Raw genomic sequence first — 57,671 nt, forward strand, 5'->3', positions numbered from 1 at the left:
GAAGCAGGGAAAGCAGCAGAAGTTACCCTAACTCGCAAGGAATGGTACCAAATCTACCTAGCTGCAGGAAATGATTTGCCTTAGAATCTTGTTATCAAACCAGATTCCACTCTAATCGGTAGTCTGGTTTTTTGTTTTGTGGTCTTCAGTTTTTTCTTGACAAGCCTTTCCTTTTTATGATATCTTTTATGCAACAAGTGTTGCGCAACGTATGTTGCGCGAAAGGAGTCTTATGCCACCCAAGGTTAAATTTAGTAAAGAGGCTATGATTGGGACAGCTTTACAATTGGTGAGAGAAGAGGGCATGGCTAGTTTAACTGCTCGAGCATTAGCGGAGAAACTGGGAGCCACACCGAGAGTCATTTTCGGGCAATTTGCTAATATGGCTGAGTTACAAGCAGAGGTTATTGGTGCTGCGGAGATGGTCGTGGTGGAGTATATTCGCAAGGCTTTAGAAGATGAAAAGCCTTTTCGATCTGTCGGGGTTGCTTATATCCTTTTCGCCTCAAAAGAACCCCAACTCTTTCAATTGCTTTTCCAAAATCCTAGCAAAGATCCGATTCGTCGCTTTCAAGATTTTCTTCCCATGAAGGATCATAGTTACCAATTGGTTCTGGATTCGATCGTTGCAGACTACCCTTTGACTGTAGAGGAGGCTGGTCGCTTGTACCAGCATCTATTTATCTACTCACACGGGATGGCCTCTATGGTTGCTTATGGTATTTATCAGTTCAGCATGGAAGAAGTGATTGGATTACTGACAGAGGTTTGTCAATCTCTCATCAAAGAAATGGTAGGAAAGAAATGATTCAACTAGAAAATGTGCACAAAAGCTATGGCCAAACCAAGGTTTTAAAGGGGATTGATTTGCAGATTCAAGACCAGGATGATGTGGTTATCCTAGGCCCTTCTGGATCTGGGAAATCAACTCTCTTAAATGTGCTGTCAGGCTTAGAAAAGGTAGACGAAGGGAATATCCTCATTCAAGGGCAGGATTTATCACAACTCACGGATGCTCAATTGACGGCCTTTAGACGGGAGAAGATTGCCTTTATTTTCCAGCAGTATTATCTATTGCCGAATCTAACGGTCAGACAGAATGTAAAGATGGGAGCTGATTTGGCAAACAATCATGATTTTTTGCAGATCATCGAGGATTTGGGGCTTGGCGATAAGCTGGACAAGTATCCGAGTGAATTGTCTGGTGGGGAACAGCAGAGAGTCTCCATTGCTCGGGCCTTGGCTAAAAAGCCAGAGATTCTCTTCTTAGATGAGCCAACGGGAGCCCTCGATGAAGAAACAGGGCGCAAGATTCTGGACTATATCTGGAAATTGAAGGAAAAGCTAGGCTTTACCTTGATCATGGTGACGCACAACCAAAATATTGCGGATATGGCTAGAACCATCATTCGTGTCAATAGTGGCAAGATTACCGAAGTTGTGACCAATGATCAGCCTCAGACTGCCTATGAGATTGGATGGTAAGCCATGTTTTCAGTAAAAGATATTCGAAAATTAGTTGTCGTTAGTATCATTGGGGCTTGTGCGGTCTTTGTGGCTAATCTCTTCTTGAATTTTTACCTAGATATCGAGCAGTTGGAGATTTCGAAAATCAATCCGATGATTCAGACCTACTATGATGCCCAGGTTTCGCTTTCCTGGATGGTGGCCATGGTCAGTGGAGTCGTCTTGTCCTTGACGTCGGTTCTTCTCATGTGTTTTTATATCAAACAATTTGTCGACGACCACAAGGAACAATTAGGAATTTTAAAGGCTTTGGGCTATAGCAATGGCCAGTTGGCTAAACGATTTTGGGCCTTTGGACTCAGTTTTGGAGCTGGAGCGCTTCTTGGCTATTTTGCTTCATTTCTCATGATGGGACATTTTTATGACTTCCGTAATGAGAAGGGGATTTTGCCAGAAATCACCATTCATTTTCACTGGCAGCTCTTGCTTGCTTTGGTGATCCTGCCAACGACCTTCTTTATGCTTCTCGCGATTGGGTATGCTAGAAGACAACTACAAACACCGGCTCTTCGCTTATTGAAAAAGTCTCCAAGTCCGATCAAGGTCAAAAGGAGAAAGAGGGCTCCCAAGAAAGACAAATCCTTCCTAAAAGAGCTGTCCTCGTCACTGATATGGGGGAGAAAATCGATCTTGTTTTTTGTAGTCTTTGGCTCCATGTGTTTTGCGGCCATGGTTCAATTGTCCTTTGGCCTCAGGGATTACACAGATGATATCATCCAAACCATGATGATCATGATTGGCTTGATCCTTTCTTTCTCGATTCTCTTTTTGTCATTGGGGATTGTCGTCTCAGAAAGTCGTGAAACCTTGGCTCTTATGAAGGCTTTTGGCTACACCGATCGTGAATGCCAAGGTCATATTCTCGCTCCCTATCGTTTTTGGGCCTATATAGGATTTGTTCTTGGGACGGTTTATCAATATGGCATCATGGAAATCTTGATTGGTGTAATCAAAGATACAGTTCCTGAAAAGATTGAGCATAGCTTTGATTGGATTGTTTGCTTCCGGACCTTGCTTGGCTTTGCTGTGGTTTATGAAAGCCTGTTTTATCTATCCAACAGAAAACTCCAAAAGCAAACCATCAAAGAAGTACTCTTAGCTGAATGATTTATGACAGTAATCCTTAATATCAGTGCTTTTTAATGAGAAAAAATAGAAGATTCATTGACTTTAGACCTCTTCACGAGGTCTTTTTCTCTTATGAAAACGCTACATAAGAGACTAAATGCACTATCACAATCTTGTGATAGTTTACATCTTCTTAACATTGTCCCGAAATTCTTGCATTCTCTATTGTTAAAGCGTAAGATAGACACTGTTTTAATTTTAGTGCATTAAAACATGTCTTGTAATATTTCTAGATGTACAAGGCAAATAGAATTTTATGAAAGAGGAGTCTCGAATGTCAGATAAACAAATGAAAACCCTTGGTTGGGTAGCGACTTTCATGTCAGTTATGATGTATGTATCATACGTACCACAAATCATGGACAATTTGTCTGGTCATAAAGGAAACTTTATCCAACCATTGGTAGCTGCAGTCAACTGTAGCCTTTGGGTTTACTATGGTCTCTTTAAAAAAGAACGTGACCTTCCCCTTGCTGCGGCCAATGCACCAGGTATTATCTTTGGTTTAATTACAGCATTGACAGCTTTGTTCTAAAATAAAGCAAAATTTCTTTCTATACTATTTTTCTTAACGCAGAAAACGAGAGCAGAACTAACGACAGTTAAAGATTGTCGTTCTAGTTTCACTCTCGTTTTTTTGTTTTTAGTTATTAAGAAGAGCCTTGATAGCATCTTCCATTTTTAGTGGATCAGTTTTGGAAGAAAAGCGTTCGACCACTTGTCCTTCACGGTTAATCAGAAACTTAGCAAAATTCCATTCGATTCTAGCCCCAAGCGGTCCAGATTTTTCTTGTTTTAGCCAATCAAAAAGTGGTTCTGCTTCCTTACCGTTGACCTTGATTTTGGCAAAACGAGGGAAGGTTGTATGGTAATTGAGGGTGCAGAAGGTATTGATTTCTTCAGCACTGCCAGGTGCTTGCCCCATAAACTGATTACAAGGAAAATCAAGAATCTCGAAACCTTGGTCTTTGTATTTGTCATAGAGTTCCTGTAAGCCCTGATACTGTGGCGTCAAACCACAACCTGTTGCTGTATTGACGATTAAGACGACCTTGCCCTTATAGTCCTGGAGAGACACAAGCTGGTTGGCTTGATTTGAAACTGTAAAATCGTATAAGGATGTCATAGAAAATCTCCTTTTATTTGTTTGAGACTATTATAGCAAAGTTAGTCAGAGAAGTGATTTTTCAGGAAGACTAGAGATTAAATGGTGTTTGTGATAGTAATTCTTTATCTTGGTGTTAAGAATTACTTATAGCTGACGGTAATAATACTATGTAAGGACATGTGCTTAAAAGAAGGGAACAATAGGTTTTAACGTTATTTGGGTTACTATATCATAAATAATATTTATGGCTAGGGATAACATTTCTTTATTTTTCGGATGTGATAATCTCTGATAAGATAATGTCATTCAGTTTTGAAGCAGCTAGTGATAATAGGAGTTGAAAGTATTTTAGGTATGTTCATTAGCTGTTGATATTAGGATAAGAGAAAAGGAGATTCTTATGTCAGAAAAAAGAGAGTTAGTTTTGAAAGCATTTCGTGGAGAAAGTGTTGATCGTGTCCCAGTGGGATTTTGGCATCATTTTACTACTGAAGACGAGTGGTTATATGGTTTTGAAAATCCAGAAATTATTGATAAAAATAAAGCTGGTCATAAAAAATTTATTGAAGAAGTCAAACCTGATTTTGTTAAATTGATGAGTGATGGTTTCTTCGCATACCCACAACCTGCTTTTAAAGATTTTAAGTCAATCAGTGATTTGCAAACGATTGAACCTTTAGGTGCAAATCATCCTTGGATTTCTGCACAAGTCGAACTTGTAAAAAGTCTGATTGCTGATTTTCCTGAAGATATTGTTGCAATTTACAATATCTTCGCTCCGGTTACTTATTTAAAATGGTTAGTTGGAAAAGTTTCAGGTGGCGATGATCTTATCGCAGATTACATTGTGGAAAACCGAAAAGCTTTGAAGCATGTTTTAGATGTTATTGGCGAAGACATTGCGAGTCTTAGTCAGAGGGTGATTGAAGAAGCAGGTGCTGATGGTATTTACCTAAGTGTTCAAAGTATTCAAGATGAGCGAGTTAGCGCTGAAATTTATAAAGAAATCATTGCTCCAAGTGAATTAAAGGTTTTAGAAGTAGCTAATGAGGCCAAGGGTTACAATATTCTACATATTTGCGGTTACGAAGGGGCCCGTAATAACATCGAACTCTTTAAAGATTATCCTGCTCAGGTAGTTAATTGGGCGGTTGGTCCTGAGGGAATTAGTTTGGCAAAAGGCCGTAACATTTTTGGAGGTCGTACAGTTCTTGGTGGGTTTGAAAATGGAAAAGATGGTCTTCTATATACTGGAACTAAAACAGCTATTCAAGAAAAGGTTAGGGAGATTATTGCTGATACTGGAACCCAAGGGTTAATCATTGGTGCTGATTGCACGATTCCAAGTGATATTAACCATGAGCGTATTGAATGGGTACGTGAAGCAGCAATTTTGTAAGAAAAAGGAGAGATTAGTATGAGTAAAAAGACATGGATTATTGGTGGGGCAGTTGTTGTAGCACTTATTGGGGCTACAGTTATTGGACGTAGCTTAACAGGAGATAAAAAAGCAAAATCAGACTCTGGAAAGGTAACAACATTAAAAGTTGCCCATACTCAAAACTATGTTCCTTATGATTTTGTTGATAAGGATGGTAATTCTGATGGCTATGAGGTAGCTGTATTAAAGGAAATTGATAAAAAGCTTCCACAGTACAAATTTGAATATACCGGAACAAGTGATGATGATCTTTTGATTGGTTTAGAGTCAGGTAAATATGACATCGGTACGAAGGGCGCGTGGTACACAGATGAACGTGCTAAAAAGTTTATTATTCCGAAAGATCCAATTGGAGCAAGTATTATTGGATTTACCATTCGTAAGGATGATAAAGATAAATATAAAAATATCTCTGACTTTGCAAAACAAAATGGTCGATTGGTGCCAATCTCACCACAAAATGCTCAGTGGAATGTTATCAAAGACTACAACGATAAGCATAAAGATCAACCAATTGAGTTAACATCTGCGGAATCTTTCCAAGTTTCAGATGCCTATGCATGGGTTTTGGAAAATCGTTATGATGCTTACTTTGATATTAAATTATCTTTTGAAAAGGCTGTAACTGATAAAGATGGTGCGTATCATCAATATGCAGATAAATTGACTTGGTTCCCTTATAAAGGAATTCCAACCTATCCACTCTTCCATCGAGATAGTAAGAACGAAGAGTTTTCAAAAGAATATACTAAGGCAATTAAGGAACTAAAAGAAGACGGTACACTTGAAAAGTTGTCTAAAAAATACTTTGGTGAGGATGTCTTCTCATACGTAGACAAATAAGTAATTGTAACGTCGTAAAAGTAGGATGTTTTGATAAGCTTCTGAAGTGAGTTTAGTTAGGAGAAATTATGGTCAATTATGACATTTCAAAAGTTTTTGGAGCATTACCTGAAATCATAAAGGGCTTACCGATGACATTATTGGTTATCTTATTAACGACTTTACTTGGGTCGTTATTAGGAGGATTAGTTGCTTGGGCAAGCCTTTCTAAGGATAAAGCTTTAGAGAATTTGGCTAAGGGATATGTTTTTATCTTACGCTGTACCCCACCGATTGTGTTGCTATTTTTAGTATTTTACGGAGTTCCAGAATTTCTTAATTGGTGGTTAGGATTAGATATTAATGATTGGTCCAAATTGATATTCGTTCTTGTGACTATGGTTCTCCTATTCTCAGCAATGATATCAGAAGTACTTAAAGCAGCTTATCAAGCAATCCCTAAAGGACAATTAGAAGCTGGGCTTAGTATTGGGCTTACTTCTGAACAAACCTTTGTAAGAATTATCGCCCCTCAAGCATTTAAGGTTGCTTTACCAAATATTACAACAGCTATACTTAACCTTATGCGTGATGCAGCTTTGGCTTATACGATTGGTTTTATTGATGTTATGGGCAAAGGGAACCTTTTGATTAGTCGCCATTTAGGAAATTATTCTTTGGAGACTTATACAGCTGTTGCCTTTGTTTATTGGGGAATAGCATTAATTCTATCGTTGATTTCTAGGATAGCAGAGCAACAATTGAGTGTAAAAGAGAGGTAAAAAATGAATATTACTTTTATTATAGATACCTTTATCAAGGCTTTCTATGGTGTTCCGGTAACACTGGGAATCATGATTGTGGCTATTCTATTGAGTTTTCTACCTGCTTTATTTCTCGCTTTGGGTCAAATTTATAAGGTACGGGGTGTTAAGACTTTTTCAATTGTTTATCTTGCGTTTATTCGTGCAACACCTCCAATTCTTTTAATTTTATTCTTTTATAGTTTGTTCCCTAGTTTGTTAAATCAGTTTTTTAAAGGAATTGGGAGTCACATAGATGTCTTCAAAGTTAACCCGCTTTACTATGCCTTTATTATCTATAGCTTGATGACGACAGGAAGCTTATCGGAAATCATTCGATCAGCATTACTAACTGTTGATAAAGGTCAACTAGAAGCTGCACAAGCTATAGGCTTAACAACAAGACAAGCCTATCTGAGAATCGTTTTTCCACAGGCACTTAAGGCTGCTCTTCCAAATTTGTGTAACTTAGTTATCAATATTGTAAAAGGAACGTCACTTGTCTTTGTTATGACGATAAAAGATATTACCGCAATTGCACGAGTCGAAGCAGCATATGGATATCAATATTTTGAATCTTATTTTGTCATCTTCATTTTATATTTAATCATTTGTGGTATCATTCAAGTTCTCTTTAACGTTGGAGAAAGAAAATTGCAATTTACATAGAGGGAGTCACTATGCTAGAAGCTAAACATATATCAAAAACATTTGGAGATCGTCAGGTTCTTGTTGATGTCAATCTACAAGTGAAACAGGGAGATGTGGTTGTCATCTTGGGACCATCAGGTTCAGGAAAAACAACTTTCTTACGTTGCCTTAATCATTTGGAGAAAGCTGATGGAGGTCAATTAACAATTTCGGGTAAGGACTACTCTTTGGATAAGTTATCAAAGAAAGATATTTTAGATATCCGAAAGAAGACAGCTTTTGTATTTCAACATTACAATTTATTTGCAAACAAGACTGCCATTGAGAATATCTTGGAAGGTTTAGTGATTGCTAGGAAAGTTCCTAAAAGTGAAGCGCAAGAGATTGCTGAAGAAGCACTTAAAAAAGTTGGTCTTCTGGATTTTAAAGATTACTACCCATCACAACTTTCAGGAGGACAGCAACAACGTATTGGTTTAGCCAGGGCTATAGCAGTTAAACCAGAAGTTATCTTGTTAGATGAACCAACATCAGCCCTTGATCCAGAACTAGTTGGGGATGTTCTGGATGTCATGAAACAACTTGCTCATGAAGGAACGACAATGGTAGTTGTGACTCATGAAATGGGGTTTGCACGAGATGTAGCTAATCATGTCGTTTTCATGGATGGTGGTCATGTCATCGAAGAGGGGAGTCCAAAAGACATTTTTTACAGACCAAAAGAAAAACGTACACAACAATTTTTGGCACGTATTCTTTCTGATGCTAGTTATGATTTGGAATATATGATTTAAAAAATCTGCTGTTTTAATTAAGAATGAAAAAAACAAAGACGAGTTTAGTTTGTCTTTGTTTTTTTTGCTTATAAGTAGTCTACTGCAAGAATAGGAGTGTTCTTTTTAGCCGGTACACGTGTTTTCACACCATTATTCCCTTTAGGGAGAGGTAATTTTGTAGTTCCTTGGTTTGAAGAATTTGTTTGGTGTTTGTAGTTAACAGGGATACGCGTTTTCACACCGTTATTGCCTTTAGGAAGACGAAGTTTTTTAGCACTTGTTGGTGTAACAGGTGTTACAGGTTTTTCAGCTGTTCCTTCAGTAACTTCCTTGTAAATATAAGTGATTGTCACAGTATTTGAAATACGAATTTTGTGTGACTTAATTTCTTGATCATCAGTTGATTGTAGTTTATATGTTTTACCATTAGCTTGAATCGTTTCAGGAGCAGTCGGGAAATAGGCATAGTAAGCTAAATCAATATCGCGTCTAACCATGTTGACTTTGATTGGAGCAATTTCTTGTCCCTTATCATCGACAAAACGGGCCTGTTGCGCGACAGTTGGCGCAAGATCAACATCATCATAGAAGTAGGTGACATCAATAATAGGACTTGAAGCAATCCCTTTTTTAGGTGCGCCGTAATTACTCTTATTGTTAAGCACTATGTCGTCGTATTTAGCGAAATACCATGTTTTTCCGTTTTCATCTGTTACTGTTGCTGGCGCAAAAGCAGCAGTGTCGTATTCAGTGAAAGCAGGAGCTTTAATCGTTGCATAAAGCACATCTTTTTGAGAACTGAATTGTGAGTAACTTGCTTCGGTTGTTCGACGGATGTGATGAATACGAACTTCTGACACACGTTCATCAACCGTTGGTGTGTTTACAACTGGACTTGATTCTTCAAGACTTACAGGAGTTGTATTTTCAACTGCTGGTGTAGGAGTACTTGCAGGTGTAGTTACTTCCTCGCTAAGGATAGCAGTGCTCGCTGAGTTAACCTCAGTGGCAGGATTAGCAGTAGTAGTTGTGCTTACTGATTCGCTAGTTAGATTAACATCAACGGCTGAAGCAGGGATGTTTTCAACAACTAGGTTTTCAAAAGAAGTGTTATCAAGAGCCTCTGTAGCGGGAAGACTTACTGGCAATTCTTGTTCATCTGCAAGTGCAGAAGATGATAGACCAAGTGCTAAGATTGCAGCACTAAGACCAATAGTAGCATGTAATTTCTTATTCATGTTCATTAATTCCTCCTTGATATATCATGATTATAACAGAGGTTATTGTAAAAGTCAAAAAATTAAAAATATGTAAATTGAAAGATTTTGTTTGATACTTAAAATGATTTAAAACATGATAACAATAGTACATTACGAGTGTTAATGTAAAATTTCATTCAAAAATTAGGGCTTTTTATGATTTTCTAGAGGATTCATAAAAGTGATTTATGTTTAATAAAAAACTTATATTTCAAAAACTTTAATCAATAATATATGAACATTTATTGTCATATCCCTGATAATTGTAGCAGTTCTCTATTCTCTAGTTACTCTGGTCTTGACGAACCTTATCCACTATACCATGTTGAATATTGATCATGAAACTGGCTTTGGAAGTGAGAAACGCTACCTTAATTTCAGATATCCTTTGTTATACCCAATCGCTAAGAAGAAAATAGAGAAGTACAAGTCTAAGCGGTATGCATAAAAAACAGCCGTACATTTATTTTGTACGACTGACTTTAAAAAACAGACACTATCATTCTCACAGGTGGTTTTGACTCTCTTAGATGTAGTATTCCTAAATTAGACGTTATTGAGGTAAAGAAATACAACTAATGCTAGTGGACGTAGTGGCCAACACCATTTTCATCAAAGTGATAGCTAACCGTAAATTGTCTCATTATAGCTAAAAATTTAAACATAACAGTTTGATTTTTAACCATAGCTCCATCATCGCCATAGAAGTAGCTTTGACCGCCAAAATCAACCATTTTATTCAGGATGGCACGCCCATCTTGTTGGAAATTGTAATCTTTACCATTAATAGTTTGACGCCCAGTTATTGCTTTGCCATCTTTATCAAAGTAGTATCTAGCGACTCTAGAAGCCCCTCCGTCGCCACTACCGCTTCCAGGAGCTGCGGGCATTCCAAAATGGATAACTTTTTCATAATCTTCTTCTGGAACATATTCTCCGAGTAATAATGTGACGAAACGATTTGTCATCATTTCTCCTGTGAGTTTATCGTAATAATGGATGTGTCCATCAATCTTACGTAATTGACCTTTTACTTGTTTGCCATCTTTATCAAAATAAAGAGAGATACCATCAACCACTTGAGGACCTGTTAAAAATGTCCCATCATTAGTGACATAATAACTATTTCCTAGAGCATCTTTAACAAATGTTTGACGCTTCTCAGTGCTACGAGTTACGATTCCTTCTTGGTCAATAGTTACTAAGATGTCGCCATCTTGATAAATTTGATTGCGAATAAGTTGACCAGCAGAATCTTGATTATCTTTCTCAGTGAAATGATAGAATTTATTATCAATTTCTTTCCAACCGTAAGTGACTTTTCCACCTGCTTCAGGATCTAGATAATAACGATTATTGTCTTTGTTAAGCCATCCTACTTGAACCTTTCCTTCACCGTTTACATAGTAGGTACCAGTAATTGTTTTATCATCTTGATTATCAGAGTATGTGTTTACAAACTGATTGTAAATTAAATGATAGTTTTGGAGGAAGTAGTCGCCATCTTTTTCATGGATAATGCCATCGAGTGCCCAACCCTTCTCGTTGAAGTAGTAGGTTTGTCCATCTATCGTGTGGAATCCTTTTATAGCCTTTCCATCCGGGCCAAAATAGTAAGTGATATTGACGTTCTCATCTATGTCAATATCAGTACCATAAACATTTACGGTTTTCTTCACTCTGGTAGGAATGACAGAAAGCTGATTTGTACGCATTGCTCCATTATCCTTTTCGAAGAAATAAGTGTCTGTACCTATAGTTGTTATTTTTCCTTTCGCTTGGATTCCGTTATCATCAAAATAAACATTTACACCATCTATATTATGAAGTCCAATAAGTTTGTGTCCAAAACCATCGTAATAGGACCAATCATTTCCATTTTCAGAAATGTATTGGTTACGATATGGAGGGAGTTCTTTAACAATACCGTTTTCATCAGCTTCATAAGACTTACCATCAAGCTCGAAGATGGCATTCTTAACCTCTCTACCATTATCCTTATCGAAATAATGTGTTCCTGTATGGTTCCCCCAAATTGATATTAGTTGACCTTTAGCTTGTTTTCCATCAGAATGAAAATAAAGAGAGTAGCCATCGATGATTTGACTGAAGGTAACCATATGTCCATCTTTATCAAAGTAATACCAAAAACCTTCATTATCAGAAATAAAACGATTTTTTACTGCAGCGCCAGATTCATCAAAATAGAATGTACCTCCATGGACATAAATCTTTTTGTCCTTAACCTTTCTTCCGTTGTATGGATCAAAATAGTAAGTCTGTTCTCCGATATTAACTAGCGAACCTTTAATTTGATATCCTCTATCATCAAAATAGAGATCAAAGTTATCAATAGTTTGCGCTCCTTTTACAGCCTTACCATCAGCTCCGAGATAGTACCATCCATAGCCACCATCAGTAACAAATTGGTTCGTTAACTTTCTACCAGAATCTTTGTCAAAGTAGTATGTTTCATTATCCACAGTTACAAAGTTACCCTTTGCTTGGATACCATCCTGGTCAAAGTAAAGAGGAACACCATCCACTGTTTGAAAGCCAGTTAACTTTTGATTATCTTTAATATAGTACCAATTACCATATTCATCAGTTATGAAGTTGCCTCCTGTAATTGAGTTATCTTCTTGTGTTTCAATACTTGAAGCTTCAGAAACATTAGTAGCTCCTTCCAAAGATGCTTCACTTGAAGATGGTACGGTACTATCTTCAGGAAGCGATACTTTCAAGTTGTTGTCGACTGTATAAGTATCGGTTGTCGTAGAATGATTTGTTGATGTTTCAAGAGACGATTCGGACTGGCTAGTAGTCTTTTCATCAATGAAAGTATTCGATGTGTTGATAGCTGATTCTTCAAAAACTATGGAATTTTCTATTGTTTGATTAGTAAGAGGTAATTCCGGTTGCTCAGCATAAGCGATATTTCCGGTAGAAGCGATGATTCCAAGTGTTAAGCTTGAAATAGCAATGGTAATCCAATGTTTCTTCACTTTGTGAAGCTTGAAATGAGTTTTGTGTTCCATAATTCTATCCTCCGTTTCTCACTTTTCACCTTAATTTTAACATTTGATTTTTATATATTCAAATATTTCTATAATAATTTTTTAATTATTCGGAAGCTGTTATATTGTGAAAAAAATAGTAAAAGTATTGCAAATTTTATCAATTAATTCTTGAAAAACTCAAGTATAAATTACAATTTTTCAGTTTTTATGGAAGAAAGTTCGAAAAATTTAATTTTAAAAGAACCCACAAAAAAACCAAGACTTTCGTCTCGGTTTCATCTCATCTTATGACACGACATGTCCGTCTTTGTCGAAGGTATAGAGTTTACCGTCGATGAGGACAGAGCGGTTAGAGTATCTTTCACCTGTTTTAGGGTCCAAATAGTAGGTGTAGTTATCAACTGTGACGAAGCGTCCTAGGACTTGTTTGCCTTCAGCGTCGAAGTAAAGGACTTTGCCGTCAACTTCTTGGAAGCCGGTCACTTTTTCACCTTTGTCATTGTAATAGTAGTTGTCGCCCTTATCGTAGACGATACGATTGCGATAGGCTGGCTCACCTTTGCGGTCAGCGACCACGCCATTGTCATCAGCGTTGTAGGCCCTATCACCGATGACAAAACGTCCTGTTTCAAGGTTCCCACTAGCTCGGAAGTAGTAGTCTTTGCCGTCGATGGTTTGCCAACCGGTAAGAGCAGCTCCATCGTTACCATAGTAGCGTGTTGGGTAGTATGGGAAGCGTGGAGAACCTTCATAGTTGTATGATTTTGAAAAGGCGTTACGTGTCATGATACCAGTCAATTGGTCAAATTGGTAAACATTATTGTTGATTGTAACCTCTGTGCCTTTTGCTTGACGGCCATCGTCATAGAAATAGTAAGTGACGCCATCAAAAGTCTTCAAGCCAGTGACTTTTTGACCATTTTCATAGAGATAACTTGTGCCGTTACGATCCGTCTGCAATTGGTCAAAGTGGATGGCTTTTTCTTTTGCCGCATCAATACCCTTGGCATCAAAATTAAAGGTTACGCCACGATAAGTAAGGGCCTTGTTAGTTGTTGCAATGGCAACGTTTGTGGTCACTTTTTGGCCATTTGGTGCTGTGAAGGTCATAGGTGTTGAGTCGAAATGGTAGAGGTGTCCATTAAGAATATCCCATTCGTCAAAAGTTGACCATTGTGATTGGCGGACGTTACTATATTTAGATCCAAGAATCTTACCATCATATTGATAAGGACCTTCTTTGATATTACCGTCGGCATCTGTAACATAGACACCTTCAAGTTCATACGAATTCTCACCAGTACGCTTGAACTCAGGATAGAGACCGTTTGTCAAGAGTTTTCCATCTGGGCTAAAGAGTTGAGAGTTGATAACTCCTGTGTAGAGGTTTCCTTTAGGTGTGTCGTCATCAGAATAGTCGCTACCATAATAACGGTTGCCATCAACTTCAAACCAGCCTGTCTTGAAGGCACCATCATTGCCAGCGTAGTAGATGTTTTCAGAGAAGTTACCGTAACGCCCAGTAGATTTATCATGGTAGAAGGCATTACGAAGGACAGCACCAGTGTCTTTGTTGGCAAAGTAGTAGTTATCACCTAGGTTGAAAATACTTCCTCGGACTTGTTGGCCCTTATCGTTGAAGTAGTAGAGGTCCTTGTTAATGGTTTGGAAACCAGTGACCTTTTTACCATTAGCATCGTAATAGTACCATTCTTGATCAGTACCTTTAACAAATTGATTTCGATTTGTGGTTTGGTCAGCTTTAGTAGTCGCCACACCATTGCTATCAAAATTATAGACCGTACCGTTTAAGGTAAGTGAACGATTGACCCACTTGTCACCTGTATTTGGATCGAAGTAGTAGGTTTTGCCGCCGATAGTAACCAGTTGTCCCTTGGCTTGGACACCATATTCGTGGAAATAAAGGTTCTGTCCGTTAATGGTTTGGAAACCAGACACGGCTTTACCATCAGCTCCGAAGTAGTACCAAGAGTTGTCTTTATTGATAAATTGGTTAGTTACTGGATTTCCATTATCTTTATCGAAATAGTAGATATCGTTACCGTAGTAAAGGAAGTTCCCTTTGACTTGTTGACCATTGTCATTGAAGTAGTGAAGGCTACCGTCTACCGTTTGAAAACCGTGAAGTGCTTTACCATCTTTACCAAAGTAATACCAATTACCCTTGTCGTCAGAAATATAACGATTGGTTACCATGATACCAGTCTTAGGATCAAAGTAATACTGTTGACCGTTTAGGTTTTGAACACTTGTCTTGTAGTCAGCTTGGCTACGATCTAGGAGTTCGGTTTGGAAACCAAATGGGGCTGAGAAGCCTTTAGTTGCCTTGAAGTCACTCATGTAATACCAATTCCCAGCTTTATCCGAAACAAAGACAAAATTAGGTTGATAGCCAGTAGCATCAAAATAGTAGGTGTTGCCATTTTCAGTGACAAAATCATCTTTAACCATCTTGCCATCTTTGTCGAAGTAGTAATAGCCTGAGTATTTGTGATTAGCACCATCAACGTAGTAGAGACCTGTCACACGACGGCCATTGTCTTTATCGAAATAGTAGCTATCACCATTAATAGTAACGATTTCGTTTTTAGCTTGTCGACCATCTTCGTGGAAGTAGAGGTTAAAGCCATCGATGTTCTGAGCACCAGTGACGGGTTTGCCATCTTTGCCGAGGTAATACCAGTTGTGGTTATTATCTTCGATAAACTGGTTGCGTTTGTTCGTTTCAGGGAGAACTGCTGTCAAACGACCTTGGGCATCAGCATTGTAGGCTTGACCATCGATGTTGATAGAGGTATTGGTTACCTTACGTCCATTGACTTTGTCATAGTAGAAAGATTCTCCATTTTCAGTGATAATCTCACCTTTGGCTTGCTTTCCATCCTCGTGGAAATAAAGGTCGAAATGGTCAACGTTTTGGGCACCTGTCAGATTTTTCCCGTCTTTAAGGTAGTACCAGTTGCCTTCAGCATCACTCTTGAATTGACCGCCAGAAACGACAGTAGTTTCAACAGATTCTGGTGCTTGACTGTTTACTTCAGTGACTGTGCTAGCTGTTTCTGAAGTTGCAGTTCTCGTTTCGCCACTAGCCAAATTGTAAGTGCTACTTGCTTGATCTTCTTTAAGGACTGGCTGCTTTTCCGTTGTAACAGTAGCAGTTGTATCAGCTGCATTATTGGTTGCGACTTGATCAGCTTTTGTCGTAGCTACAGTTGTTTCTGTGACGACAAAATCAGGATCTTGGCTGACGCTCTCAGGTGTGCTTGCTGAGGTGACTTGATTCGCAGCTTGTTCGTCGGCAGAGACACCAACTCCAATCAATGAGGCACCAAGTGCCAAACCAAATACGGCAATGGTAACCCATTGTTTTTTCACTTTATGAAGTTTAAAATGAACTTTATTTTCCATAAAAGTTCCCCTTTTCCTTTTTAATGACCCCATTCTAACATCTTTCATTAGAAGAATCAAACGCATTCATAATATTTTCATATTTTTTTCTAAAAATTGAAAATTCTTTCCAGATAAGGATTTGAGAAACGAAATAGAATGATATAGGGCCATTTTAGCAAGCTTCTTTTAATCGAGATGTATGGAAAATTAAAAAGTAAGCACTGGAAGTCCCCATCTTCAACATAGCATTCCCCAATAAAAGTATAAAAATACAGAAAAAGGTCCATTTAGACCAAGAAATATGGTATAATAGTTCGGTATTTCGCAAAAAATGGAGTATAAAAATGAGTATTTTTCGTAAAAAGGATGTCGGTCTCGCTCAGACTGAGATGAAACGACATCTGACCCTTAGGGATGTGGTCCTGCTGGGAATCGGTGCCATGGTTGGTACAGGAATCTTTACGATTACTGGTACCGCGGCATCGACTCTGGCTGGCCCTGCCCTGATTATTTCAGTCTTGATTTCAGCCGTGTGTGTTGGGATGTCAGCGATTTTCTTTGCTGAGTTTGCCTCACGTTACCCATCAGCCGGTGGTGTCTATGGTTACCTCTATGCTGTCTGGGGGGAGTATCCTGCCTGGATGGGTGGCTGGTTGACCATGATTGTCTTTATGAATGCCGTATCCAGTGTAGCCTCTGGTTGGGGTGCCTACCTCAAGGGGCTGCTGGCTAGCTTTGGTCTTAAGTTGCCTCAAGCCATCAGTGGACCTTTCAATCCCAGTCAAGGTACTTACATTGATCTTTTGCCAATCTTGGTCTTGGTCTTGGTGACAGCTCTTCTTCTCATGAATTCTAAGCAGGCCCTTCGTTTGAACTCCCTATTAGTAGTGCTCAAGTTTTCAGCCTTGGCAGTCTTTATCTTAGTGGGGCTCTTCCATTTGAATCCTAGCAACTGGGCTGATTTTGCGCCATTTGGCTTTGGTCAGATTTATGGAGGAAAAACTGGGATTATGGCAGGTGCCTCCCTCATGTTCTTTGGATTTCTTGGTTTTGAGTCTATCTCTATGACCGTAGATGAGATTAAAGAGCCGCAAAAGAACGTTCCTCGAGGTATCGTTCTTGCCTTGATTATTGTGGCTTCACTCTATGCAGTGGTTTCGCTGGTCTTGACAGGAGTGGTTCACTATACCAAGTTGAATGTTGATGATGCTGTGGCTTATGCCCTTCGCTATATCGGTATTTCTTGGGCAGCCAACTACGTTTCTGTGGTTGCAATTATGACCTTGATTACGGTATGTATTTCAATGGCCTACGCCCTTAGCCGTATGGTTTATAGCCTGGCGCGTGATGGTTTCCTTCCTCAAACCTTCCAAAAGGTTTCAAAGACTAATAAGGTTCCACATCATGCGACACTTTTGACAGGCGTATTGTCAGCTATCTCAGCAGGTGTTTTCTCCTTGGCCAACATGGCATCCTTGGTTAACATTGCGACCTTGGCTTACTTGGTCCTCTTGGCTATTGCCCTCATTATTCTTCGTAAGGACAAGGGCTTGCCACAGAAGGACGAGTTCAAGGTTCCATTTGTTCCGGTCTTACCAATTATCTCAATTATCGTCTGCCTCTCATTTATGAGTCAGTACAGTTGGCAGACATGGTTAGCCTTTGGTTTGGCAGTGCTAATCGGTTCAGTGATTTATGCCTTTTACGGTTACAAACATTCTAAGTATTAAGATGAAAACGTTAGGTCAGATGGCCTGGCGTTTTTTGATATAATGGAAGGAAAGTAAAAGCAGGAGTAGATTGATGAAATCAGACCAGATGTGGCAAGCCTATAAGATTTTAAATCAGACAATCGGAGATAAGATTGATGCCTGGGCCTTTGGCGTGGAAGCAGATTATTTGGCAGAGCTCGTATTGATGGGGCAAAAGACAGCAACCAGTTCAGCTTTTGACTTGTATACAGTGGGGAATGAACCATTGCCCAAGGAAAATGAACTGAGCGTCATTCTTGATAGTAAGGAGAATGCTATTTGTATTATTGAAACGACGAAAGTTGAGGTCATCCCATTTAAAGAGGTTTCTGAAAACCATGCCTACAAGGAAGGTGAAGGAGATCGAACCCTAGCTTACTGGCAAAAGCTTCATGAAAACCTCTTTAGCAAATGGTTGCATGAGGTTGGACTACATTTTAGTCAGGACAGTCTAGTTGTGTTGGAAGAATTTAGAGTGGTTTATCCTATAGATTGAAAGTTCCCATAGTTTTGGGGATTTTTTTACTTTAAGGAAAGATTAACCTTTCTTTAAGCATTGTCTTAGGTTTCTTGTGTTTAATAGAGGCATCTCAAAAGTAAGAAAGAGGTCCAAGATATGACATACAAAGATACGAAACAAGCACAAGAACGTTACGCCATTAAAAAATCATCAAAATGGAAAACTGCAGGTTCAGTCCTAGTAGCGAGCTTAATTTTTGGTAGCTCGGTCGTCTTAAATGAAAATAAGGCTTCAGCCGATGAGACTAACACCGAATCAACACTCTCAACTGTAGCGACGGGTGAAACCACTGCAGATCTGATTGAAGAAAGTGTGCAGACAGAAGATGCGTCAAATACTACTGAAACAAGTACAGACACTGATACAAGTACTACAACTACGACATCCGACACAGCTTCATCAGTATCAAGTACAACATCCGACACAACAGATACATCGACAAGTAGTGAAACATCTGATCAGTCAAGCACGTCCGCAACTTCAGAAGCCAGTTCTTCTGAAACTGCTGCAACAACAACTAATGAAACTTCAGAAACGGCAATAACTACTACAGATGAAAGCAGTAGCACTAGTACAAGCTCCACTGAAGCGACCGCTTCAGAGACAGCCTCAGTTCTAACTAACAATGCTTCAGATACTACGTCTGAGACAACGACTGAGTCTAGCAGTGATGATTCAGAAAGCACGACGACCACGATTACCTTTAATGGGACAACTGTAGTAACAAGTGATAGTAGCACAGTAACAGTTGACGGCACTACCGTTACCATTAATCAATCAGGTTCATATACTTTAACAGGTAATGGCTCAAGTTACACTATTATTGTGGCTGGTAGCGTGACGGATCCAGTTACAATCTACTTGGATGGAGTGACCTTAACAGATTCGTCAATTACTTCTAATTCCTCAGCAGAATTGACGGTGAATGTCCTTTCAGACAGTTCCATTTCTTCGACCTCAGCTAATGCCATCGAAGCAGCTGGAGCTTTGACCATCACCAGCGGTACTGGAAGTAGCTTGACACTTTCAAGTACTGAAAAGCACGCCATTAAGGCTGATAGTGTAACGGTTGACTCTGTAACGCTTGAGTTGACTTCTGAGGCCAAGGATGGCATCAATGCGACGACAGCTGTAACCATTAAAAATGCCACAGTCAACATCACAGCAACTGATGATGGTATTCAAGTCGAAGACGAAACAGATGTGAATAGTGGTGATTTGACAATTACCGACTCAACGGTAACCATTAATACGACTGATAAAGGTATCACGGTTACGGATGAATTGACCGTTGAAGGCAATTCTAAAGTAACGGTCGTGGCGGGTGACGAAGGCCTTGAAGGGCGTTATATTAACTTGACAGGTGGAACTGTTGACATCACTGCTGGAGATGACGGTATTAACGCCACTGAGTGGACGACCAAGGACAGTGCAGACACTTCAAGCCTAACCAACTCGACTTCTGATTTGGAAAATAAAGTTGCCATCAATATTGACGGTGCAACGGTTACAATCCTAGCAGAAGGTGATGGTATCGACAGTAACGGGAATGTGACAGTTAAAAGTGGTTCTCTCTATGTCGCTCAGACAAGTGCAGATAATGCCGCTATCGACTATGATGGAACAGGTATCATCTCGGGCGGTACCGTTTGGGCCATTGGTAACCAAGGAATGGCTCAGGCCTTTACAACAGGTTCAAGCCAATCTTACATCATGGCTAACATTTCAGGTAGTGCAGGGGACACCATTACAGTCACTGATAGCTCTGGAAATGTTGTTGCCACAACGACAGCAACGTCTTCATTTGGAAATGTGGTCTTTAGTACCGAGAGTCTAACTTCGGGTGAAACCTATACCATCACGACCTCAAGTGGTTCAAGTGCCACTGCAACAGCTACTGAAGAAGGCACAAACAACGGTCCTGGTGCAGGTGGAATGGGTGGCTTCCCAGGTGGAAGCTTTGACAATACCTCAATGTCTGATAATTTCGGAGGCTATGGGGGACCGACTAGCTATGGCGGAAGTTCAACTAATACTGGTAGCATTAACACACCATGGGGACAATCTGGTTCAACAAGTTCCGAGAATACGTCTAGCACAAGTACTACAAGTTCAACAAGTCAAACGACTAATACAGGACGTCCTACCCCACCAAACTTTGCTAGTCAAACAAGTAGCTCAAGCTCTACACATACTAGCACCACAGCAAGCAACAGTGCTAGTCAACCAGCTACCAACGCTTCAGTACTTACAGCGACAAACACAGCCTTATCAAATCAAAGTACATCAACTTCAAAAACTTCAAGCCCTGAAGTATCGTCTCTTGAATTACAAACAACAGTTGCTAACCAGTCTGCAGAAGAACAACCGACACAAACTATGACCAATGCGACAAGTGGTGCTCAACAAGAAGGTCAAGAGACTGCTGAAAAGTTGGATAAGATCCAAGCTCAAAATCAAACTCCTGAAGCATCAAAAGGTCAGCCAAGAGAAGTTTCAAGTCAAAAGGAAAATGTAAGCCCAGTCGTACAAACGAATCTTGCACAAAAACAAAATACCCAAACAAGTTCTAAGGCTAATCAGTCTGATAAAAGTTCACAAACGAACCAAACAAGTAAATCTAGCCTACCAAATACTGGTGATGTGAGTAGCTTGGGACTAGGCGCATTAGGAGCTGTACTCATGACAACATCGTTTGCACTTAAGGGAAGCAAGCATTCTCGTAAGTAATCTCTCATTTAAAGCATAAAAAAACTGTACCTGATGAACAGATACAGTTTTTTTACTTATTTTTTAAAACTATTTTTAAGGCCTTCAACAGCACCTTCAACGCTATCTTTAACGTCTTCGAAACCATCTTTTGCTTTAGCTACAACTTTTTCAACAGCACCTTCGAGTTCAGTTTTTTTATCACCAGAAAGTTTGCCAGCGCCTTGTTTAAGAGCGCCTTTAGCTTGATTCAATTTATCTTCGATACCCATAATTGTACCTCCTTATTATGTTGAGACCATTGTAGACAAAATTAAACAGTAATGCAAGTGATTTGTTTAATAAGTAACGACATTAATATTTCCTTTATCGTATTCAGCAATAAAGATATCCGAAACGTTATCATATCCCATTTTTTGAAGCTCTTCATTTAACCAATCCTCCGTTTTACCAATAGTATCAAGAATTTCTGTTTGAATGACCCCATCAGTAACGATTGGGTATTTCGGATTTTCATCACCCGCACGAACCACAATCAATTGGCCGTTCTGTTCAATAACTGCACGTTTAACCTCTTTAAGTTGAAAAATTCCTTGGGAACGTAATTTTAAAGCGACATCAGAGGCTGAAAGTCCTTTAGAGCGACAAGCTTCAGGATCTAGTTGACCATGTTTGATGATGACAGTTGGTTTACCGTCAATCAAATGTTTGATAAAGAGAATATTGGTAATTAGCCATTTTAGAAGTAAAATCAAAATCGTCCAAATAATCAAAATCACGATATATTGGAGGATTGAAACGGTACTACTATAAATTGTACCACCGAGGATTGCACCAAGAACAAAGTTCTGTACTTGGTCAGTAGCTGAGCTAGGTGCTAGGTTTCCTTTACCTGTTAAATTGATAACAAAGACGAGTGAAATAAGCCCCAAAGCTAGTTTAATTGCAACAGTAAGATAAAAAGATGTCATTTTTTAACCTCCACGAGTTCAACATCAGACTTGTAAAGTTTTATTTGTTCTAGCAAGTAGCTGTCAGGTTCTGAACCTGAGATGGCACGATAGTACTTGTTTCCAACTTTGAGGATAGCGCCATCTGTAGTAGTAGAAGTATTGACATAGACCTTGCTCTTATCAACATCGAGATTTTTAGACACAACCTCGATAAAGTGAAGGGATGCTCTAAATTGGTCATTGTTTGATTGATTGCTTTGGAAATTACTGATAGCAATTAGAACCACGGCAACTAAGGTTAAAATAGAAATGATAGAGAGTTCACGAAACTTAGTATCATGGCGTTCTTTTAAAGCCTTAAAAGCAAATACGCCGGTCACTAAAATTAGTCCTGCAGCAATGGCAACCATAACCCAGTTTTGCTGGCTAATCTGACTTAGCACATAGTCGTAGGAATAGAATTTCATTGAGAGATTTCCTTTCATAATATCACTAACATTATAGGTTAAAAATTTGCTTAATTCAAATAGATGGATTAAGGAAAACGTCTCACTAAGAAATTTTTTAGACCATACATTTGGTTAGTGATTTGGGAAGTTAATCTGTTCATTCTTTTCTTTATAAGTTTGTTGAATTTTTCACAAATTATGCTTATAATTGAGGTAAACAATCATAAGAACTTGCCTAAACTTTTGGTAAATAAGAAGATTATTGACTTTAATATGATAGAGTTACACCTATAGAGTACCTCTATCTAAAAATCTATTATGTTAAGGTCACTATTCTAAATTTTCCTAGAGACTTTTTGGCCTCTCGTTCCTAGAAAAAGGAGTAATTATGTCTGAACCATTATTTTTACAATCTGTCATGCAGGAGAAGATTTGGGGTGGCACGCATTTGCGTGATGTCTTTGGCTACGACATTCCTAGCGACCATGTTGGAGAGTACTGGGCTATCTCAGCTCACCCAAATGGTGTTTCTACTATTAAAAATGGTCGTTTCGCTGGTAAAACTTTGGATATTCTCTATGCAGAGCATCGTGAGTTGTTCGGCAATCGTCAGGAACCTGTCTTTCCTCTCTTGACGAAGATTTTGGATGCCAATGATTGGCTTAGTGTACAGGTCCATCCAGATGATGCTTACGGACTTGAGCATGAAGGCGAGCTTGGTAAAACAGAGTGCTGGTATATCATTGATGCTGAACCAGGCACTGAAATCATTTATGGGCACAATGCCAAATCAAAAGAAGAATTGCGTCAGCAAATTGAAAGTAAGGATTGGGAAAATCTTTTGACCAAGGTTCCAGTTAAAGCAGGCGATTTTTTCTATGTTCCAAGTGGTACCATGCATGCCATTGGTGCAGGAATCTTAGTTCTTGAAACCCAACAGTCAAGTGACACAACCTACCGTGTCTATGACTTTGACCGTAAGGATGACCAGGGCAACCTGCGTGAGCTCCATCTGGAAAAATCTATCGATGTCCTTAATATTGGTGAACCTGCCAACAGTCGCCCAGTCACAACAAAAGTAGATAACCTCAAATCAACGCTTTTAGTAGCAAGTGATTTCTTCGCCGTTTATAAATGGGAGATTTCAGGTAAGGCTGATTTTGAAAAGACTGCTGATTACAGTTTGTTTAGTGTACTTGACGGTCAAGGAAGTCTCCTTGTTGATGGTCAAGAATATCCAATTGCAAAAGGCAGCCACTTCATTCTACCAAGCGATGTTCAAGCTTGGGAAATCAAGGGAGAACTTGAACTGATTGTCAGTCACCCATAATCAAACGATCAAACTAGACGAGATAAGAATCTTGTCTAGTTTTTTCGTACAATGATACAGAAAATTTGCAATTTTAAAAACCTTTCCTAATAAGTCTGAATAGCTTGAAGTTCCAAACTAATCATGTCATACTATGTAAGTTGACTAAAATAGTAATAAACAAGTTATCTTTTTTGAGATGATGTCTTGTTTGTTTTAGATTGGAGAAACTTATGTTAAAAAAAGGAGGCCTTACAGCTTTATTGTTGTTTGGTATGTTCTTTGGAGCCGGAAATCTGACCTTTCCGCCTCAGCTAGGCTTTGAATCTGGAGGTCATTTTTGGCCTGCGATTGCAGGGTTTGTCCTATCAGGTGTCGGTATTGCCATCTTAACGCTGGTTATCGGAACCCTAAATCCAAAGGGATACATTCATGAGATTTCACAAAAAATCTCGCCCAAGTTTGCCCTAGTCTATTTGGCAGTCCTTTATCTGTCCATTGGTCCTTTCTTTGCCATTCCTAGAACGGCAGCAGCAGCCTTTTCGATTGGCTTCTCGCCTTTGATTGGTAGTGGGCATACTAGCCTTTGGCTCTTTGTCTTTACCGTAATCTACTTTGCTCTAGCGCTTTGGATTGCCATGAACCCATCTAAAATTCTAGATAGTATTGGACGTATTTTAACACCTGTCTTTGCCATCATGATTGTTATGGTTATTGTGGCAGGAGCACTTAAATACGGTGGTCACAGTCCTCAGGTAGCTAGCCAAGCTTATCAAGCTTCTGCATTTGGTAAGGGATTCTTGGAAGGCTACAACACCTTGGATGCCTTGGCTTCTGTGGCCTTCAGTGTAGTGGCAGTAGTCACCCTCAACCAATTAGGCTTTAAGTCTAAAAAAGAGTATATTTCTACTATTTGGGTCGTTGGTTTTGTAGTGACGCTTCTCTTTGGTGCTTTGTATTTGGGACTAGCCTTTTTGGGCAATCATTTCCCACTCCAAGTGGCAGGCCTACCAAAAGATGCCAATATTGGTGCTAGCGTCTTGTCACAAGCCACACAAGCTATCTTTGGACCAGCTGCTCAGATTTTCCTAGCTATCATGGTGACAGTGACTTGTTTCACAACAACCGCAGGACTTATCGTTGCGACAGGGGAATTCTTCCACAAGGCATTTCCGAAAGTATCATACAAGGCTTACGCCATTATCTTTACCTTGATTGGGTTTGTTATTGCCAACTTGGGACTTAACAATATCATTGCCTTCTCAGTGCCAGTGCTTTTGATTCTCTACCCAATCACGATTACGATTGTCATGATTGTAATTGCCAACAAGTTCGTGGCCTTGTCTAAACCAGGTATGCAAATTACAGTTGCTGTAGTCACTCTGATTGCTTTGCTCAGCGTTATTGGCAGCCAATTCAAGCTTGCAGGACTAAATGCTCTTATTAACTTCCTACCATTGTCAGGAGCATCATTACCATGGTTAATCCCAGCCATCTTGTGCATCCTCTTGTCTCTCGTCTTACCAGATAAGATTAAGAGCGAAAGCTTTGAAATGGAATAAACATAAAATCCTATCACAATGTGATGGGATTTTTTCTCCCCCAAGTCACCATAAGTGCGAAATCTTCTCAAAAGCGTTACACTTAAGGCGTGGAGATGAAAGTATCTATTGAAGGGAGTGTTAAAAATGTCAAATCTAAATAATCATACGATTTATCTTGCTGGTGGCTGTTTCTGGGGTGTTGAGGAGTATTTCTCTCGTGTGTCTGGTGTGCTTGATGCGGTTTCGGGTTATGCTAATGGCCGTAGTGAGACGACCCGCTATGAACTCATCGGTCAGACGGGTCACGCTGAAACCGTTCAGGTGACCTATGATGCTAGCAAGGTGTCCTTACGAGAGATTCTGCTTCATTTTTTCCGTATCATCAATCCTCTTAGTAAAAACAAACAGGGCAATGATGTGGGAACTCAGTACCGTACGGGTGTTTACTACACGGATGCAAATGATTTATTGACTATCGAGCAAGTTTTCCAAGAAATGACTGAGCAATACGGTCAGCCTTTGGCGGTTGAGTTGTTGTCAATTGAGCACTTTATTCCTGCTGAGGATTACCATCAAGATTATCTCAAGAAAAATCCGAATGGCTACTGTCATATCAATGTCAATCAGGCAGCTAATCCTGTTATTGATGCTAATGCTTATCACAAGCCGAATCGGGAGGAGCTTAAGGAAAGTTTGAGTCCAGAAGCCTACGCTGTGACTCAGGAGAATGGAACAGAACGGGCCTTTACGAGTCCGCTTTGGAATCAGTTTGAGCCTGGAATTTATGTTGATGTGGCGACTGGTGAGCCACTCTTTTCATCCAAGGACAAGTTTGATTCAGCCTGTGGCTGGCCAAGTTTCTCTAGACCCATTAGTCCAGAGGTAGCCAACTACAAGGAAGACCATTCTCACAATATGGATCGTATTGAGGTCCGTAGTCGTGTGGGAGATTCTCATCTTGGGCATGTCTTTCCAGATGGGCCAAGTGATAGAGGTGGTTTACGCTACTGTATCAATGGGGTAGCAACGCGATTTGTTCCTAAAGCTGACATGGCAAAAGAGGGCTATGCTTACTTGCTTGATCAAGTGGACTGATTAGTCATTTTTAGATAGTTATTACTTAGTAAAAGCTAAAAGAGAGGTTGGTGCCCTTGGTTCTAACCTCTTTTTACATGACAAAAGAAGCTGTGAGATGAAAGCCTTTTAAATCTAACATGATATGTAACCTAACCATTCAGGATAAAAAAGTGACCTTTCATTACATTTTTTTACAATTTTATCCTATTTGTTTTACATATTATATAGAAAAAATAGTACACTATGACAGTGAGAAATCTGACAGTTGTAAACATGTCATTTTACTTAGATTTTGCTAGTCTTGACGTCTGTAAACATTATTGTACTTTGTGTAATAATTAGTCTCCCCAACCTCCCAATATGATTTTATATGTCTTAACTTACCTAAACAAGACTAGCAAAAAATGTTAAAGTGATTCCTTGAAGGGATATGCAATGCTTGTTAGATTTTATGATAACATTCAGATAATACTAAGTCCTATTTTATTGTGCTAAACATTTATAAAGGAGAATTTTATGGAATCAATGAATAAAGTAATCCTATTAATAGCCATTTGTGTCTTATGGCTCGGGTCTTTCTTTTTACTTCCTAAAACAGGAGAAAAAGTGGTTTATTTTTATCATTTCCTAACTTTATGTAGTTTAGTCATGATTTATAGTGCCTTAGTTGATCCATCTGGACTCTGTGATACCTTTTTCCAAATTAAACATCTATGTTTTCATTAATTAATCCAGTTTGGTAATAGGTCAGGTAAATCTGAATTTAAAGTATCACTCATAAAAAGAAGCTTTCTGTAAATTGATAACAGTTTATCTGTTTTCAATATGCAGGAGGCTTCTTTCTGTATTATTGAGATTTGAGCATAGAAAAAGCAGTCTGACAAGACTGCTTTAGGGATATCAAAGTTGTGATTCGTAACGTTTGACGATTCTATTTAAGCGCCATTGGTAACAGAGACCACTGACGATAAGGCTGGCAATCAGGCCAATCCAATAACTATAGGGGCCCAGCCCAGTGACTTTTTCAAGAAGGAAGCCAACTGGGAAGGTGATGCCCCAGTAGGTTAGGACACCGAGATAAAAAGGCACCTTGGTATCCTTGTAGCCACGCAGGATTCCTTGAAGCGGAGCCGCAAAGACATCTGCCACTTGGAAGAAGAGGCTATAGGTCATGAAAATGGCTGTCATTTTCAAAAATTCAGGCTCATGCCCATAAAGTTCAGCCAAATCATAGCGCAAGAAGTAGAGGAAAATCAAGGTAAAGATAGAAAATCCTAGTGCTGTCAACCGTCCCAGCTTGCTGTAGCTCTTGACCGCATCCATGCGTCTAGCCCCAAATTCGTAGGAAATAATGATAGCCATGGCACTGGAAATGCTGAGAGGGAAGGCGTACATGAGATTTGAGAAATTCATAGCTGCCTGGTGACTGGCAATCACTAGGGACGGATATTTAGACATAACCAAACCAACACCTGAGAAGATAGCGACCTCCGCAAAGACCGTTCCACCAATAGGAAGACCCAGTTTAAGGGCGTCAAGTAGAGCTGTTTTATCAAGGGGTTGGACCTTTTCAATGTGGTAGGGCTTAACCTTTTTATGCTTTCTGATAACCGAAATGGAAATGAGGAGAAGGGCCCAATAAGCCATTGAAGTTCCAAGACCAGCCCCAGCTCCACCCAACTCTGGTAGACCAGCAATGCCATAGATGAGGAGGAAATTGAAGAAACCGTTGAGAGGTAGGAGCAAAAGCATGAGATACATGGAAAGGCGTGTGAGGCCAAGGGCATCAAGGAAGGAGCGAACCACGCTAAAGAGAAGAAGGGGGATAATCCCAAGACTCAAAAAGCGTAAATAACCAAGGGCTACCTTTCTGACCAAAGGCTCCAAACCTAAATGATTCAAAACCAAGGGTGCCCCTAGAAAAACGAGGGCAAAAAGGATAAGTGATAGGCCCAAAGCCATATAGAGAAATTGATAGAAATCAGGTGCTACTCGGTCCTTGCGACCTGCTCCTAGATGGTGTCCGATAATAGGAACTAGGGCAGAGACGATACCTGTTAAAAAGGTGAAAAAAGGACTCCATAAACTCGTTGCCATGGCTACCCCCGCCAAGTGTAGGGCATCGTATTGACCAGTCATGGTAGTGTCCACAAAGGCTGCTGAGAAGTTGGCAAACTGATAAATCAGTATGGGCACAAAAATCTTGAAGAAAACAAGAAATCGCTCACGGAGAGAATGTGTTTCGTGCATTCTGTTTTCCTTTCTAAATTTTTCAAATTATAGACTTTATTGTACAACTGTTATCCAATAAAGTCTATAATTGACAGAAGGTTTGATCCCATTCTCTCAAATTATCGTCATCACCAATAAAAGCCAAGTAGTGGAGAATTTCTTTATGTATAATCTTTCCCATATTCTTATCGATAAATTTATAAAGGTATGCGGCTTCTAGCTCTTTAAGATAGAGTTTTTGTAACATGAAATAATCTGGGAATTGAATAGTTTTTAGTTCGTTTAAATAGTAATCACTATCTTCTTGATTTCCATAAAGAATGATTTGGAAAATACAACGACTGATAACATCTAAAGTGATTCGATCTAAATTATTTCTAGGATTTTTACCGAGAATTGATAGGAGTTCTTTAATGTAGATTGTTAGAGCATCTTCTGTGAAGATATCCTTTACCATATCCAGTAAATCAATATCAAGAAGTGTCCAAATATCAATCGAAAAGAAGTAGTTTTGAAGTTCTGTAGCAATATCTTGGTTAACCGGCTGGTTTTGAAGTTTTGAAACCTGACAGGTAATACAAAGACTAATCAGATAATCGCAATAATTAGTTTCTCCTAAAATGCGAAATCTTTCTGCGACTTGCTTTAGTGCTTCAAAATCTAGATTATTAGAGGCTTGATTGTATTGATTAGCGAGTTTTATGTAGGTTTCGTCCACAAGATATTCTTGTCCGAAAAATTCATTATATTCGACTTTTAGGTGTTTTAAAAGTTTGAAAAGAGTATCATTTGAGAGTGATGTTTTGTTATTTTCAAAGTCTGAAATACTCGCTACAGATCCGGACACTTGAGCGAGTCTCTGAATAGTGTATTTTCTCTGTTTTCGAATCTGCTTAAATTTTTGACCTAGTTCCATATAAAATTTCCTTATCGGATTTCTGAAATTTCAATAGTTGATACTATTAATAAACTAAAATAATAGTATCAAATGGAAGGAGGTAAAAGCAATGATTATTGAAAAAATAAATCAGTTGCTGTGTCACGATGATGGTTAAGTTTATTAAGTTACTTCCTAAGAAGGAAATGGTACTTTATATCATTTTTGCACTTCTTTATTCCTGTCAAGGAATTGTTATTCCTGTAATTATCCAGATGGCAGGTCATTTAGATAGCGGTAATAGTCAGGATTTAATAGTTTTTACATTTTCGGGCATTTCTCTTTGGGTGGCTATGTACGCTTTTATGTATATAGAGAATATTCTGCTTCGTTCTATTATTAGGGCATTTAATGTAAGACTATCAGGGAATATTTTGAAGAATTATGCTGTCTTTCCTAAAAAGAACTCTGATTCTGAGCTTTGCTCACTCTTGACACAAGATCTTGGAATCGTAGACCAGGAGTTCCTTCAATCATTTCTTATCTCACCAGTGTGGGGTGCCTCTGTCCTAGTATCTGTTATTTATCTGCTCAAACAAAATCTTATTGTGGGTAGTCTTTTTACTGTAGGTGCTTTTCTGATGATTTTGCCTCAGTTTATATTTAAGCGAAAATTAAAAGAATCGGGAGAATTACTAAGTAGCTCAAAAGAGAAGAATTTAAGAGCTATCACAGACTTTGGTAAGGGGATTGAAACGATTATTTGCAATCAAGCAGAAAAAGAAAATGTAAGGCAAACTCTCGTAACCCTTGGTGAGATGGAGAAGACACAATTTAAATATTATACACTTCAGAATTTAGTTATGTTTTGGACAGGACCTCTGAAAGCTATCGGCTTGATTGGACCGTTTGTGATTGGTCTTGTAATGAAACAAAATTCAATCACTACACTTATTGCTATGATGTCTGCATCAACATATCTTATTAACCCCTTACAACAAATTCTGGAGGCTATTGCAAGTATTCAATCAAGTCAAGTGATAAAAGATAAATTATTGACATTTGGAAGTGAGACAGAAATTCCCTCAAAAGGGTATCACATACATACTTTAGAAGAAATTCAGTTAAAAAACGTCACTAAATCTTATGATAATCAAGAGATTTTTCGAGATGTTACGGTTACTTTTTCATTGTCTCAGCATAATCTTATAGTTGGTGATAGTGGTATTGGGAAAACAACACTTTTTAGGTTAATATCAGGGCAAGATAAGGCATATAGTGGGGAAATCATTTTTAAAAGCATTGATGGAAGGGAGCTGACTCCAAATTTAGATAACATTGCAATTATTCATCAAAATCCCTATGTCTTTCATACAAGTGTGCGACATAATCTAACTCTTTATCAAGATTGTTCTGACTCATTGCTCATTTCAACACTGAAAAAGGTTGGACTATGGGAGGCTTGTTGTCACCAATTAGACTATGAATTAACTGGAGATAACTTTTCAGGTGGTCAAATCATAAAACTGGAGATTGCACGTGCTATTTTGAGAGGCAAGCAGGTTTTACTTGCGGATGAGATGATGGCTTCTTTAGATGCAGCAAGTTCAAAGGAAATAAGAAATGTCTTGCAACAATTGCCTAATAGTATTATTGAAATTGCTCATCATTACAAACTGGAAGATTACGATGCTGTCTATAGAATTGAAAATAAGTCAATCGTAAGAATTAAATAACACGAGATACTTTCAGTAAAAGTTAGACAGAGTAGTTGCTTAGTCTTTTCTTTCGATTTACAAACTTGAAGATTTTAATTTCAAATAAAACACCTAAGTCAAGCGACTCAGGTGTTCTTGTGTTATTTTTCTTTTTTGTTATGGTTCAAAATAGCATTGAGGACGATGGCAAGCAAGCTTGCAACCACGATACCGTTTGAGAAGAACATTTGGAAAGCATTTGGTAAGCTGTTGAAGAGGTTGCTACCGTTAAGACCAACCCCTGCAGCGATTGATACTGCAGCAATCAAGAAGTTGTGTTCGTTATTGGCGAAATCAACACGCGCCAAGATTTGCATCCCTTGGATAGAAACAAAACCGAACATGACAAGCATTGCACCACCAAGGACTGGGCTTGGGATGATTTGTGCCAAGGCACCAAACTTAGGAAGGAGTCCAAGAAGAACAAGGAAACCAGCTGCATAGTAGATTGGCAAGCGAGTCTTGATACCTGACAACTTCACAAGACCAACGTTTTGTGAAAAACCAGTGTATGGGAAGGTGTTGAAGAGTCCACCAAGGAGAACAGCCAAACCTTCAGCGCGGTAGCCGTTACGAAGGCGAGTGCTATCGAGTGGTTCTTTGGTGATATCAGAGAGGGCCAAGTAAACCCCAGTTGATTCAACCATAGACACAGTAGCGATAATACACATCATAATGATTGATGACAACTCAAACTTAGGTACCCCGAAGTAGAATGGTGTTGGCACGTGGACAATAGGTGCCGCAGCTACTGGTGAGAAATCAACCAGGTGCATGCTTGCTGCGATAGCAGTACCGACAATCAAACCAATCAAGATTGAGATAGATTTGATAAATCCTTTAGTGAAAATATTAACTACAAGGATGATAAGAACGGTGATAGCAGCAAGGAAGAGGCTTTGACCAGTTGGTTTATCAACATTGTTTCCCATATTTCCGATAGCGACAGGGATGAGGGTCAAACCAATAGTTGTGATGACTGATCCTGTAACGATCGAAGGGAAGAGATTGGCTACTTTTGAAAAGACGCCAGAAACGAGGATAACATAAATCCCTGAAACGATAAGGGCACCAAACATAGCACCGCTACCGTGTTTCTCACCAATCATAATGAGTGGTGCCACTGACTGGAAGGCAACCCCAAGAACAACTGGAAGACCGATACCGAAGTATTTATTAAGTTGAAGTTGGAGGAAGGTTGCTACACCACACATGAAAATGTCAGTGGAAATCAAGTAGGTTAATTCATGAGCTGAATACCCCAAGGCCCCAGCAATCATGATTGGCACCAGGATTGATCCCGAGTACATGGCAAGTAGGTGTTGCAGTCCTAGGACCGCTGCCTGCGAATGTTTCTCTTTGTTTTGCATTAGATGTCTGCCTCCTTAAATACGACCTGTCCATTTTCAAAACGATCCAAACGAGCAAGTGAAACGACTGGGTAGCCAGCTTCTTCCAGAAGGGCACGACCATCTTGGAAAGATTTCTCAATAACGATACCAACCGCTTCGACGTGTGCACCAGCTTCTTCGATGATTTGAATCAAGCCTTTGGCAGCTTGGCCGTTAGCTAGGAAGTCATCAACGATGAGGACCTTATCTTCAGGAGTGAGGAACTTGCTTGCGATAGAGACAGTACTAGTCACCTGCTTAGTGAAGGAGTAGACCTCAGCAGTGAGGATCCCTTCATTCATGGTGATATTTTTAGCCTTCTTCGCAAAAATCATAGGGACATCCAAGGCCTCAGCAGCATAGAGGGCTGGAGCAATACCAGATGCCTCGATAGTCACCACCTTGGTGATGCCTGCATCCTTGAACTTTTCAGCAAAGACCTTTCCAATCTCACGCATGAGGTCAAAGTCCACTTGGTGAGTGAGGAAAGAGTCAACTTTGAGGATGTTCTCCCCAAGGACATTCCCATCATTGAGAATGCGGTCTTCCAGTAATTTCATATTACCTCCTATAAAAAATATAACTAAAGTGTATTTTGATTTTTCCCAGATTCTATTGAGAACCTGACAAAGATCAAAACAATCGAATAATAGAAAAAGGCTTGCAAAGCAAGCCTTTAAAATCATAAAAAGACGGTAAAATCTTATTATGACTTTATGACTTACTCATTGTTAGGTGTTACGGCACCTTGTAGAAACGTCACGCCGATTCGTGACATAAATAAGTAATGTTCTCATTATTCGATGAAGCTGTCGTTGGTTGATGATAAATCAATATCAACTCTATAATAATACTATATTTTCTTTGAAGACTCAAAGGATTTTTCCTATGAAAACGCACTATTTTAAAAATTGGAAAATTCAATCTAACATTATTGTAAGATTTGCTGAGAATGGTCGTTTCTTCTAGCATTTCTGTTATAATAGTGGGAAATGAAAGAGGTAGAGTTATGCATAAGATTTTATTAGTTGAGGACGATGAGGTTATCCGTCAACAAGTCAAAAAAATGCTAGAACAGTGGGGTTACGAAGTTGTTCTTGTTGAAGATTTCATGGAAGTATTATCTATTTTTGTAAAAGTAGAGCCCCACTTGGTTCTTATGGATATTGGTTTACCTCTATTCAACGGTTATCATTGGTGTCAGGAAATTCGTAAGGTCTCCAAGGTACCTATTATGTTTTTATCTTCTAGAGATCAGGCCATGGATATTGTTATGGCAATCAATATGGGTGGGGACGACTTTGTGACTAAACCTTTTGATCAAAATGTTCTCTTGGCAAAAATTCAAGGGCTTTTGCGTCGTTCTTATGAGTTTGGTAAGGATCAGAGTCTCTTGGAATATATGGGTGTGATTCTGAACCTTAAGGCCATGGATTTGGTTTATCAGGGTGAGGTCGTTTCTTTGACAAAGAATGAGTTTCAGATTTTACAAGTTCTCTTCGACCATGCTGGTAATATCGTTAGTCGGGAAGACTTGATGAAGGAGCTTTGGAATAGTGACTTCTTTATTGATGATAATACCTTGTCAGTTAATGTAGCTCGTTTACGTAAGAAGTTAGAGGCAGTGGGTTTGAAGGATTTTATTGAAACCAAGAAAGGTGTTGGCTACGGGTTGCGTCATGATGGGTAAGTGTCAATTTATCAAATACCATATTAGGTCTCGTCTGCCTTTCTATCTTTTGTTTGTCTTTAATGGAATCATCTTGGTCTTGTTTGCCTTTTTATTTGAAGAGGCGGCAGATATTCTTTATTATGCCTTGACCATAATGACCTTTGTGACTATCATCATGGTTATTTGGGACTCGGTTCGCTCCTATCACTCTTATAACTTAGCCTTTCTCTATGAGGAAATCACACCATCAAGTCCTTTGGAATTTTACCTGTCCCAAGCTTTGGAAAGTGCTAGGGAGAGCCAGATGTCTCAGACTGAGGAGGAGCGCAAGCGCTATACAGATTTGATGGACTACTATACGCTTTGGGTGCATCAAATCAAGACGCCAATAGCAGCTAGTCAATTATTGCTTCAGGATGTTACGGATAGTAAAACGAGGGCTCTCTTGGAGCAAGAGGTATTCAAGATTGATTCTTATACCAATTTGGTCTTGCAGTATTTACGTTTAGAGAATTTTCATGATGATTTGCAGTTGAGGCAGGTTACATTAGAAGACTTGGTTAAAGAAGTTGTTAGAAAGCATAGTCTTTTCTTTATTCAAAAAGGATTGGCTATTAATCTACATGACTTAGATGTTAAGGTCGTTTCAGATGAAAAATGGCTCTTAGTTATCATAGAGCAGGTCTTATCAAATAGTTTGAAGTACACAAAAAGCGGTGGTATTGAAATTTACTTCAAAGATAACGGGCTTCATCTTAAAGATTCTGGGATTGGTATTAAAAATAGTGATATTCTACGGGTTTTTGAGCGTGGCTTTTCAGGTTACAATGGTCGACTGACTCAGCAGTCCTCTGGGTTAGGTCTCTATCTTTCTAAGAAAATTGCTGATCAGCTTGGACATGATATTAGTATTAGCTCCCAAGTAGGCCAAGGAACCACAGTCTCCATTCATTTTCAAAAGCAGAAGTTGGCTATTGATTAATAACTTACAAAAGTGTAAGAAATATGACCACAAATGAAAGCAAGGGTTATGGTTGAGACCTTGCTTTTTCTATAAAATGGTATCAGAAGTTAAGTAAGAGGTTCCTAAAATCTCTTCCAAATCTATTAAATAAAGGAGCTTATTATGGCGTTACTAGATGTTCAACATGTTAAAAAAATCTATAAAACACGTTTCAAAGGAAATCAGGTTGAAGCCCTTAAAGATATCCATTTCACGGTTGAAAAGGGTGAGTATGTTGCAATCATGGGTGAGTCTGGCTCAGGAAAATCAACCCTGCTCAACATCCTTGCCATGCTTGATAAACCAACAGCAGGGCGTGTCTATCTTAATGGTACGGACACAGCAACCATTAAAAATAAGGATGCTTCCAGTTTTCGTCGTGAAAAATTAGGGTTTGTTTTCCAAGATTTCAACCTTTTGGATACCCTATCTGTTAAAGATAATATCTTACTACCTTTGGTCCTTTCTCGACGCCCACTTAAGCAAATGATGACACAAGTAGAAGCTATAAGTCGTCAATTGGGAATTCATTCCTTGCTAGAGAAGTACCCTTATGAAATTTCAGGTGGACAAAAGCAAAGGGTTGCGGTTGCGCGTGCAATCATCACTAAACCAGAAATCCTCTTAGCAGATGAGCCAACAGGTGCCCTGGATTCCAAATCTTCAGCAGCTCTCTTGGATGTCTTTGATGCGATCAATGCCAGTGGTCAGACCATTCTTATGGTAACTCACTCGACAGCGGCTGCCAGTCGTGCACAGCGTGTTCTATTTATTAAGGATGGTATTCTATATAATCAAATCTTCAAAGGTGATAAGTCTGAACATCAAATGTTCCAAGAAATTTCCGATACACTTACAGTAATGGCAAGTGAGGTGAACTAATATGTTTTTTCTGACCAATAGACTGGCTTTGTCCAATCTCATAAAAAATCGTAAGCTTTATTATCCATATGCTTTAGCAACTATTTTGGCTATTGCCATTACCTATATTTTTACATCTTTAACGCTTAATCCGCATCTTGATGACTTAACTGGGTCAGATCCTATCAAGATGGTTTTGGGGATGGGACTTGTGATTGTCGCCCTCTCTTCTGGAATTATTGTTCTTTATGCCAATAGCTTTGTTATGAAAAATCGTTCAAAGGAGCTTGGCCTCTATAGTATGTTAGGCTTAGAGAAGCGTCACCTCTTTAGTATGATTCTAAAAGAAACGGTGATTATGAGTTTTGTGACTCTGCTTCTAGGTATAGGTGTGGGGGCACTATTTGATAAACTCATTTACGCTTTTCTTCAAAGGCTTATCGGTGAAAGTACTGGTTTGGTTTCGACCTTTCAAGTAATGACAATTCCTATTGTTCTTGTCATCTTTGCTTGTATTTTTAGTTTGTTGGTTTTGATAAACGGTTTCCGATTGCTACGGCTAAATCCTTTACAATTAACTAAAGATGGCCTTAAGGGTGAAAAAAAGGGACGTTTCCTAGTTATTCAAACCTTTTTGGGGCTTGGGTCTATGGGGTACGGTTACTATCTTGCTCTCTCTGTTCAGAATCCAGTAATAGCTATTATGAGTTTTTTCTTGGCTGTTTTACTAGTTATTCTAGGAACTTATCTTCTCTTTAATGCCGGGACTACAGTCGTTCTGCAACTCTTGAAAAAGAAGAAAAACTACTATTACAAGCCTAATAATATGATTTCCATTTCAAACCTTGTCTTTCGGATGAAGAAAAATGCAGTTGGTCTGGCGACTATTGCTATCCTCTCAAGTATGGTTTTGGTGACGCTTGTAGGAGCTGCAAGTATCTATGCTGGAAAAAAAGACTATCTAGCGAGTGCTACTCCACATGATTATTCAGTTGCGGGCAATAAAGTTGACCTTACAAGCACTAAAAAGCTTATGGATGATTTCTTAATCAAAACAGGTGAGCAAGCAAATGAAGAAGTAGCTGTCTCTTATCTTCTCTTTGGTATAAAAAATCAAGAAACTAATAAGTTAACCGTTTTTACTAAAAATGAAAGAAAAGTTGTTCCAAAATCAATTGTTTTGGTCTTCTCTCAAGAAACCTTTAAGCAATTGACAGGGAAAGAACTCAATCTCAGTTCTAATCAAATTGCCTTATACACTAAGAATAAAACATTGAAGACGCAAAAGAGTCTGTCCATAGATAGTAAGAACTACCAGATTCATAGGCAACTTGGTGACTTTATCAATAAAAAAATACCAAATATCTATAAGATCATTGTGTCAGATTATAGTTACTTAGTTGTACCAGATATCAAGATTTTTGAGTCTTCAATGAAAGGGACATCAATAGCACAAGCTACTTATGTTGGTGTTAACGTCAAGGACCCTACACATGATGCCAAGAAAAATTCAGATTTGCTAGACCAAATGACAGATAAAGAAACACAACAGTTAGCTGGACAAACTACTGGTGTCTCTCAGTCTTACCTCACTGCTAATAGCCGATATGATGCAGAAGGGATGGTAAATGGCTTTGTTGGTGGAACCTTCTTTATTGGTATCTTCCTATCCATCATCTTCATGCTTGGCACAGTTCTTGTAATTTACTATAAACAGATTTCTGAAGGTTATGAGGATCGTGAGCGCTTTGTTATTCTTCAAAAGATTGGGTTGGACGACCTTCAAGTCAAGCAAACCATTCGTAAGCAAGTACTTACCGTCTTCTTCCTCCCTTTGATTTTTGCCTTTATTCACTTGGCCTTTGCTTATCATATGATCAGTTTGATTGTCCGTATCATTGGAGTTCTCAATCCAGATCTTATGTTAGTAGTTACAATTATTGTTTGTGGTGTCTTCTTCCTAGCCTATGTCTTGGTTTTTGCCCTTACTTCACGTTCCTATCGTAGAATCGTATCAATGTAACTGACCTAGAGTCTAGCTTCAAACTAGGCTCTATTTTTTTATGCTATAATAGATGACAGAATTATAAATCATCGGAGAAAACACATGTCACAGACTATTGATGTCAAACGTTATGAGGAATTGGCACGTCAAAAGCAGGGGGAGCACCGTAAATTTCTAGCACAACTCAAGAAGAAAGCCCCTAAAAATTTAGATAAGATTGTTCAGCAGGTACACAATGAAGTTTTTCAAGAAATTGATTGTACCCAGTGTGCTAATTGTTGTAAGACGTTAGGGCCAGACTTTACAGAGCAGGACATTACTCGTATTGCTAAGCATTTTCGTATGAAGTTACCTGCTTTCGAGGAGATGTACCTGCAGGTAGATGAGGATGGTGACAAGGTCTTCAAGTCTATGCCTTGTCCATTCTTAGGGCCTGATAATCTCTGTGACATCTATGATGTCCGTCCTAAGGCTTGTGCCGCCTTTCCTCACACGGATCGTAAGAAAATCTATCAGATCAATCATCTGACTATTAAAAATACGCTTTTCTGTCCAGCAGCCTACCTTTTTGTGGAAAAACTCAAGGATAGGATTTAGAAAGGAACTGTTATGAGACGCTTTAATGCAGGTGTTATCACCCTACTTATTATTGCTGCCTATTTTATCGCGACAGCTTTTATTCCAGATCTTTATTTGGCCTTTAATTATAAGTTGATTTTGGCCTTGCTTTTTGTGCTTTTGAGCTGGCAATCTAAGGGGAGATTTCTCTTTTTCTTGGGAATGGCTTTTCTATCGACCTATATCCATGACCTCTTTAGATTGGACTATTCGGAATGGACTCTCTTTGTAGGAATTCTTATCTTGGGAATTGCGGTGGACCGTTTGAGCAAGCCAAGTTATAAGAAGAACTTCTCTTACAAGGTGTCTAAAGAACATGAGCGAGAGATTTTCGCTAAGAGCTTATTTTCAGAGTCTGTTCAGGTGGTGACTTCTCAAAATCTCGAAACGGTCTATGCCAATGCCGATTTTGGACGTTTGACTTTAGATTTGCGTCAGGCTCAGTTTATGACGGACCGACCTCAGATTGTGGTTCAGGCCAATTTTTCTCAGGTTATTATTCGAGTGCCTAAGGATTGGCAAGTGGATACACACGGGCTTCATACAAGCTTAGCAGGAGTGAAAGGCTACGATAGTCTAGGAGATCGAGAGTTATCAAGAACGACAGTTTCTCTAACAGGCTCTGTAACCTTTGGACAAGTAACTGTCAAACATTGAAAATAATGAAAGAGCGAAAGCTCTTTTTTTCTTGCAAATCCTTCTTATATAACATTGAATACGTTTACAAATAGTGCTATACTGATAGTGAAAATAATTGGAAATTTGCAATCATTTACTAGAAAGGAGTCTTCTTATGCAACGGTTTAATCTTCGGAGTTTCTTGTTGCTTTTACTAGCAGCTTGTTTTATCGCTAGTGCCTTTATTCCAGATTTTTGGATCATGGTCAATTATAATCTGGTTTTCTTCGTGGCCTTCTTTTGTTTTGGTATCTTGAATAAGCGACCTCTCCTCATATTTCTTGGTTTGGCCTTCTTATCACCCTATATTCATGACTTGTTAAACCTCGATTTTGCACAGTGGAATCTCTTTAGCGGTATTTTTCTCATTGGCTTGGCTTTAGAGCTTTTTTATGGTCGTAGTCAAAAGAAAGGGCTCACTAAAGACTATAAGGTTAATAAGAATGACCAAGAGGGACCTCATATTTCTGTTAAGACCTATATGGCTGAGGATAGGTATCGTATCTATTCTCAAGAAGTCGAAACGATTGATATGAATCTAGCTTTTGGTGAGCTTTGGTTGGATTTGAGTCAGGCCAAGTTTGCGTCAGATCAGGTAGCTGTTCATCTTGATGCTAAGTTTGGTGAAGTTCATATCCGACTTCCTCACGGCTGTGTCATGGATAGCACTGGAATTTCACATCCTCTATCATCTGTGAATGTGGATCGATTTGAATCTGATTTCGAGCAAGTTGAAACAAGGCTTCATCTGACCGGAAGTCTCTTCTGCACTGAGTTGGAAGTGGAGTATTAAGGGAAGTCCGATGATATCAGCTCTATCGTCAATTAGCATGGCTCCTATACAAAAGAAAGGAAATCACAGGTATGAGTGAAACGGTTATTCAAGTCACATCCCTTGGAAAACGCATCAAGGGAAAGACCATTTTAGAGGATATTAGTTTTGAAATAAACAAGGGCGATTGTGTCGCCTTGATTGGACCAAATGGTGCGGGTAAGACTGTCTTGATGTCCTGTATTCTTGGTGATAAAAAACCGAGCAGTGGTCAGGTCCTCATTGATGGTAAGGCAGGTAAAGCCAAAAATAAAATCGCAGTTCTCCTTCAGGAAAATACCATTCCAAATAGTTTGAAAGTGGAAGAGCTGATTGTCTTCTTCCAATCTATCTCTGATAATCCCTTGACCAATCAAGAGGTGCAAGACCTCTTACAATTCAAGGAAGACCAGTACCAGCAGTTTGCGGACAAACTCTCTGGTGGACAAAGACGTCTTCTAGCTTTTGTCCTTTGTTTGATAGATAAGCCCCAAATCCTCTTTTTGGATGAACCGACTGCGGGTATGGATACCTCTACTCGTCAGCGTTTCTGGGAGATTGTCAATGACTTGAAAAAAGCTGGGACAACTATCCTCTATTCCTCTCACTATATCGAAGAAGTGGAACACACGGCTGACCGCATCTTAGTCCTCCATCAGGGAAAACTTATCAGAGATACCACGCCATACGCTATGCGACACGAAGAGAAGGAGAAGCAGGTCACTCTTCCAAGTAGCTTTGTTAGCATTGTTCACGGACTGCCAGACATCTATGAGATTACTGAAAAGAGGGATGTCATCAGCTTCATGACCAAAGATATTGAAAAGGTATGGCAAAGTCTTGAAGAAGCGGGCTGTGGAATTTCTGATATTGAAATTCAAAATAAAACACTCTTGGATAGCCTATTTGATTCAACAAGGGAGGACAAGGCATGAAAGCATTACTAAAAATTGAGTGGATTAAAACGTGGCGAAGTTGGCCAGTCTTTATCATGGGAATCGGGATACCTGTCGGATTTTTCCTCCTTTTTTCTAGTATCTTCTCAGCACCTACTCCAGAAGCTCAAAAAGAGTTTTTGCTGTCTTATATGCTGACCATGACTGGCTTCTCCATGTCTAGTTTTGGTTTGTTTACCTTTCCCTATATGTTGCAAGAGGACCGAATTGAACACTGGTTGACCTATATCGAGCACTCAAAGGTTAGTATTGCAGCTTATTATCTTTCTAAAATCTTTCGTGTGCTTCTAAACTTTATGGTTGCCATCATTGTGACCTTTTGTGTAGGTGCCTTTTTCCGAGATGTAGAGATGCCATTCTTTAGATGGGTAGGGTCAGGTGCTCTCTTACTTTTGTCCGGTCTGCTCTTTCTAGCTTTTGGTTTACTTATCGCTCAGATTAAATCTCAACAATTCATGTCTCTTGTGGCAAATATTATTTACCTTGTCTTGCCTATAGTGAGTGGTTCATGGGTTCCTATTTCCATGTTCCCTAAGTGGGTTCAGAGCATCTCTGAGTGGACACCTGTCTATCATGTCAATGAATTGGTCGTTAATTTTGCCATCAATGGGAAATTTTCATGGAAATCACTCCTGTTTATTGTAGCTTATACTGCAGTAGCAACAGGGCTTGCACTCTTTATCAAGTCTCAAAGGGAAAGTGATCACGGTTAAGGGAGAAATAATGGATATTTGGCAGAAAATGTATGAAAAGGCTCAGGCATTGTATCAGCCACAGGAAGTCTCAGACTTTGTCTATGCTAGACACGTTGTGGCTGCTGTTGAGTCTGAAGATGGGCAAATTTTCACAGGCTTTTGTATGGAAGGAACTTGTGGTGTTTTCCACCTATGTGCTGAAAGGGCTGCCCTTTTCAATATGTATCAAGAAACTGGTCAAACTAAGGTTAAGCGAATTATCGCCTTTCGTGACCAGCCACCTCATGGTGGACCGTCTGGTATGCCTTGTGGGGCTTGTCGAGAATTTCTAATGGAACTGCACCCCGACAATCGTAACTTGGAGTTTATGGTTGACTACGAAACACGTCAGACCATTACTTTGGGCGAATTATTGCCACTATGGTGGGGAGAAGAACGGGCTCAACAGTTTGAAGAAAAGTCGCAAGACAAGGCTTAACGTTTATAGAAATCACAAAATCCTCACATCTTAAGTGTGAGGGTTTATTTTTTGAAATTAATTTCAGAAAATTCGAAATTTACCTTGAAATTCAAAGCGAAAGTGCTATACTATTTTGTGAAAATAGAAAGAAGGTTTCATTATGGAGTCACTTGTATCTTTTAGTAAATGGCTCAGCAAATGGTTTACTGTAGCTGTTATCCTCTGGGCGGCCTTTAACTACGCCTTTCCTGCAACTAGTAGTTGGGTCATTCCCAATACGGCTTATCTGCTTGGTTTGATTCTCTTTGGTATGGGGCTTACCTTGACAACTGAAGATTTTAAACGTATTGCTAAGCGTCCAATTCCAGTTGTTCTCGGGACTGTAGCTCACTATGTCATCATGCCTGGTTTGGCTTGGTTGCTTTGTATGATTTTCCATCTGAAAGGTGCGACAGCAGCAGGGGTTATCCTTGTTGGCTCTTGTCCAAGTGGGACTTCATCGAGTGTCATGGCCTTCCTTTCAGGTGGGGATGTTGCCTTGGATGTCTCTATTGAAACCCTCTCAACTCTTTTGGCACCACTCATGATTCCAACCCTCTTGTCATTCTTGGCTGGTCAGTACGTGAGTGTCCCTGCCCAAAGCCTCTTCCTAAGTACCTTGCGTATCGTGGTTGTCCCTATTATCTTGGGTGTGCTCGTTCACTCAATCTTTGGTAAGAAAATCGATGCCATCATCAAGATTATGCCTTTGATTTCACAGGCCGCCATCCTCTTGATTGTTGGAGCAGTTGTTTCTGCCAACCATGCTAATATTTTCACAGCAGCGACAGCCCTTGTTATCCCAGTTGTTATGCTTCATAACCTTTGTGGTTATGCCCTTGGTTTTGGATTTTCAAAAATCCTTGGTTTGGAAGAACCACAACAAAAAGCCATTACTTTCGAAGTGGGGATGCAAGATTCAAGTCTTGGAGCAACCCTTGCCATGAAATATTTCGTGCCACAAGCTGCCATCCCATCAACTATCTTCAGTATTTGGCACAATATCTCAGGTTCTATCCTTTCATCATGGTGGAAGAACCATTCAAAAAATAATTAATAAGATAATGAAAAGCTGACCTTGAGTTGGCTTTTATTTTTTAATAAAGAATCTTTTTCGAGGCTTTCCTTAGGTGATTGCCTTTGGCTACGGAAAGTCAGAGTGCATTATAAAGGACATGTCGTCCGCACTTATTACGAACTTGCTGAGAGATATTAGACTATAGAAAGCTGACCTTAGGTCGGCTTTTTTACGTCACATGACAAATGTCATGTCATGTCATGACATCTGGTGCTAAAAAGAGAATGACCAAAAAGATATACTTTAGTCATAACTTAGAAATAATAAAAAACGAAAGAGGTCATCTCATGAAAATCAAAACATCTTACCTTATCTACGCTGTCATCGGAACTGTCTTTGCTGGACTTAGCATGTTTACTGACATCTTTGAAAAAGGCAATTTTGAAGCTATCTTCTCAAATTTGGGCATGATTATTGGCTTGTCTATCTCAGCCTACATTCTCATCACGATGGCTAAAAGTTTTATCGACCTTGTCATTAAAGAATTGAAAAACTAGGAGGCCCAGTATGAAATTATTGAAAATACTAAGCATTATGCTCCTAGCGGTAATTTGGACCATCCTCTTTACCTATGTCCTACTTCATGGCAGCAGTGATATTCTCTACAGTGTCATGGGGGTATCTGTTGCAGCTTGTTATGTTTTTCTAGCCTTCTATCAAAAGAAAGGAAATCACACACATGAGTGAAGCAATCCTTCAAGTCACAAATCTTGTCAAAAAAATCAAAGGAAAAACAATTTTAGACAATATTAGCTTTGAGGTGGGACAAGGCGACTGTCTTGCCTTAATCGGGCCCAATGGTGCTGGTAAAACGACCTTAATGTCCTGTATTCTTGGTGACAAGAAAGCTAGTAGCGGTCAAGTCTTTATCAAGGGCAAAAAGGGTAAAGCACAAGATCAAATTGCTGTTCTCCTTCAAGAAAATACCATTCCCTCACAATTAAGAGTTAAGGAACTGATTGCTTTTTTCCAAGATATTTCTGAAAATGGCTTATCTAAAGAAGAGATACAAGCACTCTTACAATTCAAAGACGACCAGTATCAGCAGTTCGCAGACAAACTCTCAGGGGGACAAAAACGTCTTCTTGCCTTTGTCCTCTGTCTTATTGGCAAGCCTGACATTCTCTTTTTAGATGAACCGACAGCAGGGATGGACACTACGACACGCCAACGCTTTTGGGAAATCATCAATGATCTGAAAAAGTCAGGTGTGACCATTCTCTATTCGTCCCACTATATCGAAGAAGTCGAGCACACAGCTGACCGCATCTTAGTCCTTCATCAAGGGAAACTTATTAGGGATACTACGCCACATGCTATGCGTAGCGAGGAAAAGGAAAAGCAAGTCACCTTACCAAGTCGCTTTGCGCCAAGTCTTGACAAACTGGCAGCAATTTATGATGTGACTGAAAAACGTGATGTTGTAACCTTTATGACTAAAGATATTGAAAGTATTTGGAGTAGTTTACAAGCTCTAGGCTGTCGCATTTCTGACATTGAAATTCAAAACAAGACACTTTTAGATAGCCTATTTGATAGCACAAGGGAGGACAAGTCATGAAAGCACTACTTAAAATCGAATGGATAAAAACATGGCGCAGTTGGCCAGTCTTTATCATGTCCATCGGAATGCCCGTCGGATTCTTCCTCTTGTATTCAGGTATGGAAATGAGTTCTGACCCAGCGTCACAAAAAGCCTTTATCTTGTCCTATATGTTGACCATGACAGGATTTTCTATGTCCAGCTTTGGTTTCTTTACCTTCCCCTACATGCTTAGAGAGGATCAAACCGATCACTGGTTAACTTACATCGAACATTCAAAAATCAGTATTCAGGCCTATTACCTGTCAAAAATCTTCCGAGTTCTTATGAACTTTATGGTTGCTATCCTAGTGACTTTCTGTGTGGGAGCTTTTGTGCGTGATGTTAAGATGCCATTATCACATTGGCTTGGTTCAGGGGCTCTTTTACTCTTGTCAAGCCTAGTCTTCCTATCCTTTGGCTTGCTCCTTACCCAAATTAAGTCTCAACAAATCATGGCTATCGTCGGAAATATCGTCTTTTTAGGTCTTGCAATTATTGGTGGCTCTTGGATGCCAGTAACCATGTTTCCAAAATGGGTTCAGCACATTTCGGAGTGGACACCCATCTATCATATCAATCAGTTAGTAGTCAATTTCGCAAAAAAAGGGGAATTTTCATGGAAATCGCTCATTTTTATCTTGGTCTATGCTACAATAGCTACAGGCTTAGCCCTTTTTATCAAATCTTACAGAGAAAGTGACCATGTTTAGAAGTTACCAGAAGAATGATTTCGCTTATTTTGTTAGTCTGATTTTCCTTGTTTTCCCAATCTTAGGTGTTTTTGGCGGGTATTTTCCAGTCTGGACCCTAGTTTTGACGGGTCTGTTTACCATCGCTTATCTCCTTATAGTGTATTTGAAAAAAGCTTATAGCAAGTGGATTCCCTTTCTGTGGTTTTACACTCTAGCTTACATTATCTTTATGTCCGTGACCTTCCAGGGTGGCATGATGTGGTTTGTTTTTTTCAATGTTAACCTTCTCGTTTGGCGCTTTGAGGATAGTATATCTTCTTATCGATTCTTTTCCTTTCTAGCGACGCTCTTGATTTTGACGTCATCATCCTTCCAACTGACAGACGATTTGAGCACCCACCTCATGTCCCTGGCTATTACTCTTTTTTCTTTGGGAATGTACTATTTTCAAAGCCGTATGCGTCAGGAGAGAAAGATGGAAGAAGCCCTTGCGGAGCAGAACCGGACCATCAATATCTTGTCAGCTGAAAATGAACGCAATCGTATCGGCCGTGATTTGCACGATACCTTAGGACACACCTTTGCCATGATGAGTCTCAAAACTGAGTTGGCTCTAAAACAGATGGACAAGGAGCAGTATGATGCTGCTAGGAAGAATTTGGAAGAATTGAATCAGATAAGCCGTGACTCCATGTACGAGGTGCGTGAGATTGTCAATAAACTCAAATACCGAACGGTGGCCGAGGAGTTACTGGAACTCGAGCGACTCTTTGACCTATCTGATATTGTCTTGACCGTGGATAGTAGCCTTGACTTAGAAAGTCTGTCGCCCGTTAGCCAGTCGACATTGTCCATGGTACTTCGTGAACTGGCCAATAATGTTATCAAACATAGTCAGGCCGATAGCTGTCAAATTCGTCTAAGACGTGATCATGGTATTGTTTTAGAGTTTGAGGATGATGGTTGTGGCTTCAAGGAAGTCACTGGGCAAGAGCTACACAGTATCAGGGAGCGTCTTAGTTTGGTAGATGGAGACTTGGAAATTCTGTCTCAATCGCATCCAACCATTATTCGTGTGCATTTAAAAGAGGGAGGAAAAGCATGAAATTATTAGTCGCCGAAGACCAGTCAATGTTGAGGGATGCCCTCTGCCAACTCCTTATGTTGGAAGACGATGTCGAAGAGGTCCATGCGGCCAGTGATGGCCAAGAAGCCATTGCTCTCTTGGAAAAAGAAGAAGTCGACGTAGCCATTTTAGACATTGAAATGCCAGTTAAAACAGGCCTGGATGTTCTTGAGTGGATCCGTAGAAACCAAAGAGAAACGAAGGTCGTTATTGTAACCACCTTCAAACGAAAAGGCTATTTCAAGCGAGCCCTTGCAGCCCAGGTGGATGCCTATGTGCTCAAAGAGCGTTCCATCAGTGACCTCATGGCGACCATCCATACCGTCCTAGCAGGTCAAAAGGAGTACTCGCCAGAGCTGGTTGAAGGTGTTGCCTTTGACAATAATCCACTTAGCCAACGCGAACAAGAAGTCTTGGCCATGGTAGCTCAAGGATCAACTAACCAAGAAATCGCCGAAAGCCTCTTTCTTTCAAATGGAACAGTTCGAAATTACATGACAGCCATCCTAACCAAACTTGACGCAGGTAACCGAACAGAAGCAGTCCGCATTGCCAAAGAAAAAGACTGGCTAGGGTGAGGAGAAGTAGATAAGAATGAAGTCACCAGATGGTGGCTTTTTTTATTATCCTGTCCTATATAGAAAGTATTTTACATTTTTTCCAATATTTTGATTTATAATAGTGCTATAATTGTAGATAATAATTTTGTCAATTCTAATAACAACCTTTGGATGAAAAGGAGATATCAAATGGTAGTTTCTGAAAAACGAATTGAAGACCTAAAAGGACTAAAATTTAATGTTCCTTCATATCAAAGAGGATATCGCTGGACTGAACATGAGGTAACAACTCTTTTAGAAGACCTTTACACACATAGTAAACAAAACAGAGATTATAAGTACTGTTTGCAACCCTTGATTGTTAAAAAAGTTTCAGATAATACTTATGATGTTGTCGATGGTCAACAGAGACTGACAACAATCTTTATCTTTTTGAAATTTATGTCTGCTGAATTTAGTAGTGGTCGTAGAAGAAGTAATCAATACGATTACTTTGAGTTGGTTTATGAAACAAGAGAACAGAGTGCTAAGTATTTAAAAGAATTAAACTTTGACACTTATCAAGAAATCGAAGATTATGATATTGACGCAAATCATATCAGTAAAGCTTTTGCTGCTATTGATAAATGGGTGGAACGAGAAGATATTAATTCGGATAATGCTTTACACGATATTTATCAAGTCTTAACAGAGGCTGTTTTCTTTATTTGGTATGAAATTGATGAGACAGAAGACCCTATAAAACTATTTACCAAAGTTAACTTAGGTAAGATTCCTTTGACTAATGCTGAGCTCATTAAAGCTTTATTGTTAGATAAAACTAATTATGATTCTGAAAATGATAGTGAAAGGATACATAGGGGGATAGCTTGGGATAAAATTGAACATAGACTTCAAGAAGAATCATTTTGGAAGTTTCTGACAAATAGTGAGAAGTATGTCACTAGGATAGATCTTTTGTTTAACCTACGTGAACATGGTACTTTAGAAATACCTCAAAATGATATTTACGCAACTTTCTACTCAATCTACGCAAAATATCAAAAGACCGAAAATAAACCAACTTTTATAAGTGACTACTGGGATAAAGTCGACTTATTATTTGAAGAATTGAATAACTGGTACATGGACCTAAATAGATACCATTTAATCGGCTATCTATTATCGGATGACGCTAAGAGTATTGAAAAGGTTTTTGAAGCTACAAGAGGGAAGAAAAAGTCGGAAGCTTTTTCTAAATTAAAAGACCTTGCTTATAAAACTCTTCCGAGTGATATAGCTTCTATAGATGAACTTTCCTATGGTAATAAAAATAAAGCAATCAAATCTACTCTTTTACTGTTTAATCTTGTAACTTTGATTAATAAGAGTGAAAAACAGTATCGATTTCCTTTTGATATTTATAAGAAAGAGAAATGGGATATCGAGCATATTCATGCTACGGCCGATGAGACTGCTGAAGCTGATGATAGTCTAGCTAATTTAACCTTGCTAGACTCTAATACGAATCGATCTTATGGAAATAGTCCATTTGATCAAAAACGAAGAATTATTATTGAAGTTGATGCAGAAGGGAAATTTGTACCTGTTTGTACGCGTAATGTGTTCTTGAAAGTCTATAGTAATGAGGTAGATGGATTTGATGACTGGACTGATAAGGATAAAGACAGTTATATCCAAGCGATAAAACAGGAATTCAACCAATTTTTTGGAGCTGATGAGGAGTAGTCATGCAAGAGATTAACGCAAAATATAACTTAAAATCATTGTTAGAAAATTATCGAGTCGTAATTCCATTGATTCAGCGAGACTATGCACAAGGTAGAAAGGATAAAAGAACCACCGAAGTTCGAAAAAAATTACTCCAGGATATTAATACTGCCTTAATTGACACAAACATTGGGCCACTCGATTTGAATTTTATTTATGGAAAATCAACTAATGGGAAGTTTATTCCATTAGATGGGCAGCAACGTCTGACAACTCTATTCTTGGTTTATCTTTTTGCTTATAGAGATAATGATGACTGTGACTTTTTGGGGAATTTTTCTTATAAAACTAGAAATTCTTCTACAAAATTCTTCAAGAGTCTAGTTGAGAATAGAAAAAATTTCTTTACAGAAACAAAAAGTCCTTCTGAAATCATAAAAGATGAGTCATGGTTTGCAGATTCATGGCAGTTAGATCCAACTGTACAAGGTGCCTTGAAGACACTAGATGACATTTCTGATTCTTTTGATTATGAGTTTGATTATGTTTCAGTTTTATCAGATGCTAATAACCAAAAACTTGTGTTCAATTTCCTTGATATAGATAAACTTGGTTCAGAAGATGAGCTCTATATCAAACTGAATTCTAGAGGGCGCCCATTAACTGACTTTGAAAATTTTAAAGCAAGATTAATTGATAGAATAAAGAAAATAGATAGTCATTTAGAAAGGGAATTTTCCCAAAATATTGATACAAAATGGACTGATGTTATTTGGAATATTGATAAAAATGCCTTTGACACCAACTTTTTAAATTTATTTGAAATTGTGCTTATCAATAATTTAGATAGCCTTGATTATTCTAAACGCGACAATTGGACTCTTGAAATCGACTTTGAAACTGTAGAAATAAGTCATATAAAAATAATTGTATCTGTTCTTGACTTTCTCTCTCAGAATAAAGTGCCTGAGGTTTCATCTATCTTAGAAGGTTCAATAGTCGACAAAAAACTGAAGGATAGGGTTTATTTTCACGTTATTTCAACATTCTTAGAACATCACGGTGATTCATTAGATACTAGCTATAAAAATTGGTATCGTATCTTTAGGAACTTGATTAATAACTCAGTTATAGATTCTCAAGAGTCATATGAACGGGCAATCAAGGGGATTAATGAACAAATCGAACATACTTCAGACCTGCTAGAATATCTAGCCGAGGGAAATAGAATTAATGGTTTCAGTATTGACCAAGTTGACGAAGAGATTGAAAAAGCTAAATTGATAACTGCAGATGATTCCTATAGAGAGATTATAGAAGTTGCTGAAAATCATCCCTATTTTGATGGTCAGATTCGAAGTTGCTTTTACTTCGAAGCGGATGATTTGCCAAGCAGAAAGATTGATGTTATTTCAATCTATTGGAATAAAATATCAAAAATGTTTACTGAAACAAAGCCTGAAGAAGGTCGATTAATGCGGGCAGCTTTGCTAGCTCTAGGAGACTATACAATGACTACAGCTAATAATTATAAAACGCTGTATCAGGATAATTCAAATGAGTCTTCTGGGTCTGCACCAAGCCTCAAAAGTTTATTTTCATCTCGAAATGAGTATGTCAAAAAACTACTTGATGAACTCGATATGAACAAGCCGCTAGATGTTGAGTATCGTCGTATTATCCAAGAAAATATTAGTAATATAGCTCCTCAAGAATGGCGTTATGCCTTCATTGCTTACTATGAAACCATGTTTAGTAAAATGACTCCTTCACAATATAGAATGAAATCTCCGTTCTGGCTTAATCGTTCAGAGGAGATGTTGTTAATTCCCAATAAGAGCTCTAGTGCTAGAAATTATGATATTCATTTGATAGCACTAGAAGAAAAACTAAAGGAATTAGGAATACAATCTTATTATCAAAGTGAGAAAGGGATTGAAAGTACCAATAGGATACTCTATATAAATGAAGTATATGAAGTCAGATTTCGAGGAAATCATTTTAGCCTTAATTTAATAGGTGGCGAAGAAGCAGAGGAAGAACATTTTGATTCTACGCTATCATTTTTGGATATAGCAGAATACTTGAATAATAAATTGCACTAATATTATCACAAAGGCTAGTGAAATTCACACTGGCCTTTGTGTATTAAATCTCTATTTTTATTGTAAGCTAGTACAAAAAAGACTAGATATTATTACGAACAGAATTAGGATAATTTTTCAATTTTCAAAGGGACTTTGAGTTTTTTAGATAAGTATTGAAAGTAAAAGCATACTAACGTAGAGGATAATGATATTATATTCTATAAGTTATAATCAAGCATGAGGTCGAATAATGAAAGAAGAAAATAATTTGCAAGGGAAAACCAGTCGTCTTTTATATTTTATGTCTGAATTGGAAAAGGGGCATAAGGTTAATAAAACTGATTACCTTAAACGTTTTAATATCGCCGAGCGAACCTTTAAAGATGATTTAAGGGAATTAAAGGAAAATCTAAAAGTACTTAGAGATGATATGAAAATAAAGTATTCTCGACTTGCAGGAACCTATGAGGCAGAATATAACCATGGTTATGGTAACTTAAAGTACAACCAGGCCGTCATCTTGTCTAAGATTCTTTTAGAAAGTAGAGCACTACGTGTTGAGGAAGTTAGAGAAATCATTGATACTTTTGTAGAGAGAGCTGTTGATGATAGGGAACGTCAGCGTATTAGAAACTTTACGGAACGGGAACTAGAGGAGTATAAGGAATTATCGATTTACAGGGACAATAAGAGTAAATCTATCTTACCTCATCTATCCGCTATTTTTGACGCAATTGAAAATCAGAAGCCTCTTTCTTTTAAGTATACGAAATACCAAGGAAAGGATGCCGATTATGATGTGTTACCGGTCTCGATTATGTTTAATGATCATTATTTTTATTGTATGGCATATAAAGTTGAAGAAAAGGATGGAAGATTAAGAATAGATACAAGGAGTCTTCGTAATTTCAGACTGGATCGTTTTAAAACTGTTCATCGTTCGAAGTATAATACAGAACTAATATTAAGTTCTGAGGAATTAACTCAAATTTTGTCAGATAGTGATGTTCGTTATCATACTTTCTTGATGTTTTCAGATACGGAAAAATTTCGGATTAGATTCAGATATGTTGGTCAGTTTTGGGAAGTACTTGAAGATGATATCCCTGCACTTAAAGTTATCGAGAAAGATACAAGGAGTACAGTTCCTAGGGTAATATATGAAATTGAAACCTATGGCAGAGATAGTTTTCAACGTTATATTGATCGATTTAATGGGGTATTTACTATACTTGAACTAGAAAAAATAAATAAGTAAAATTGACACTTTTTTTTAATAGCATTTCACAAAAAAACAGAAGTACGTTTTATACGTACTTTTTTTGTTGTATTGTTTGAAAGTATAAAACAGATGGACAATGATGTGTTTAAGGTACTTGTATTGTGTGTTTCTGGTGATAAAATATAGTTATAAAGAAATATTGCAAAACAAAAGTACAGCATTTATTACCAAAAGGAGGAAAGCAAAATGTCTAAAATTAGAAAGATAATCTATAAAAACAAAATGAAACTTATGAAGAACAGACACTCAACAAAAGGTGTTTACTGTCATGGAGCTAAAAAAAATAAAATAGTTTATGAGACTAATGCCAAAGCACTTCGTGCAGTCATGTTGTGTGAGGATCAAACCATTCGTACTTATTATTGTCATTATTGTGCAGGATTTCATACAACCTCAAGACCTGAACATGATGAATTAGATGATTTGTATATGTTTGCGAGAGCATATGTTTGTTAATGGTTAACACTAATAATGAACATAAACAAGGAAAACACATCTTTTCAGTGTGAAGTGTTGAAATTCATTCAATAGTTTAGGGATAAGAAATTTTGCCCTATTGTAAAATGAAGTGCAACACAAAAGACATGTTCATCTGATATACTAGAGTTGCGAAAAACAGTATAAAGGAAGATGAACATGTCCACTAATTATTCTACCACAAATCAATCATACAAGCACTTATCTGAAGCTGAGCGAGGGGAAATTGAAGCTTATTTAAGCGTAGGACTCAAACCTGCTGAGATTGCTCGTAGACTAGGGAGAAATCGCTCTACTATTACTCGTGAAATTAATCGTGGTTCCATAACACAAGTGAAAAAAGTAAATGGGCAAAAGGTCTATTACCAACACTATTATGCAGATGCTGCTCATAACCGTTATCGTCATGCTAGAGAAGCCAGCTATTATTTGAAACTGGATTCCGTATCGGATGACTTTCTGAGAGCATTTACAGAAGCAATGAGAGAGAAACCAAGGGTGCATAGCGTGGATACCTTTGTTCATACCTATAGACTCCAACATGTAGATGCAGTTGTTCCTTCAACCAAGACGCTCTATAACTATATCCATCAAGGATTGTTAGAGATTAAGGTCATTGATTTGCCAAGAGCAGTGCGGATCCGTAAGAAATTTACCAAGCGCCCCTCTACCAAGAAACATCTAGGAAAGTCAATTGAAGAAAGGCCAGAAGAAATCAATAATCGTTCCCGTTTTGGAGATTGGGAAATCGATTCTGTTCTGGGTGGAAAGACAATAGGAGAACCTTCTATTCTAACCTTGGTAGAACGACAAACACGCTATGCTGTCACAAAGAAACTCGTGGAAAAGAAAGCAGAGTATGTCAATCAAGCAGTCTTAGAGTGTATGAAACTTTATCCCATTAAGTCCATAACTGCAGATAATGGAAACGAATTTTCATCATTGAGTAAGATAGAGGGATTAGATGTTTATTTTGCACATGCCTATTCATCTTATGAACGAGGTACAAATGAGAATTTCAATGGACTACTAAGAGAGTTCATTCCGAAGGGGTGTTCGTTAAAAGAACTAAATCAGAATCTTTTAGAGGACTATACAAAGGCTATCAATGAAAGACCTAGACGAATTCATGGCTATCAGTCCGCAAAAAAGCTGTTTGAGCTAACTCAAACAGCTTGAAAGATACTCACTTAATCAGAGGAACATCTTTGTTGCACTTGACTTGACAATTAGGGGATAAGAAATTTTATTTTAAAGGGAGAGAAATTATTATGAACCTTATCATATTTTTTACCACAATTAATGTGTTAACATTCATGGCTTATGGAATTCTTTTTTGCATGAAATTAAAAATTAAGCGACTTGAAAAAGAAAACGAAAAGATTGAAGCTCGAAGAAAGATATATTTAGCCATTTTGGAGGATGACGAAGATGCATTGTTAGCCATTATGAAGAAGGACAAAGAGTTATTGTTAGATGTGATAAATGGACTTTAATATATTTTTTCGTTTTTTAGATGAAGACTTTCATCTTTTCCATAGCTTGGTTCTAAAGCTTACAACTACTTGAAGCAATTGTTCAAAGGAATTTTTATCATTGTGTAAAGTTATGATTTATACTCACAGAACTCAAAAAAGTAATTATTCCAAATTCTTTTTAGATTGTCTATCATTAAGTCACCATATGGTGGCTTTTCTTATGCCTTTTAATCTATCTAAACATTCACAAGCAAGAATGAGAGAAGTTGAAATGAGCCTCTACAGGAATATGTAGAGGCTTTGATGAATTATTGAATTGTGTCATTTTATTTAGTGAATTAGACGGGTGGTTTTGATTTTTTCAAGTATCAAAACTATTTTCTCTTTTGAGAGAATAACACTTGGTTTCCTTTTTTAACTGCTTTATAATAGAGTAATACTAAGGTCTTCTACTGTGATAAAGAAGGCAGATTTTAGGAGATGAGAAGTTGGCTTTTTGTGTTTAGAGGACACGGTTTGTTGATTTTTTACTGTAGGAGATAGATATGGCAATGATAGAAGTGAAACATCTTCAGAAAAATTTTGTGAAGACAGTCAAGGAACCGGGGTTGAAGGGGTCTTTGCGTTCCTTTATTCATCCTGAAAAGCAGACCTTTGAAGCGGTCAAGGATTTGACCTTTGAGGTGCCCAAGGGGCAGATTCTAGGTTTTATCGGGGCAAATGGTGCTGGGAAGTCGACCACCATTAAAGTGCTGACAGGAATTTTGAAACCGACATCTGGTTTTTGTCGGATTAATGGCAAGATTCCACAGGATAATCGCCAGGATTATGTCAAGGATATTGGGGTTGTTTTTGGACAACGAACTCAGCTATGGTGGGACTTGGCCCTGCAAGAGACTTACACGGTTTTGAAGGAGATTTACGATGTCCCAGACTCGCTCTTCCACAAGCGCATGGATTTTTTGAATGAAGTCTTGGATTTGAAGGACTTTATCAAGGATCCCGTGCGGACTCTTTCGCTAGGTCAACGGATGCGGGCGGATATTGCGGCTTCCTTGCTTCACAATCCCAAGGTTCTCTTTTTAGATGAGCCGACCATTGGTTTGGATGTGTCGGTCAAGGATAACATTCGTCGGGCCATTACTCAGATTAATCAGGAGGAAGAGACAACTATTCTCTTGACCACTCACGACTTGAGCGACATTGAGCAACTCTGTGATCGGATTTTTATGATTGACAAGGGGCAGGAGATTTTTGATGGGACGGTTAGCCAGCTCAAGGAAACCTTTGGCAAGATGAAGACTCTCTCCTTTGACCTGACGCCAGGTCAAAATCATCTAGTCTCTCATTATGAGGGCTTGCCTGATATGTCCATTGATAGACAAGGAAATACTCTCAATATTGAATTCGATAGTTCCCGCTACCAGTCGGCCGATATTATCAAGCAAACCTTATCTGATTTTGAAGTCCGTGATTTGAAGATGGTAGATACAGATATTGAAGATATTATCCGTCGCTTCTATCGAAAGGAGCTCTAAGATGGTCAAATTGTGGAGACGTTATATACCCTTTATCAATGCAGGGATTCAGGAGTTGATTAGCTATCGAGTCAACTTTATTCTCTATCGGATTGGTGATGTCATGGGGGCTTTTGTGGCCTTTTATCTCTGGAAGGCAGTCTTTGACTCCTCCCAGAAGCCTTTGATTCAGGGCTTCAGTATGGCAGATATCACTCTCTACATCATCATGAGTTTTGTGACCAATCTTTTGACCAGGTCTGATAGCTCCTTTATGATTGGGGAGGAGGTCAAGGATGGCTCCATTATCATGCGCTTGCTGAGACCAGTGCATTTTGCGGCCTCTTACCTTTTCACCGAACTTGGCTCCAAGTGGTTGATTTTTATCTCTGTTGGACTGCCATTTTTAAGTGTCATTGTTTTGATGAAAATCTTATCTGGGCAAGGTATTGTAGAAGTGTTGGGATTAACTGTCCTTTATCTCTTTAGCTTAACTCTGGCTTATCTGATTAACTTTTTCTTTAATATCTGCTTTGGATTTTCAACCTTTGTATTTAAAAATTTATGGGGTTCCAATCTACTCAAGACTTCAATAGTGGCCTTTATGTCTGGCAGTTTGATTCCCTTAACGTTTTTTCCAAAGGTGGTTTCAGATATTCTCTCCTTATTGCCATTTTCATCCTTGATTTACACTCCGGTCATGATTATTGTTGGGAAATACGATACCAGTCAGATTCTTCAAGCACTTTTGCTTCAGTTTTTCTGGCTTATAGTGATGGTGGGCTTGTCTCAGTTGATTTGGAAACGAGTCCAGTCATTTATCACCATTCAGGGAGGTTAGGATGAAAAAATATCAACGCATGCATCTGATTTTTATCAGACAATACATCAAGCAAATCATGGAATACAAGGTGGATTTTGTGGTTGGTGTCTTGGGAGTCTTTCTGACTCAAGGCCTAAACCTCTTGTTTCTCAATGTCATATTTCAACACATCCCCTCGCTAGAAGGTTGGACCTTTCAAGAAATTGCCTTTATCTATGGATTTTCCTTAATTCCAAAGGGATTAGATCATCTCTTTTTTGACAATCTCTGGGCCTTAGGTCAACGACTAGTCCGAAAAGGGGAATTTGACAAGTATTTGACTCGTCCTATCAACCCTCTCTTTCATATTCTGGTTGAGACCTTTCAGATTGATGCCTTGGGGGAACTTTTGGTCGGTTGCATTCTATTGGGAACAACAGTATCAAGCATTGCTTGGACGCTTCCCAAATTCCTGATTTTCCTAGTCTGTATTCCATTTGCTACCTTGATTTATACTTCCTTGAAAATAGCGACAGCCAGTATCGCTTTTTGGACTAAACAGTCAGGCGCCATGATTTATATTTTTTATATGTTCAATGATTTTGCCAAGTACCCGATTTCCATTTACAATTCGCTCCTTCGTTGGTTGATCAGTTTTATCGTGCCATTTGCCTTTACGGCTTACTATCCTGCCAGTTATTTCTTGCAGGGTAAGAATGGGCTCTTTGATATCGGTGGTTTGATTCTGATTTCCCTTGTCTTCTTTTTCATTTCCCTCAAACTCTGGGATAGGGGCTTGAATGCCTACGAAAGTGCTGGCTCGTAAGGGGGAAAGTAAGACTAAAATCAAGAAAGGAACTTATGATGTTTACAATTGAAGAAGTCAAGGATGAAGATCAAAAAATGGCAGTTGTTGATGAGGTTTTAAAGGATTTGCCAGAATGGTTTGGAATACCTGAAAGCA

The 57,671-nt window shown here is 38.7% G+C and carries 55 protein-coding genes and 1 riboswitch (2 of these 56 cut by a window edge); of the genes, 44 read left to right on the forward strand and 11 right to left on the reverse strand.

From position 1 onward, the window contains the following. The 5 genes from NSQ79_RS03510 to NSQ79_RS03530 form a co-directional block, all read left to right on the forward strand. A protein-coding gene (locus tag NSQ79_RS03510; RefSeq protein ID WP_049528050.1) for an aldo/keto reductase crosses the window boundary here: on the forward strand, positions 1-84 show its final stretch. Its footprint begins 840 nt before the window's first position; only the last 84 of its 924 coding nucleotides appear in the window; its start codon lies beyond the left edge, outside the window; its stop codon occupies positions 82-84. Between the two features lie 148 nt (positions 85-232). Beyond that, a complete protein-coding gene (locus tag NSQ79_RS03515) occupies positions 233-808 on the forward strand; it encodes a TetR family transcriptional regulator (RefSeq protein ID WP_164332083.1) in 576 nt (191 codons plus the stop codon). Further along, positions 805-1,485: an ABC transporter ATP-binding protein gene (locus NSQ79_RS03520; protein ID WP_164332082.1), complete on the forward strand. Its 681-nt coding sequence runs from the start codon at positions 805-807 to the stop codon at positions 1,483-1,485. Before NSQ79_RS03515 ends, NSQ79_RS03520 begins: the two co-directional genes overlap by 4 nt. A gap of 3 nt (positions 1,486-1,488) precedes the next feature. After that, complete coding sequence (locus NSQ79_RS03525; protein WP_164332081.1) at positions 1,489-2,634, forward strand: ABC transporter permease; 1,146 nt, start codon at positions 1,489-1,491, stop codon at positions 2,632-2,634. A 295-nt stretch (positions 2,635-2,929) separates the two neighbouring features. After that, a complete protein-coding gene (locus NSQ79_RS03530) occupies positions 2,930-3,190 on the forward strand; it encodes a SemiSWEET family transporter (RefSeq protein ID WP_002885327.1) in 261 nt (86 codons plus the stop codon). Positions 3,191-3,298: 108 nt separating this feature from the next. On the opposite strand, the gene NSQ79_RS03535 is transcribed toward NSQ79_RS03530, so the two are convergent. Beyond that, positions 3,299-3,781 (reverse strand): glutathione peroxidase, encoded by a 483-nt coding sequence (locus NSQ79_RS03535; RefSeq protein ID WP_164332080.1) that lies wholly within the window; start codon positions 3,779-3,781, stop codon positions 3,299-3,301. A gap of 382 nt (positions 3,782-4,163) precedes the next feature. Here NSQ79_RS03535 and NSQ79_RS03540 point away from each other — a divergent pair, with 382 nt between their 5' ends. The 5 genes from NSQ79_RS03540 (at position 4,164) to NSQ79_RS03560 (ending at position 8,274) form a co-directional block, all read left to right on the forward strand. Then, a complete protein-coding gene (locus NSQ79_RS03540) occupies positions 4,164-5,162 on the forward strand; it encodes a uroporphyrinogen decarboxylase family protein (RefSeq protein ID WP_164332079.1) in 999 nt (332 codons plus the stop codon). Positions 5,163-5,180: 18 nt separating this feature from the next. After that, on the forward strand, positions 5,181-6,047 hold the full coding sequence (locus NSQ79_RS03545; RefSeq protein ID WP_045768570.1) for a transporter substrate-binding domain-containing protein: 867 nt from the start codon (positions 5,181-5,183) through the stop codon (positions 6,045-6,047). Between the two features lie 68 nt (positions 6,048-6,115). After that, entirely contained in the window at positions 6,116-6,808 is a 693-nt protein-coding gene (locus NSQ79_RS03550; RefSeq protein ID WP_045768571.1) for an amino acid ABC transporter permease, read from the forward strand. A 3-nt stretch (positions 6,809-6,811) separates the two neighbouring features. Then, on the forward strand, positions 6,812-7,498 hold the full coding sequence (locus NSQ79_RS03555; RefSeq protein ID WP_014632957.1) for an amino acid ABC transporter permease: 687 nt from the start codon (positions 6,812-6,814) through the stop codon (positions 7,496-7,498). An 11-nt stretch (positions 7,499-7,509) separates the two neighbouring features. Continuing rightward, positions 7,510-8,274 carry an amino acid ABC transporter ATP-binding protein gene (locus NSQ79_RS03560; protein WP_021143941.1) on the forward strand — a complete coding sequence of 255 codons (765 nt, stop codon included), beginning with the start codon at positions 7,510-7,512 and terminating at the stop codon, positions 8,272-8,274. Positions 8,275-8,342: 68 nt separating this feature from the next. Here NSQ79_RS03560 and NSQ79_RS03565 read toward each other — a convergent pair whose 3' ends face one another. The 3 genes from NSQ79_RS03565 to NSQ79_RS03575 form a co-directional block, all read right to left on the reverse strand. Next, positions 8,343-9,500, reverse strand: a complete 1,158-nt coding sequence (locus tag NSQ79_RS03565) for a hypothetical protein (protein ID WP_049528058.1) — start codon at positions 9,498-9,500, stop codon at positions 8,343-8,345. A 596-nt stretch (positions 9,501-10,096) separates the two neighbouring features. Further along, positions 10,097-12,553 carry a KxYKxGKxW signal peptide domain-containing protein gene (locus tag NSQ79_RS03570; RefSeq protein ID WP_045768572.1) on the reverse strand — a complete coding sequence of 819 codons (2,457 nt, stop codon included), beginning with the start codon at positions 12,551-12,553 and terminating at the stop codon, positions 10,097-10,099. 267 nt (positions 12,554-12,820) lie between these two features. Then, on the reverse strand, positions 12,821-15,964 hold the full coding sequence (locus NSQ79_RS03575; RefSeq protein WP_164332078.1) for a KxYKxGKxW signal peptide domain-containing protein: 3,144 nt from the start codon (positions 15,962-15,964) through the stop codon (positions 12,821-12,823). A 326-nt stretch (positions 15,965-16,290) separates the two neighbouring features. On the opposite strand from NSQ79_RS03575, the gene NSQ79_RS03580 reads away from it, so the two are divergent. From NSQ79_RS03580 to NSQ79_RS03590, 3 genes are all read left to right on the forward strand, one after another. Continuing rightward, positions 16,291-17,676 carry an amino acid permease gene (locus tag NSQ79_RS03580; RefSeq protein ID WP_164332077.1) on the forward strand — a complete coding sequence of 462 codons (1,386 nt, stop codon included), beginning with the start codon at positions 16,291-16,293 and terminating at the stop codon, positions 17,674-17,676. 73 nt (positions 17,677-17,749) lie between these two features. Then, positions 17,750-18,193, forward strand: coding sequence for an ASCH domain-containing protein (locus tag NSQ79_RS03585; RefSeq protein WP_164332076.1), 444 nt, complete (start codon positions 17,750-17,752; stop codon positions 18,191-18,193). A 120-nt stretch (positions 18,194-18,313) separates the two neighbouring features. After that, positions 18,314-20,947, forward strand: coding sequence for a carbohydrate-binding domain-containing protein (locus tag NSQ79_RS03590; protein WP_164332075.1), 2,634 nt, complete (start codon positions 18,314-18,316; stop codon positions 20,945-20,947). Between the two features lie 56 nt (positions 20,948-21,003). Here the strand turns inward: NSQ79_RS03590 and NSQ79_RS03595 are convergent, their stop codons facing one another. The 3 genes from NSQ79_RS03595 to NSQ79_RS03605 form a co-directional block, all read right to left on the reverse strand. Beyond that, positions 21,004-21,198 carry a CsbD family protein gene (locus tag NSQ79_RS03595; protein WP_084871276.1) on the reverse strand — a complete coding sequence of 65 codons (195 nt, stop codon included), beginning with the start codon at positions 21,196-21,198 and terminating at the stop codon, positions 21,004-21,006. A gap of 66 nt (positions 21,199-21,264) precedes the next feature. Next, a complete protein-coding gene (locus NSQ79_RS03600; RefSeq protein ID WP_164332074.1) occupies positions 21,265-21,897 on the reverse strand; it encodes a DUF421 domain-containing protein in 633 nt (210 codons plus the stop codon). Continuing rightward, positions 21,894-22,346: a DUF3290 family protein gene (locus NSQ79_RS03605; RefSeq protein WP_164332073.1), complete on the reverse strand. Its 453-nt coding sequence runs from the start codon at positions 22,344-22,346 to the stop codon at positions 21,894-21,896. Before NSQ79_RS03605 ends, NSQ79_RS03600 begins: the two co-directional genes overlap by 4 nt. 370 nt (positions 22,347-22,716) lie before the next feature. On the opposite strand from NSQ79_RS03605, the gene manA reads away from it, so the two are divergent. The 3 genes from manA (at position 22,717) to msrB (ending at position 26,276) form a co-directional block, all read left to right on the forward strand. Continuing rightward, positions 22,717-23,658: a mannose-6-phosphate isomerase, class I gene (gene manA / locus NSQ79_RS03610; RefSeq protein WP_339313872.1), complete on the forward strand. Its 942-nt coding sequence runs from the start codon at positions 22,717-22,719 to the stop codon at positions 23,656-23,658. A gap of 212 nt (positions 23,659-23,870) precedes the next feature. After that, entirely contained in the window at positions 23,871-25,199 is a 1,329-nt protein-coding gene (gene brnQ / locus NSQ79_RS03615; protein ID WP_155164587.1) for a branched-chain amino acid transport system II carrier protein, read from the forward strand. 126 nt (positions 25,200-25,325) lie between these two features. Next, entirely contained in the window at positions 25,326-26,276 is a 951-nt protein-coding gene (gene msrB / locus NSQ79_RS03620; protein WP_013990386.1) for a peptide-methionine (R)-S-oxide reductase MsrB, read from the forward strand. 882 nt (positions 26,277-27,158) lie between these two features. On the opposite strand, the gene NSQ79_RS03625 is transcribed toward msrB, so the two are convergent. Further along, positions 27,159-28,508, reverse strand: coding sequence for an MATE family efflux transporter (locus NSQ79_RS03625; RefSeq protein WP_045768579.1), 1,350 nt, complete (start codon positions 28,506-28,508; stop codon positions 27,159-27,161). Positions 28,509-28,572: 64 nt separating this feature from the next. Then, the gene (locus tag NSQ79_RS03630; RefSeq protein WP_049553603.1) at positions 28,573-29,406 is read right to left on the reverse strand and encodes an Rgg/GadR/MutR family transcriptional regulator; all 834 of its coding nucleotides are present in this window, start codon (positions 29,404-29,406) and stop codon (positions 28,573-28,575) included. Positions 29,407-29,537: 131 nt separating this feature from the next. Here NSQ79_RS03630 and NSQ79_RS03635 point away from each other — a divergent pair, with 131 nt between their 5' ends. After that, positions 29,538-31,103 (forward strand): ABC transporter ATP-binding protein, encoded by a 1,566-nt coding sequence (locus tag NSQ79_RS03635; protein WP_065428506.1) that lies wholly within the window; start codon positions 29,538-29,540, stop codon positions 31,101-31,103. 122 nt (positions 31,104-31,225) lie between these two features. Here the strand turns inward: NSQ79_RS03635 and NSQ79_RS03640 are convergent, their stop codons facing one another. Further along, positions 31,226-32,494 carry a nucleobase:cation symporter-2 family protein gene (locus NSQ79_RS03640; protein ID WP_164332072.1) on the reverse strand — a complete coding sequence of 423 codons (1,269 nt, stop codon included), beginning with the start codon at positions 32,492-32,494 and terminating at the stop codon, positions 31,226-31,228. After that, positions 32,494-33,075, reverse strand: coding sequence for a xanthine phosphoribosyltransferase (locus NSQ79_RS03645; protein ID WP_014634692.1), 582 nt, complete (start codon positions 33,073-33,075; stop codon positions 32,494-32,496). Before NSQ79_RS03645 ends, NSQ79_RS03640 begins: the two co-directional genes overlap by 1 nt. A gap of 148 nt (positions 33,076-33,223) precedes the next feature. Then, positions 33,224-33,319, reverse strand: a riboswitch (purine riboswitch). A 205-nt stretch (positions 33,320-33,524) separates the two neighbouring features. Here NSQ79_RS03645 and NSQ79_RS03650 point away from each other — a divergent pair. The 27 genes from NSQ79_RS03650 to NSQ79_RS03780 form a co-directional block, all read left to right on the forward strand. Beyond that, positions 33,525-34,205, forward strand: a complete 681-nt coding sequence (locus NSQ79_RS03650) for a response regulator transcription factor (protein WP_004182305.1) — start codon at positions 33,525-33,527, stop codon at positions 34,203-34,205. Then, positions 34,195-35,169, forward strand: coding sequence for a sensor histidine kinase (locus tag NSQ79_RS03655; protein WP_164332071.1), 975 nt, complete (start codon positions 34,195-34,197; stop codon positions 35,167-35,169). The genes NSQ79_RS03650 and NSQ79_RS03655 overlap by 11 nt, the downstream gene beginning before the upstream one ends. Before the next feature lie 144 nt (positions 35,170-35,313). Beyond that, positions 35,314-36,072 carry an ABC transporter ATP-binding protein gene (locus tag NSQ79_RS03660; RefSeq protein ID WP_164332070.1) on the forward strand — a complete coding sequence of 253 codons (759 nt, stop codon included), beginning with the start codon at positions 35,314-35,316 and terminating at the stop codon, positions 36,070-36,072. Position 36,073: 1 nt separating this feature from the next. Further along, positions 36,074-38,074 (forward strand): ABC transporter permease, encoded by a 2,001-nt coding sequence (locus NSQ79_RS03665; protein ID WP_164332069.1) that lies wholly within the window; start codon positions 36,074-36,076, stop codon positions 38,072-38,074. 84 nt (positions 38,075-38,158) lie between these two features. Further along, positions 38,159-38,653 (forward strand): YkgJ family cysteine cluster protein, encoded by a 495-nt coding sequence (locus tag NSQ79_RS03670; RefSeq protein ID WP_002885314.1) that lies wholly within the window; start codon positions 38,159-38,161, stop codon positions 38,651-38,653. Positions 38,654-38,665: 12 nt separating this feature from the next. Beyond that, positions 38,666-39,331 (forward strand): hypothetical protein, encoded by a 666-nt coding sequence (locus NSQ79_RS03675; RefSeq protein WP_156209638.1) that lies wholly within the window; start codon positions 38,666-38,668, stop codon positions 39,329-39,331. Between the two features lie 136 nt (positions 39,332-39,467). Next, entirely contained in the window at positions 39,468-40,145 is a 678-nt protein-coding gene (locus tag NSQ79_RS03680) for a hypothetical protein (protein WP_156209639.1), read from the forward strand. A gap of 71 nt (positions 40,146-40,216) precedes the next feature. After that, positions 40,217-41,098 carry an ABC transporter ATP-binding protein gene (locus tag NSQ79_RS03685; protein ID WP_156209641.1) on the forward strand — a complete coding sequence of 294 codons (882 nt, stop codon included), beginning with the start codon at positions 40,217-40,219 and terminating at the stop codon, positions 41,096-41,098. Beyond that, positions 41,095-41,832, forward strand: coding sequence for an ABC transporter permease (locus NSQ79_RS03690; protein ID WP_038676273.1), 738 nt, complete (start codon positions 41,095-41,097; stop codon positions 41,830-41,832). Before NSQ79_RS03685 ends, NSQ79_RS03690 begins: the two co-directional genes overlap by 4 nt. Before the next feature lie 10 nt (positions 41,833-41,842). Further along, positions 41,843-42,292 carry a cytidine deaminase gene (locus tag NSQ79_RS03695; protein ID WP_164332067.1) on the forward strand — a complete coding sequence of 150 codons (450 nt, stop codon included), beginning with the start codon at positions 41,843-41,845 and terminating at the stop codon, positions 42,290-42,292. 142 nt (positions 42,293-42,434) lie between these two features. Further along, positions 42,435-43,370, forward strand: coding sequence for a bile acid:sodium symporter family protein (locus NSQ79_RS03700; RefSeq protein WP_164332066.1), 936 nt, complete (start codon positions 42,435-42,437; stop codon positions 43,368-43,370). Between the two features lie 308 nt (positions 43,371-43,678). Continuing rightward, positions 43,679-43,888, forward strand: a complete 210-nt coding sequence (locus NSQ79_RS03705; RefSeq protein ID WP_014632978.1) for a hypothetical protein — start codon at positions 43,679-43,681, stop codon at positions 43,886-43,888. A gap of 10 nt (positions 43,889-43,898) precedes the next feature. Then, positions 43,899-44,078 carry a hypothetical protein gene (locus NSQ79_RS03710; RefSeq protein ID WP_164332065.1) on the forward strand — a complete coding sequence of 60 codons (180 nt, stop codon included), beginning with the start codon at positions 43,899-43,901 and terminating at the stop codon, positions 44,076-44,078. After that, positions 44,071-44,952: an ABC transporter ATP-binding protein gene (locus tag NSQ79_RS03715; protein WP_164332064.1), complete on the forward strand. Its 882-nt coding sequence runs from the start codon at positions 44,071-44,073 to the stop codon at positions 44,950-44,952. Before NSQ79_RS03710 ends, NSQ79_RS03715 begins: the two co-directional genes overlap by 8 nt. Then, the gene (locus tag NSQ79_RS03720) at positions 44,949-45,686 is read left to right on the forward strand and encodes an ABC transporter permease (RefSeq protein ID WP_164332063.1); all 738 of its coding nucleotides are present in this window, start codon (positions 44,949-44,951) and stop codon (positions 45,684-45,686) included. The genes NSQ79_RS03715 and NSQ79_RS03720 overlap by 4 nt, the downstream gene beginning before the upstream one ends. Further along, positions 45,679-46,773, forward strand: a complete 1,095-nt coding sequence (locus NSQ79_RS03725; protein ID WP_164332062.1) for a sensor histidine kinase — start codon at positions 45,679-45,681, stop codon at positions 46,771-46,773. The genes NSQ79_RS03720 and NSQ79_RS03725 overlap by 8 nt, the downstream gene beginning before the upstream one ends. Beyond that, a complete protein-coding gene (locus tag NSQ79_RS03730; RefSeq protein ID WP_164332061.1) occupies positions 46,770-47,372 on the forward strand; it encodes a response regulator transcription factor in 603 nt (200 codons plus the stop codon). The genes NSQ79_RS03725 and NSQ79_RS03730 overlap by 4 nt, the downstream gene beginning before the upstream one ends. Before the next feature lie 171 nt (positions 47,373-47,543). Continuing rightward, positions 47,544-49,082, forward strand: coding sequence for a DUF262 domain-containing protein (locus tag NSQ79_RS03735; RefSeq protein WP_164332060.1), 1,539 nt, complete (start codon positions 47,544-47,546; stop codon positions 49,080-49,082). A gap of 2 nt (positions 49,083-49,084) precedes the next feature. Next, positions 49,085-51,169 carry a DUF262 domain-containing protein gene (locus NSQ79_RS03740; protein ID WP_164332059.1) on the forward strand — a complete coding sequence of 695 codons (2,085 nt, stop codon included), beginning with the start codon at positions 49,085-49,087 and terminating at the stop codon, positions 51,167-51,169. 232 nt (positions 51,170-51,401) lie between these two features. Next, positions 51,402-52,409 carry a WYL domain-containing protein gene (locus NSQ79_RS03745; RefSeq protein ID WP_064520813.1) on the forward strand — a complete coding sequence of 336 codons (1,008 nt, stop codon included), beginning with the start codon at positions 51,402-51,404 and terminating at the stop codon, positions 52,407-52,409. 210 nt (positions 52,410-52,619) lie between these two features. Next, positions 52,620-52,889, forward strand: coding sequence for a hypothetical protein (locus NSQ79_RS03750; RefSeq protein WP_060971938.1), 270 nt, complete (start codon positions 52,620-52,622; stop codon positions 52,887-52,889). A gap of 180 nt (positions 52,890-53,069) precedes the next feature. Further along, a complete protein-coding gene (locus tag NSQ79_RS03755; RefSeq protein ID WP_171021848.1) occupies positions 53,070-54,089 on the forward strand; it encodes an IS30-like element IS1139 family transposase in 1,020 nt (339 codons plus the stop codon). Positions 54,090-54,226: 137 nt separating this feature from the next. Further along, positions 54,227-54,406, forward strand: coding sequence for a hypothetical protein (locus NSQ79_RS03760; RefSeq protein WP_339313879.1), 180 nt, complete (start codon positions 54,227-54,229; stop codon positions 54,404-54,406). 527 nt (positions 54,407-54,933) lie between these two features. Next, the gene (locus NSQ79_RS03765; RefSeq protein ID WP_155214082.1) at positions 54,934-55,926 is read left to right on the forward strand and encodes an ATP-binding cassette domain-containing protein; all 993 of its coding nucleotides are present in this window, start codon (positions 54,934-54,936) and stop codon (positions 55,924-55,926) included. 1 nt (position 55,927) lies between these two features. Continuing rightward, complete coding sequence (locus NSQ79_RS03770) at positions 55,928-56,746, forward strand: ABC-2 family transporter protein (RefSeq protein WP_155214081.1); 819 nt, start codon at positions 55,928-55,930, stop codon at positions 56,744-56,746. A gap of 1 nt (position 56,747) precedes the next feature. Beyond that, positions 56,748-57,533 (forward strand): ABC transporter permease, encoded by a 786-nt coding sequence (locus NSQ79_RS03775; protein ID WP_045768591.1) that lies wholly within the window; start codon positions 56,748-56,750, stop codon positions 57,531-57,533. A 38-nt stretch (positions 57,534-57,571) separates the two neighbouring features. Beyond that, a protein-coding gene (locus NSQ79_RS03780; RefSeq protein WP_045768592.1) for a GNAT family N-acetyltransferase crosses the window boundary here: on the forward strand, positions 57,572-57,671 show its beginning. The gene runs 362 nt beyond the window's last position; only the first 100 of its 462 coding nucleotides appear in the window; its start codon is at positions 57,572-57,574; its stop codon lies off the right edge, out of view.

The organism is Streptococcus sp. FSL W7-1342 (genome assembly GCF_037966635.1).
Lineage (GTDB): Bacteria > Bacillota > Bacilli > Lactobacillales > Streptococcaceae > Streptococcus > Streptococcus salivarius_D.

Excerpts from the sequence above, each read along its gene's own strand:
- NSQ79_RS03700 (WP_164332066.1), top strand. The coding sequence starts at position 42,435 with ATGGAGTCACTTGTATCTTTTAGTAAATGGCTCAGCAAATGGTTTACT.
- NSQ79_RS03565 (WP_049528058.1), bottom strand. The coding sequence starts at position 9,500 with ATGAACATGAATAAGAAATTACATGCTACTATTGGTCTTAGTGCTGCA.
- NSQ79_RS03555 (WP_014632957.1), top strand. The coding sequence starts at position 6,812 with ATGAATATTACTTTTATTATAGATACCTTTATCAAGGCTTTCTATGGT.
- NSQ79_RS03530 (WP_002885327.1), top strand. The coding sequence starts at position 2,930 with ATGTCAGATAAACAAATGAAAACCCTTGGTTGGGTAGCGACTTTCATG.
- NSQ79_RS03590 (WP_164332075.1), top strand. The coding sequence starts at position 18,314 with ATGACATACAAAGATACGAAACAAGCACAAGAACGTTACGCCATTAAA.
- NSQ79_RS03580 (WP_164332077.1), top strand. The coding sequence starts at position 16,291 with ATGAGTATTTTTCGTAAAAAGGATGTCGGTCTCGCTCAGACTGAGATG.
- NSQ79_RS03735 (WP_164332060.1), top strand. The coding sequence starts at position 47,544 with ATGGTAGTTTCTGAAAAACGAATTGAAGACCTAAAAGGACTAAAATTT.
- NSQ79_RS03690 (WP_038676273.1), top strand. The coding sequence starts at position 41,095 with ATGAAAGCATTACTAAAAATTGAGTGGATTAAAACGTGGCGAAGTTGG.
- NSQ79_RS03520 (WP_164332082.1), top strand. The coding sequence starts at position 805 with ATGATTCAACTAGAAAATGTGCACAAAAGCTATGGCCAAACCAAGGTT.
- NSQ79_RS03665 (WP_164332069.1), top strand. The coding sequence starts at position 36,074 with ATGTTTTTTCTGACCAATAGACTGGCTTTGTCCAATCTCATAAAAAAT.
- NSQ79_RS03630 (WP_049553603.1), bottom strand. The coding sequence starts at position 29,406 with ATGGAACTAGGTCAAAAATTTAAGCAGATTCGAAAACAGAGAAAATAC.
- NSQ79_RS03730 (WP_164332061.1), top strand. The coding sequence starts at position 46,770 with ATGAAATTATTAGTCGCCGAAGACCAGTCAATGTTGAGGGATGCCCTC.
- NSQ79_RS03605 (WP_164332073.1), bottom strand. The coding sequence starts at position 22,346 with ATGAAATTCTATTCCTACGACTATGTGCTAAGTCAGATTAGCCAGCAA.
- NSQ79_RS03765 (WP_155214082.1), top strand. The coding sequence starts at position 54,934 with ATGGCAATGATAGAAGTGAAACATCTTCAGAAAAATTTTGTGAAGACA.
- NSQ79_RS03755 (WP_171021848.1), top strand. The coding sequence starts at position 53,070 with ATGTCCACTAATTATTCTACCACAAATCAATCATACAAGCACTTATCT.
- NSQ79_RS03545 (WP_045768570.1), top strand. The coding sequence starts at position 5,181 with ATGAGTAAAAAGACATGGATTATTGGTGGGGCAGTTGTTGTAGCACTT.
- NSQ79_RS03625 (WP_045768579.1), bottom strand. The coding sequence starts at position 28,508 with ATGCACGAAACACATTCTCTCCGTGAGCGATTTCTTGTTTTCTTCAAG.
- NSQ79_RS03595 (WP_084871276.1), bottom strand. The coding sequence starts at position 21,198 with ATGGGTATCGAAGATAAATTGAATCAAGCTAAAGGCGCTCTTAAACAA.
- NSQ79_RS03655 (WP_164332071.1), top strand. The coding sequence starts at position 34,195 with ATGATGGGTAAGTGTCAATTTATCAAATACCATATTAGGTCTCGTCTG.
- NSQ79_RS03585 (WP_164332076.1), top strand. The coding sequence starts at position 17,750 with ATGAAATCAGACCAGATGTGGCAAGCCTATAAGATTTTAAATCAGACA.
- NSQ79_RS03560 (WP_021143941.1), top strand. The coding sequence starts at position 7,510 with ATGCTAGAAGCTAAACATATATCAAAAACATTTGGAGATCGTCAGGTT.
- NSQ79_RS03745 (WP_064520813.1), top strand. The coding sequence starts at position 51,402 with ATGAAAGAAGAAAATAATTTGCAAGGGAAAACCAGTCGTCTTTTATAT.
- NSQ79_RS03535 (WP_164332080.1), bottom strand. The coding sequence starts at position 3,781 with ATGACATCCTTATACGATTTTACAGTTTCAAATCAAGCCAACCAGCTT.
- NSQ79_RS03705 (WP_014632978.1), top strand. The coding sequence starts at position 43,679 with ATGAAAATCAAAACATCTTACCTTATCTACGCTGTCATCGGAACTGTC.
- NSQ79_RS03685 (WP_156209641.1), top strand. The coding sequence starts at position 40,217 with ATGAGTGAAACGGTTATTCAAGTCACATCCCTTGGAAAACGCATCAAG.
- NSQ79_RS03645 (WP_014634692.1), bottom strand. The coding sequence starts at position 33,075 with ATGAAATTACTGGAAGACCGCATTCTCAATGATGGGAATGTCCTTGGG.
- NSQ79_RS03670 (WP_002885314.1), top strand. The coding sequence starts at position 38,159 with ATGTCACAGACTATTGATGTCAAACGTTATGAGGAATTGGCACGTCAA.
- NSQ79_RS03570 (WP_045768572.1), bottom strand. The coding sequence starts at position 12,553 with ATGGAACACAAAACTCATTTCAAGCTTCACAAAGTGAAGAAACATTGG.
- NSQ79_RS03515 (WP_164332083.1), top strand. The coding sequence starts at position 233 with ATGCCACCCAAGGTTAAATTTAGTAAAGAGGCTATGATTGGGACAGCT.
- NSQ79_RS03635 (WP_065428506.1), top strand. The coding sequence starts at position 29,538 with ATGGTTAAGTTTATTAAGTTACTTCCTAAGAAGGAAATGGTACTTTAT.
- NSQ79_RS03640 (WP_164332072.1), bottom strand. The coding sequence starts at position 32,494 with ATGCAAAACAAAGAGAAACATTCGCAGGCAGCGGTCCTAGGACTGCAA.
- NSQ79_RS03675 (WP_156209638.1), top strand. The coding sequence starts at position 38,666 with ATGAGACGCTTTAATGCAGGTGTTATCACCCTACTTATTATTGCTGCC.
- NSQ79_RS03760 (WP_339313879.1), top strand. The coding sequence starts at position 54,227 with ATGGCTTATGGAATTCTTTTTTGCATGAAATTAAAAATTAAGCGACTT.
- NSQ79_RS03750 (WP_060971938.1), top strand. The coding sequence starts at position 52,620 with ATGTCTAAAATTAGAAAGATAATCTATAAAAACAAAATGAAACTTATG.
- manA (WP_339313872.1), top strand. The coding sequence starts at position 22,717 with ATGTCTGAACCATTATTTTTACAATCTGTCATGCAGGAGAAGATTTGG.
- NSQ79_RS03540 (WP_164332079.1), top strand. The coding sequence starts at position 4,164 with ATGTCAGAAAAAAGAGAGTTAGTTTTGAAAGCATTTCGTGGAGAAAGT.
- brnQ (WP_155164587.1), top strand. The coding sequence starts at position 23,871 with ATGTTAAAAAAAGGAGGCCTTACAGCTTTATTGTTGTTTGGTATGTTC.
- NSQ79_RS03525 (WP_164332081.1), top strand. The coding sequence starts at position 1,489 with ATGTTTTCAGTAAAAGATATTCGAAAATTAGTTGTCGTTAGTATCATT.
- NSQ79_RS03600 (WP_164332074.1), bottom strand. The coding sequence starts at position 21,897 with ATGACATCTTTTTATCTTACTGTTGCAATTAAACTAGCTTTGGGGCTT.
- NSQ79_RS03725 (WP_164332062.1), top strand. The coding sequence starts at position 45,679 with ATGTTTAGAAGTTACCAGAAGAATGATTTCGCTTATTTTGTTAGTCTG.
- NSQ79_RS03660 (WP_164332070.1), top strand. The coding sequence starts at position 35,314 with ATGGCGTTACTAGATGTTCAACATGTTAAAAAAATCTATAAAACACGT.
- NSQ79_RS03770 (WP_155214081.1), top strand. The coding sequence starts at position 55,928 with ATGGTCAAATTGTGGAGACGTTATATACCCTTTATCAATGCAGGGATT.
- NSQ79_RS03695 (WP_164332067.1), top strand. The coding sequence starts at position 41,843 with ATGGATATTTGGCAGAAAATGTATGAAAAGGCTCAGGCATTGTATCAG.
- NSQ79_RS03740 (WP_164332059.1), top strand. The coding sequence starts at position 49,085 with ATGCAAGAGATTAACGCAAAATATAACTTAAAATCATTGTTAGAAAAT.
- NSQ79_RS03710 (WP_164332065.1), top strand. The coding sequence starts at position 43,899 with ATGAAATTATTGAAAATACTAAGCATTATGCTCCTAGCGGTAATTTGG.
- NSQ79_RS03650 (WP_004182305.1), top strand. The coding sequence starts at position 33,525 with ATGCATAAGATTTTATTAGTTGAGGACGATGAGGTTATCCGTCAACAA.
- msrB (WP_013990386.1), top strand. The coding sequence starts at position 25,326 with ATGTCAAATCTAAATAATCATACGATTTATCTTGCTGGTGGCTGTTTC.
- NSQ79_RS03775 (WP_045768591.1), top strand. The coding sequence starts at position 56,748 with ATGAAAAAATATCAACGCATGCATCTGATTTTTATCAGACAATACATC.
- NSQ79_RS03575 (WP_164332078.1), bottom strand. The coding sequence starts at position 15,964 with ATGGAAAATAAAGTTCATTTTAAACTTCATAAAGTGAAAAAACAATGG.
- NSQ79_RS03720 (WP_164332063.1), top strand. The coding sequence starts at position 44,949 with ATGAAAGCACTACTTAAAATCGAATGGATAAAAACATGGCGCAGTTGG.
- NSQ79_RS03550 (WP_045768571.1), top strand. The coding sequence starts at position 6,116 with ATGGTCAATTATGACATTTCAAAAGTTTTTGGAGCATTACCTGAAATC.
- NSQ79_RS03680 (WP_156209639.1), top strand. The coding sequence starts at position 39,468 with ATGCAACGGTTTAATCTTCGGAGTTTCTTGTTGCTTTTACTAGCAGCT.
- NSQ79_RS03715 (WP_164332064.1), top strand. The coding sequence starts at position 44,071 with ATGAGTGAAGCAATCCTTCAAGTCACAAATCTTGTCAAAAAAATCAAA.